The 57,671-nt window shown below is 64.6% G+C and carries 45 protein-coding genes (2 of these 45 cut by a window edge); 33 read left to right on the top strand and 12 right to left on the bottom strand.

The window, feature by feature from the left end; genetic code table 11:
• The 5 genes from ACN0V4_RS04725 to ACN0V4_RS04745 form a co-directional block, all read left to right on the top strand.
• On the top strand, positions 1-1,661 hold the 3' portion of the coding sequence (locus ACN0V4_RS04725; protein ID WP_417673517.1) for a sensor histidine kinase. The gene continues 148 nt to the left of window position 1, outside the view; only the last 1,661 of its 1,809 coding nucleotides appear in the window; its start codon lies beyond the left edge, outside the window; its stop codon occupies positions 1,659-1,661.
• Complete coding sequence (locus tag ACN0V4_RS04730; protein ID WP_417673519.1) at positions 1,658-2,887, top strand: sigma-54-dependent transcriptional regulator; 1,230 nt, start codon at positions 1,658-1,660, stop codon at positions 2,885-2,887. The genes ACN0V4_RS04725 and ACN0V4_RS04730 overlap by 4 nt, the downstream gene beginning before the upstream one ends.
• A 265-nt stretch (positions 2,888-3,152) precedes the next feature.
• Positions 3,153-4,157 (top strand): DctP family TRAP transporter solute-binding subunit, encoded by a 1,005-nt coding sequence (locus ACN0V4_RS04735; protein ID WP_417673521.1) that lies wholly within the window; start codon positions 3,153-3,155, stop codon positions 4,155-4,157.
• A 103-nt stretch (positions 4,158-4,260) separates the two neighbouring features.
• Positions 4,261-4,950 (top strand): TRAP transporter small permease, encoded by a 690-nt coding sequence (locus tag ACN0V4_RS04740; protein WP_417673523.1) that lies wholly within the window; start codon positions 4,261-4,263, stop codon positions 4,948-4,950.
• 4 nt (positions 4,951-4,954) lie between these two features.
• Complete coding sequence (locus tag ACN0V4_RS04745; RefSeq protein WP_417673525.1) at positions 4,955-6,331, top strand: TRAP transporter large permease; 1,377 nt, start codon at positions 4,955-4,957, stop codon at positions 6,329-6,331.
• Positions 6,332-6,571: 240 nt separating this feature from the next.
• Here the strand turns inward: ACN0V4_RS04745 and ACN0V4_RS04750 are convergent, their stop codons facing one another.
• On the bottom strand, positions 6,572-9,214 hold the full coding sequence (locus ACN0V4_RS04750; RefSeq protein ID WP_417673527.1) for a hypothetical protein: 2,643 nt from the start codon (positions 9,212-9,214) through the stop codon (positions 6,572-6,574).
• 212 nt (positions 9,215-9,426) lie between these two features.
• On the opposite strand from ACN0V4_RS04750, the gene ACN0V4_RS04755 reads away from it, so the two are divergent.
• Positions 9,427-10,128 carry an SIMPL domain-containing protein gene (locus tag ACN0V4_RS04755; protein ID WP_417673529.1) on the top strand — a complete coding sequence of 234 codons (702 nt, stop codon included), beginning with the start codon at positions 9,427-9,429 and terminating at the stop codon, positions 10,126-10,128.
• A gap of 107 nt (positions 10,129-10,235) precedes the next feature.
• On the opposite strand, the gene ACN0V4_RS04760 is transcribed toward ACN0V4_RS04755, so the two are convergent.
• Positions 10,236-11,528 carry an O-acetylhomoserine aminocarboxypropyltransferase/cysteine synthase family protein gene (locus ACN0V4_RS04760; protein ID WP_417673531.1) on the bottom strand — a complete coding sequence of 431 codons (1,293 nt, stop codon included), beginning with the start codon at positions 11,526-11,528 and terminating at the stop codon, positions 10,236-10,238.
• A 178-nt stretch (positions 11,529-11,706) separates the two neighbouring features.
• Here ACN0V4_RS04760 and ACN0V4_RS04765 point away from each other — a divergent pair, with 178 nt between their 5' ends.
• Together ACN0V4_RS04765 and ACN0V4_RS04770 are read left to right on the top strand one after the other, a co-directional pair.
• Positions 11,707-12,336: a hypothetical protein gene (locus ACN0V4_RS04765; RefSeq protein WP_417673533.1), complete on the top strand. Its 630-nt coding sequence runs from the start codon at positions 11,707-11,709 to the stop codon at positions 12,334-12,336.
• A gap of 349 nt (positions 12,337-12,685) precedes the next feature.
• Positions 12,686-14,296 carry an AAA family ATPase gene (locus ACN0V4_RS04770; protein WP_417673535.1) on the top strand — a complete coding sequence of 537 codons (1,611 nt, stop codon included), beginning with the start codon at positions 12,686-12,688 and terminating at the stop codon, positions 14,294-14,296.
• A 344-nt stretch (positions 14,297-14,640) separates the two neighbouring features.
• On the opposite strand, the gene ACN0V4_RS04775 is transcribed toward ACN0V4_RS04770, so the two are convergent.
• The gene (locus ACN0V4_RS04775) at positions 14,641-15,630 is read right to left on the bottom strand and encodes a hypothetical protein (RefSeq protein ID WP_417673537.1); all 990 of its coding nucleotides are present in this window, start codon (positions 15,628-15,630) and stop codon (positions 14,641-14,643) included.
• A gap of 281 nt (positions 15,631-15,911) precedes the next feature.
• On the opposite strand from ACN0V4_RS04775, the gene ACN0V4_RS04780 reads away from it, so the two are divergent.
• The 4 genes from ACN0V4_RS04780 (at position 15,912) to ACN0V4_RS04795 (ending at position 21,426) form a co-directional block, all read left to right on the top strand.
• Complete coding sequence (locus ACN0V4_RS04780) at positions 15,912-17,249, top strand: NAD(P)-dependent oxidoreductase (protein ID WP_417673539.1); 1,338 nt, start codon at positions 15,912-15,914, stop codon at positions 17,247-17,249.
• A gap of 55 nt (positions 17,250-17,304) precedes the next feature.
• The gene (locus ACN0V4_RS04785; protein ID WP_417673541.1) at positions 17,305-18,531 is read left to right on the top strand and encodes a glycosyltransferase; all 1,227 of its coding nucleotides are present in this window, start codon (positions 17,305-17,307) and stop codon (positions 18,529-18,531) included.
• On the top strand, positions 18,532-19,836 hold the full coding sequence (gene preA / locus ACN0V4_RS04790; RefSeq protein ID WP_417673543.1) for an NAD-dependent dihydropyrimidine dehydrogenase subunit PreA: 1,305 nt from the start codon (positions 18,532-18,534) through the stop codon (positions 19,834-19,836).
• 234 nt (positions 19,837-20,070) lie between these two features.
• Positions 20,071-21,426: an MFS transporter gene (locus ACN0V4_RS04795; protein ID WP_417673545.1), complete on the top strand. Its 1,356-nt coding sequence runs from the start codon at positions 20,071-20,073 to the stop codon at positions 21,424-21,426.
• A gap of 20 nt (positions 21,427-21,446) precedes the next feature.
• Here the strand turns inward: ACN0V4_RS04795 and ACN0V4_RS04800 are convergent, their stop codons facing one another.
• Positions 21,447-22,061, bottom strand: coding sequence for a TetR family transcriptional regulator C-terminal domain-containing protein (locus tag ACN0V4_RS04800; protein WP_417673924.1), 615 nt, complete (start codon positions 22,059-22,061; stop codon positions 21,447-21,449).
• Positions 22,062-22,248: 187 nt separating this feature from the next.
• On the opposite strand from ACN0V4_RS04800, the gene ACN0V4_RS04805 reads away from it, so the two are divergent.
• From ACN0V4_RS04805 to ACN0V4_RS04835, 7 genes are all read left to right on the top strand, one after another.
• Entirely contained in the window at positions 22,249-23,499 is a 1,251-nt protein-coding gene (locus ACN0V4_RS04805; protein WP_417673547.1) for a Zn-dependent hydrolase, read from the top strand.
• 147 nt (positions 23,500-23,646) lie between these two features.
• On the top strand, positions 23,647-25,101 hold the full coding sequence (gene hydA / locus ACN0V4_RS04810; RefSeq protein ID WP_417673549.1) for a dihydropyrimidinase: 1,455 nt from the start codon (positions 23,647-23,649) through the stop codon (positions 25,099-25,101).
• 4 nt (positions 25,102-25,105) lie between these two features.
• Entirely contained in the window at positions 25,106-25,804 is a 699-nt protein-coding gene (locus ACN0V4_RS04815; RefSeq protein WP_417673551.1) for an SDR family oxidoreductase, read from the top strand.
• Entirely contained in the window at positions 25,801-26,586 is a 786-nt protein-coding gene (locus tag ACN0V4_RS04820; RefSeq protein ID WP_417673553.1) for an ABC transporter ATP-binding protein, read from the top strand. Before ACN0V4_RS04815 ends, ACN0V4_RS04820 begins: the two co-directional genes overlap by 4 nt.
• A gap of 27 nt (positions 26,587-26,613) precedes the next feature.
• Positions 26,614-27,528, top strand: coding sequence for an ABC transporter permease (locus tag ACN0V4_RS04825; RefSeq protein WP_417673555.1), 915 nt, complete (start codon positions 26,614-26,616; stop codon positions 27,526-27,528).
• Between the two features lie 61 nt (positions 27,529-27,589).
• Complete coding sequence (locus tag ACN0V4_RS04830; RefSeq protein WP_417673557.1) at positions 27,590-28,435, top strand: ABC transporter permease; 846 nt, start codon at positions 27,590-27,592, stop codon at positions 28,433-28,435.
• 69 nt (positions 28,436-28,504) lie between these two features.
• Complete coding sequence (locus ACN0V4_RS04835; RefSeq protein ID WP_417673559.1) at positions 28,505-29,494, top strand: ABC transporter substrate-binding protein; 990 nt, start codon at positions 28,505-28,507, stop codon at positions 29,492-29,494.
• A gap of 492 nt (positions 29,495-29,986) precedes the next feature.
• Here ACN0V4_RS04835 and ACN0V4_RS04840 read toward each other — a convergent pair whose 3' ends face one another.
• Together ACN0V4_RS04840 and ACN0V4_RS04845 are read right to left on the bottom strand one after the other, a co-directional pair.
• Complete coding sequence (locus tag ACN0V4_RS04840; RefSeq protein WP_417673561.1) at positions 29,987-30,745, bottom strand: DsbA family protein; 759 nt, start codon at positions 30,743-30,745, stop codon at positions 29,987-29,989.
• Complete coding sequence (locus tag ACN0V4_RS04845) at positions 30,742-32,112, bottom strand: M48 family metalloprotease (RefSeq protein WP_417673563.1); 1,371 nt, start codon at positions 32,110-32,112, stop codon at positions 30,742-30,744. The genes ACN0V4_RS04840 and ACN0V4_RS04845 overlap by 4 nt, the downstream gene beginning before the upstream one ends.
• Here ACN0V4_RS04845 and ACN0V4_RS04850 point away from each other — a divergent pair.
• From ACN0V4_RS04850 to ACN0V4_RS04875, 6 genes are all read left to right on the top strand, one after another.
• Positions 32,111-33,256: a pyridoxal phosphate-dependent aminotransferase gene (locus tag ACN0V4_RS04850; protein WP_417673565.1), complete on the top strand. Its 1,146-nt coding sequence runs from the start codon at positions 32,111-32,113 to the stop codon at positions 33,254-33,256. The genes ACN0V4_RS04845 and ACN0V4_RS04850 overlap by 2 nt on opposite strands.
• Positions 33,257-33,752: 496 nt before the next feature.
• The gene (locus ACN0V4_RS04855) at positions 33,753-34,094 is read left to right on the top strand and encodes an NIPSNAP family protein (protein ID WP_417673567.1); all 342 of its coding nucleotides are present in this window, start codon (positions 33,753-33,755) and stop codon (positions 34,092-34,094) included.
• Between the two features lie 202 nt (positions 34,095-34,296).
• Positions 34,297-35,502 (top strand): N-acetylmuramoyl-L-alanine amidase, encoded by a 1,206-nt coding sequence (locus ACN0V4_RS04860; protein ID WP_417673569.1) that lies wholly within the window; start codon positions 34,297-34,299, stop codon positions 35,500-35,502.
• A gap of 13 nt (positions 35,503-35,515) precedes the next feature.
• On the top strand, positions 35,516-37,072 hold the full coding sequence (locus tag ACN0V4_RS04865) for a sulfotransferase (RefSeq protein WP_417673571.1): 1,557 nt from the start codon (positions 35,516-35,518) through the stop codon (positions 37,070-37,072).
• Between the two features lie 95 nt (positions 37,073-37,167).
• Entirely contained in the window at positions 37,168-39,717 is a 2,550-nt protein-coding gene (locus tag ACN0V4_RS04870; protein ID WP_417673573.1) for a penicillin-binding protein 1A, read from the top strand.
• A 164-nt stretch (positions 39,718-39,881) separates the two neighbouring features.
• Entirely contained in the window at positions 39,882-41,810 is a 1,929-nt protein-coding gene (locus tag ACN0V4_RS04875; protein ID WP_417673575.1) for a beta-propeller fold lactonase family protein, read from the top strand.
• Positions 41,811-41,855: 45 nt separating this feature from the next.
• Here ACN0V4_RS04875 and ACN0V4_RS04880 read toward each other — a convergent pair whose 3' ends face one another.
• Complete coding sequence (locus ACN0V4_RS04880; protein ID WP_417673577.1) at positions 41,856-42,257, bottom strand: hypothetical protein; 402 nt, start codon at positions 42,255-42,257, stop codon at positions 41,856-41,858.
• 91 nt (positions 42,258-42,348) lie between these two features.
• Between ACN0V4_RS04880 and ACN0V4_RS04885 the strand changes: the two genes are divergently transcribed.
• The 4 genes from ACN0V4_RS04885 (at position 42,349) to ACN0V4_RS04900 (ending at position 46,754) form a co-directional block, all read left to right on the top strand.
• Complete coding sequence (locus ACN0V4_RS04885; protein ID WP_417673579.1) at positions 42,349-43,173, top strand: LysR family transcriptional regulator; 825 nt, start codon at positions 42,349-42,351, stop codon at positions 43,171-43,173.
• A gap of 84 nt (positions 43,174-43,257) precedes the next feature.
• The gene (gene prfB / locus ACN0V4_RS04890; protein WP_417673581.1) at positions 43,258-44,382 is read left to right on the top strand and encodes a peptide chain release factor 2; all 1,125 of its coding nucleotides are present in this window, start codon (positions 43,258-43,260) and stop codon (positions 44,380-44,382) included.
• 131 nt (positions 44,383-44,513) lie between these two features.
• Positions 44,514-45,920 (top strand): amidase, encoded by a 1,407-nt coding sequence (locus ACN0V4_RS04895; protein WP_417673583.1) that lies wholly within the window; start codon positions 44,514-44,516, stop codon positions 45,918-45,920.
• Positions 45,921-45,950: 30 nt separating this feature from the next.
• Complete coding sequence (locus ACN0V4_RS04900; RefSeq protein ID WP_417673585.1) at positions 45,951-46,754, top strand: DUF2189 domain-containing protein; 804 nt, start codon at positions 45,951-45,953, stop codon at positions 46,752-46,754.
• Between the two features lie 7 nt (positions 46,755-46,761).
• On the opposite strand, the gene ACN0V4_RS04905 is transcribed toward ACN0V4_RS04900, so the two are convergent.
• Complete coding sequence (locus tag ACN0V4_RS04905; protein WP_417673587.1) at positions 46,762-47,559, bottom strand: helix-turn-helix domain-containing protein; 798 nt, start codon at positions 47,557-47,559, stop codon at positions 46,762-46,764.
• 245 nt (positions 47,560-47,804) lie between these two features.
• On the opposite strand from ACN0V4_RS04905, the gene ACN0V4_RS04910 reads away from it, so the two are divergent.
• Positions 47,805-48,179: a hypothetical protein gene (locus tag ACN0V4_RS04910; protein ID WP_417673589.1), complete on the top strand. Its 375-nt coding sequence runs from the start codon at positions 47,805-47,807 to the stop codon at positions 48,177-48,179.
• A gap of 70 nt (positions 48,180-48,249) precedes the next feature.
• On the opposite strand, the gene ilvN is transcribed toward ACN0V4_RS04910, so the two are convergent.
• The 4 genes from ilvN to ACN0V4_RS04930 form a co-directional block, all read right to left on the bottom strand.
• On the bottom strand, positions 48,250-48,810 hold the full coding sequence (ilvN, locus tag ACN0V4_RS04915) for an acetolactate synthase small subunit (RefSeq protein WP_417673591.1): 561 nt from the start codon (positions 48,808-48,810) through the stop codon (positions 48,250-48,252).
• 73 nt (positions 48,811-48,883) lie between these two features.
• Positions 48,884-50,635 (bottom strand): acetolactate synthase 3 large subunit, encoded by a 1,752-nt coding sequence (locus tag ACN0V4_RS04920; protein ID WP_417673593.1) that lies wholly within the window; start codon positions 50,633-50,635, stop codon positions 48,884-48,886.
• A gap of 323 nt (positions 50,636-50,958) precedes the next feature.
• Entirely contained in the window at positions 50,959-51,621 is a 663-nt protein-coding gene (locus ACN0V4_RS04925) for a response regulator transcription factor (protein WP_417673595.1), read from the bottom strand.
• On the bottom strand, positions 51,618-53,051 hold the full coding sequence (locus tag ACN0V4_RS04930) for a cache domain-containing protein (protein ID WP_417673597.1): 1,434 nt from the start codon (positions 53,049-53,051) through the stop codon (positions 51,618-51,620). The genes ACN0V4_RS04925 and ACN0V4_RS04930 overlap by 4 nt, the downstream gene beginning before the upstream one ends.
• Before the next feature lie 239 nt (positions 53,052-53,290).
• On the opposite strand from ACN0V4_RS04930, the gene ACN0V4_RS04935 reads away from it, so the two are divergent.
• The 3 genes from ACN0V4_RS04935 to ACN0V4_RS04945 form a co-directional block, all read left to right on the top strand.
• Complete coding sequence (locus tag ACN0V4_RS04935) at positions 53,291-54,379, top strand: TRAP transporter substrate-binding protein (RefSeq protein ID WP_417673599.1); 1,089 nt, start codon at positions 53,291-53,293, stop codon at positions 54,377-54,379.
• Positions 54,380-54,517: 138 nt separating this feature from the next.
• Positions 54,518-55,453 (top strand): TRAP transporter small permease subunit, encoded by a 936-nt coding sequence (locus tag ACN0V4_RS04940; RefSeq protein ID WP_417673601.1) that lies wholly within the window; start codon positions 54,518-54,520, stop codon positions 55,451-55,453.
• 19 nt (positions 55,454-55,472) lie between these two features.
• A protein-coding gene (locus tag ACN0V4_RS04945) for a TRAP transporter large permease (RefSeq protein WP_417673603.1) crosses the window boundary here: on the top strand, positions 55,473-57,671 show its 5' portion. 156 nt of this gene lie beyond the right edge of the window; 2,199 of the gene's 2,355 nt are visible here — the first part of the coding sequence; the start codon lies at positions 55,473-55,475; the stop codon falls past the right edge of the window.

Here is a 57,671-nt window from a genome sequence, read left to right on the forward strand (position 1 = left end):
AGGCGCTGGGGCAGCTCGAACAGCGGGGCGAGGCCGATCTGGCGCTGGCCTCGGACCGGCTGGTCAGCCAGTTGCAGCTCTATCAGGCGCTGGCGGTGATGACGGCGGATCGTCCGGCGCTGATGGGGCTGGAAGACCCGGCGCGCCGGGCATTGGCCGAGGCGCTGCTCAGGCAGGTGGCGGACAAGTCCGGGGCGCTGGACTTGATCTATGCCGATGCTGCCGGCCATGTGGTGGTTGCGGCCAATCCGGGGATGATACCTGTGGATCTGGGGCAGGCGGCGTTCTTTCGCCGGGCGCTGCATGGGGCCTTGGGGCGGGGGCACGGGTTGGTCGGGCCGCTGAAGCGCCGGGCCTATTACTTCGCCGTGCCGATCTTCGCCCCTGGTGGCGCGGTGCAGGGGGCCCTGATCGTCGTCGCCGATCTGGAGGATATCGAACGCAGCTGGCGCGGCAGCCTGCCGCCGGTTTTCTTCACCGATAGCGACGGGCTTGTTTTCATTTCGAACCGGCCGGACCTGCTGTTCTGGCACCGCGATCCGGGACAGCTGGGGCTGACCCGTCCCGAGGGCGCGACGCCGCCGCTGGCGGCGGGGCAGATCGGGGCGCATGATATCTGGCAGCTTGACTGGGGGCCGTATGTGCCGGCCCGTGTGCTGCATCTGTCGCGCGACGCGCCGCTGGTCGAGATGACCGGGGAAATCCTGATCGACGTGGCCCCGGCGCGCCGGCTGGCCGGGTTGCAGGCGGCGGCGGTGGCGGCGATCTGCCTGGCCTTTGGCGCGCTCCTGTTCCTGGCGACCGAGCGGCGGCGCACCCTGGCACTTGCCAATCTGGTGCTGGAAGACCGGGTCGCCGACCGCACCCGTGCGCTGTCCGAGACCAACGAACGGCTGCGGCTCGAGGTGGTGGAGCGGGAGGAGGCAGAGGCGGCGCTGCGCCAGGCGCAGGCCGAGCTGGTGCAGGCCGGCAAGCTTTCGGCGCTGGGGCAGATGAGCGCGGGGATCAGCCACGAATTGAACCAGCCGCTGATGGCGATCCGGCAGTTCGCCGACAATGCCGCCGCCTTTCTGGCGCGCGGCCGGGCCGACCGCGCCGGCGACAATCTGGAGCGGATCGCCGACATGGCGGCGCGGATGGACAGGATCATCCGCAACCTGCGCGCCTTCGCCCGCAACGAACGCGAGCCCTCGGGCAAGGTCGATCTGAACAAGGTGCTGATCCAGGCGGTGGAGCTGACCGAGGCGCGGCTGAAGGGGGCCGGCGTGCGGCTGGACTGGACCCGGCCCGCCGCGCCGCTCTATGTCTGGGGCGGCGAGGTGCGGTTGGCGCAGGTCTTCGTCAATCTGATCAACAACGCGGTGGATGCGATGGGCGGGCGCGATGACAAGTGGATCGGGATCGGCATTTCCGAAACCGGCGCGCGGCTGTCTGTCAGCGTCACCGACAGCGGCCCCGGCATCGCCGATCCTGAGAAGATCTTCGAGCCCTTCTATACAACCAAGGAGGTGCGTGGCGACGAGGGGATGGGGTTGGGCCTGTCGATCTCCTACGGGTTGGTGCAGAGCTTTGGCGGCAATATCCGCGGCGCCAATGCGCCGGGCGGCGGCGCCGTCTTCACCGTGGAACTCGATCGCTGGCAGGCGGAGCAGGCGGCATGACGCGCAAGGTGCTTCTGGTCGATGACGACGCCGCGGTGCGCGACGCGCTGGGGCAGACGCTGGAGCTGGCCGAGCTGGAACCGATCATGGCCAGTTCCTTTGTCATGGCCAAGGATCACATCACCGAGGGCTTCGAGGGGGTGATCCTGTCGGACATCCGCATGCCCGGGCGTGACGGGTTCCATCTGCTGAGCTATGCGCAGGGTGTCGACCGCGAACTGCCGGTGATCCTGCTGACCGGCGAGGGCGATATCCCGATGGCGGTCCGGGCGATGGGGCAGGGTGCCTTTGATTTCCTTGAAAAACCCTGTGCCGCCGCCGACCTGCTGCCGGTGCTGGATCGGGCGCTGAAGACCCGCGAACTGGTGCTGGAAAATCGTCGGCTGAAGCGTCAGCTCGAACGCGGCGATCCGGCGGCGCGGATGATCTTCGGCCTGTCGCCGCAGTCCGAGGAATTGCGCGCCCGGGTGCGCAGCGTGGCGCCGACCGGGGCCGAGGTGCTGGTGACCGGCCCGCCGGGCAGCGGCATTCCCAAGGTGGCCGAGGTGGTGCATCTGATGTCCGCCGTGGCCCGTGGCCCCTTTGTCAAACGCCCCGCCGCCGGGCTGACGCCGGCGGCGCTGGCCGATCTCTGCGCCCAAGGCGCCGGCGGGTCGATCTTTCTGGACGAGGTCGCGGCGATGCCCGAGGCCACGCAATACGCCGCGCTCGAAGTGCTGGAACAGGGATCGCCTGCCCGGGTCATTGCCGGCTCCAGCGCCGATCTGGCGCTGCGGGTGGCCGAAGGCGCCTTCAACGCCGATCTGTTCTATCGGCTCGACGTGATGCGGGTGCGGATCCCGGCACTGAGCGAGCGGCGCGAGGATATCCCGGTGCTGTTTCGCCATTACGTCGCCCAGGCCGCCGAACAGTCGGGCATTCCGGAACCCGAGGTGCGCCCGGATCACCTGGCCGGGCTGATGGCGCAGGACTGGCCCGGCAATGCGCGGTCACTGATGTCTGCGGCGATGCGTTTCGTTCTGGGCATGCCCGAGGAGGTCGGGCGCGAAAGCGGGCTGGGTCTGGCCGAACAGATGGCGCAGGTGGAACGCTCGCTGCTGATCGCGGCGCTCGGGCGGCAGAACGGCCGCGCCTCCGCTGCGGCCGAGGCGCTGAAACTGCCGCGCAAGACCTTCTATGACAAGCTGGCGCGCTATGGGATTCGGCCGGAGGATTACCGCCGATAGTATCGCGAGAACTGTGCGGTTTTCCGCACATCGCATGACATTTTCGTGCGGGATTTCGCACATCTCGCCGGGCATCGTTCATGATCTTGCTTCGATTCGGGAAGCAACGTCATGAAAGAACGCAAGAAAATGAAACCTGCCCGTCTTTGTCGGTCGATGCTTGAGGGAGGCGATTCGAATCGTTTCACTACGCGCAACGCACCGATTCCCGGTGCGGGCCGGGTTTGCGCCCGGGCAAGGACTGTAAATCGGGGAGGAGTATCCGATGAAATTCTTTGGTCTGGCGGGTGTCGCCATCGCGCTGGGGTTGACCGCTCCGGCGGCTTTCGCTGAGGGCTGTGACGAGGGTGAGATCGTCATCAAGTTCAGCCATGTCACCAATACCGACAAGCACCCCAAGGGGATCGCCGCGACGCTGCTGCAAAAGCGGGTCAACGAAGAGATGAACGGCAAGGCCTGCATGGAGGTCTATCCGAACTCGACCCTCTACAACGACGATCAGGTGCTCGAGGCGATGCTGCAGGGCGACGTCCAGCTCGCCGCGCCGTCGCTGTCGAAATTCGAACAGTTCACCAAGACCTTCCGCATCTTCGACCTGCCGTTCATGTTCAAGAACATCGACGCGGTGGACGAGTTCCAGAACTCCGACACCGGCCAGAAGATGAAAGAGGTGATGGTGCGCCGCGGCCTCCTGGGCCTGCAGTTCTGGCACAACGGGATGAAGCAGATCTCGGCCAACAAGCCGCTGATCTGGCCGGCCGATGCCAAGGGGCTGAAATTCCGGGTGCAGAACTCGGACGTGCTGAAGGCGCAGATGAAGGCGATGGGCGCCAGCCCGCAACCGATGGCCTTCTCCGAAGTCTATGGCGCGCTGCAGACCGGCGTTGTCGACGGTCAGCAGAACTCCTGGTCGAACATCTATGGCCAGAAGTTCTTCGAAGTGCAGGACGGGGTGACCGAGGCCAACCTCGGGCTGCTCGACTATATGGTGGTGACCTCGGTCGACTGGTGGGACAGCCTGCCTGATGATGTGCGCGACCAGTTCGCCACCATCCTCAAGGAAGTGACCGAGTCCCGCAACGCGGAATCCTTCAAGGTCAACGAAGAGGCCAAGGAAGCCATCATCGCCGCCGGCGGCGTGGTCCGCGAACTGACCCCTGAACAGCGTCAGGCCTGGGTCGACGTGATGAAACCGGTCTGGGCGGAATTCGTCGCCGACGTGGGCCAGGACAACATCGACGCTGCGCAGGCGATCAACGCCAAACACTGATCGCGATCCAGGGATCGCGGGGCCCGGTTCCCTTCGGGGGCCGGGCCCGGTGTCGCGACACCACATCCTTTTTCTGACAATCCATAGCCGATGGGGGAATGCCATGTCGGTCCATACTACGCCGCAGTCCGGTTGGGGCCGCGCGGTGGAAGAGTTCGAAAAGACGGTGATCGCCGTGTTGCTCGGGCTGATGACGATGATCACCTTCGTCAACGTCGTTCTGCGCTATGGCTTCAATACCGGGATCATCTGGGGGCTCGAGGCGGTGACCTTCCTATTCGCCTGGCTGGTCCTCTTCGGCATCAGCTATGCGGTTAAGGTCACCGCCAACCTCGGGGTCGACGCGGTCCTGAACGCGCTGCGTCCCGGTCCGCGCCGGCTGCTGACGCTGGTCTCGGCGGCGATCTTCATCGCCTATGCCTGCCTGCTGCTGAAGGGGGCCTGGGATTATTGGGCGAATTTCGCCAACCTGCCGCAGACCACTGGCCGCTGGTTCCCCACCGGCTTCGAAGAGATGAAGCGCACCTCCTTCCGCGGCTGGTACGAGGTGGTCGATATCCCGATGCCGGGCTGGCTGCGCTGGATCGAACCGCTGATGAACGATGGCGAGCATTACGAGAAGATCCCGCGGTTCATCCCCTATTTCATGCTGCCCTTCGGCATGGCGCTGCTGCTGTTCCGGGTGCTGCAGGCGACCTGGCGGCTGATCACCGGCCGCGTCGACAGCATGATCGTCAGCCACGAGGCGGAAGACGCCATCGAAGACGTGGCCCACCTGAACCGGGAGAATTGAGCCCATGGAAGTCGTCCTTCTCTTTGCCATGATCATCGGGCTGATGCTGATCGGCGTGCCGATCGCGGTCTCGCTTGGCTTTTCCTCGATCGTCTTCCTGCTGATCCTCAGCGACACCTCGCTCGCCTCGATCGCGCAGAGCTTCTTCCAGGCGATGGCGGGGCATTACACCCTGCTGGCGATCCCCTTCTTCGTGCTCGCCTCCTCCTTCATGTCGACCGGCGGCGTGGCGCGGCGGATCATCCGCTTTTCCATCGCGCTGGTGGGGCATTTCCCGGGCGGGCTGGCGATTGCCGGGGTCTTCGCCTGCATGCTCTTCGCGGCGCTCTCGGGGTCATCTCCGGCCACCGTGGTGGCGATCGGTTCCATCGTCATCGCCGGCATGCGCCAGGTCGGCTACAGCAAGGATTTCGCCGCCGGGGTGATCGCCAATGCCGGCACGCTCGGCATCCTGATCCCGCCGTCGATCGTCATGGTGGTCTATGCCTCGGCCACCGATGTCTCGGTCGGGCGGATGTTCCTGGCCGGCGTGATCCCCGGGCTGCTGGCCGGCACCATGCTGATGGCGACGATCTATATCATCGCCAAGCTGCGCAGCCTGCCGCAGGGCGAATGGCAGGGCTGGGGCGAGGTCTTCAGAGCCGGGTCAGACGCGATCTGGGGGCTGCTGCTGATCGTGATCATCCTGGGCGGCATCTATGGCGGCATCTTCACCCCGACCGAGGCCGCCGCCGTCGCCGCCATCTATGCCTTTCTGGTCGCCACCTTCGTCTATCGCGACATGGGCCCCCTGGCGCGCCCCGAGGGTCAGCGCAACCTGACGCTCCTGGAAAAGCCGCTGGCGCTGGTGACCGCCTTCTTTCACCGCGATACCCGCGACACGCTGTTCGACGCCGGCAAGCTGACCATCACGCTGATGTTCATCATCGCCAATGCGCTGATCCTGAAGCATGTGCTGACGGACGAGCAGATCCCGCAGCAGATCGCCGGGGCGATGCTGGACGCGGGCTTCGGCCCGGTGATGTTCCTGGTGATCGTCAACGTCATCCTGCTGATCGGCGGCCAGTTCATGGAACCCTCGGGGCTGATCGTCATCGTGGCGCCGCTGGTCTTCCCGATCGCGCTGCAGCTCGGCATTGATCCGATCCACCTGGGCATCATCATGGTGGTGAACATGGAGATCGGCATGATCACCCCGCCGGTCGGGCTGAACCTCTTCGTCACCTCGGGCGTGGCGGGGATGCCGATGATGCGGGTGGTCAAGGCCTCGCTGCCCTTCCTTGCGGTGTTGTTCGTCTTCCTGATCATGGTGACCTATATCCCGATCCTGTCGACCTGGCTGCCGACCACCTTCATGGGGCCCGAGCTCATCACCAAATAGGGTCTCTACCGAACCGAAACAGAAAACGCGCGCGGGATATCCCGCGCGCGTTCGCTTTGGTGTCGGACCGATCATCAGACTGCGCCCCGTTTCCCGCGTGGGAACGGTCAGCGCTGAGACGAGAGCGCCGACCCTCTTCGATCTGGCCCAAATATCCCCCCAAATGTCCCGGGCCAAATATCCCGGGGAGGGCGTGCGGGGCACGCCCAGGGCGGAGCCCCAATCATGCCCGAGGTCGGTTCAGCCCTTGGGAAGCTTGAGGGTCAGGCTGCGGCCGCCCTTGGAGTAGCGCAATTCACTTTCGCCGATGGCGATCACCTTGCCGCCCTCGATGCTGTCGCCGACCTTGACCTTCTTGTAGCGCCCGTTCGGCAGGCGGATCAGCGCCCGGCGGTTCGAGGCGCTGCCATAGACGCCGATCAGATTGAGATTGCGCAGGTTGATTGCCCTGTTGACGGTGGCTTCGCGCGCCACCGAGGCCGAGGAGGGCAGCGAGGGAGCGACCGTGGTCGGCTCCGGCTCGTCGATCTCCTGATCCGGGGTCGCGGCCGGTGCCGGTGCAACTTCCTGGCTGGGAATGCCGATCGAGGCGCTGGCCGAGCTGCGGGTCTCGGTCGGCAGAGTGGCCGGCAGATTGGCCGGGCGCGCCTTCGGCACCGGGGCGGTGGCGACGGCGCGGGCGGTGGCGCTGCTGACGTCGTTGTCGGGGGCGATGGCCGCTGCCGCTGCCGCTGCAGCGGCAGCGGTGACGGTCGCGGCGCGGGCGGCAGCCTCTTCGACGCTTTTCGGACGCAGGCGTGCACGGACCCGGCCCAATTCGTTGCGGCTGCGACCGCCGAGCTGGGCGCGTTCGGTCTGTTCGATCAGATCGGTGGGGCGCGGGCGCGGGCGGTGTCCGGTCAGATGGCTGCGCAGCGCGTCGGTTTCGGCGGCGGTCTCCGCTTCGGCGGTGAGCCGGACCGGCAGGGCCGGCGGCACCGCCGGCGGACGGCCAAGGGTGACAATCACCCCATCGGGGTTTTCATTGCCCTCGGGCGTCGCCTCGACCAGCCCGCGCGCATCCAGTTTGAAGCGCCGCCCGGCGGCGGCGGGAGAGGTGACGACGTTCGGCGCCCCGTCGGTCTCCAGACTGGTGCTGGGCGGCAGGGCGACGGCATCTTGTGACAGGTCGGCGGGGTCGATCGAGGCGACATAGAGATCGTCGTCTCCCTCGACGGCAGGCGGGGCGAGGGCTTCGGGCGCGTTGGGCCAGATCCCGGTGGCGGCATAGAGGGTTTCTGCATCAGCCTCGGCCGTCGTCTCGGGCTGCGCCATTTCCGGTTCGGGTTCGGGCTCCAGCTCCGGGTCGGCTTCCGCCTCGGCGGTCATCTCGGTGGCGCCGGCCTCGTCCTGGCGCAGCGCGTCGAGCACGGCACTGTCGGTTGCGGTCAGTTCGGGGAGCTCGGGGGTGTCGTCCACGCCCGTCAGCGAGGGAAGCAGGCCGCCGATCTCGGGTGTCAGCCCAGGAGCGGCGCCGGTGGCGGGCTCGGTCGCCTCGGCGGGCACGGCGGCGCTCGATGGGGCGGCGCTGTCCGTGCCCTCGATATCGGTCGGGCTGGTGGCGGTCGGTGTCTGCTGGGTGCGGCGCAGGCTGCCGCCGTCCGAGAAGAAGGTTGCCCAGGCGGCGACGGCGGCCAGGGCCAGCAGCAGAAGCAGGGTCAGGATCAGCCCGAGAAAGCGCGGCTTGCCAGTGCCGCGCGGCGCCTTGCGATCGACCAGACCCTTTGACGCTTCGATCTTGTCCGGGGTGGCGGCGGTGGAGGCGGCGGCGCTGCGGTTGAGCAGTGCGCCGGCAGTGACCTGTGGTTTCGACGCCACCGGCCGCGGTGCCGCAGCTATCTTGCGGGCATTCGGGCCAGCGGCGATCACGCTCGCGGTGGCGCTGGCGGGAGGAGGGGGCACCGGTTTGGCGACGGCCGTCGCCTCGGCGCGGCGCACGCCGGCCAGGGGCGGCGGGGTCTCGGCACCGCCCTCGACCTTGCCCCGACGGCTGGCAAAGCCGACGGGCGCGGGCGCGGCGACGGGCGCCTTCGTCTTGACCGGGGCCGCAACCGCTGGCGTCTCGGGCTGGGGCGCCTCGGGCGGCATATCGTTCTCGGCCGCTTCCTCAGGCTGCGTCTCAGGCATCTCCGCGAGCGCTGCAGGGGTCTCCTCCGCTGTGGCGGTGGGCAGCTCGGGCGCGGCGGGCTCGGGGTCCTGAGGCTCGGGTTCCTCAGACGCTGGTTCCAGAGGCGCCGGTTCTGTGGGCTCGGGGTCGGACAGCTCCGCTTCGGCAGGCTCCAGCGTGGTAGGTTCCGTTTCGGGCAGAGGGGCGGTGCCGGTGATCACCACGGCGATGCCGTCGGGCTCGACCTCGCGCGAACCGGCGTGTTTGGTGGCGCCGAAGAAGGGTTCGCCCAGAAACGACTGATCGCCGGGGATCGCCACGACGCTGACCGGGTCAAAGCCGTGGTCGGCGGCGAAGGTCTCGGCCTCGGCCAGGGTCTCGCGCGCGACGGCGGCGATATGGGTGACCGTGCCTTCGACCGAGATATCGAAGGCCAGATCGTCGACCGCATAGGGGGTGGCACCTTCGAGGGCCTGGCGGACTTGGCGCAGACGCTCCTCATCCTCGGCCTGGCCGGTCTCAAGCTGCATGTAGCGGATCTGATCATTGGGGATGATCAATTTGCAGCTCAGCCCCTCGGGGTCGATCCTGAGCGCACGGGCGCGCAGATCAGCCAGCGCGACGGCCAGGTCGGGCACGTCGAGCGGCACTTCGCCAACCAGATTCCAGCCGCCGGCAGCACGGTGCAGCAGGGCGATCCCCTCAAAGGACAATGAGAGCGCAAAACTTGGTTTCATGCTGCCGCCGATTTCCCTAACCTTTGTCCCCGCGGCGGAATTCCCGGGCTGCGGGGCATACCCGGGCAGACCTTAAAGCAGGAGATTGCTGAGGAAAAGGAAAACAGCGGGGGCGATCTGGGCGGTATCTTGCCGACCCCCGTCGCCGTCGCCTCTTGCCGAGTGGCCTGCCTTGCCTCCATCTAGCTGCTACGGATCAAGGAGGATTGCCCGTGACACAGAAACTGATTGCAACCGCAGCCCTGCTGGCCGCCTTGATCGGTGCGCCGGCCTGGGCCCAGGAGGCGCCGCGCCAGATCAGCGTGACCGGCGAGGGCGTGGTCGAGGCCGAACCCGATATGGCAACCATCACCCTCGGGGTGACACATGAAGCCGAGGAGGCCGCCGCCGCGATGCAGGCGACGTCCGAGGGCGTGGCGGCGATTCTGGCGCGGCTCGGCGACATGGGGATCGCGCCGCGCGATCTGCAGACCCGGCAGTTGTCGTTGAACCCGGTCTGGTCTCAGGAGAAGGGCGATGCCGAGGGGCGGCAATACATCTCGGGCTTCGTGGCGTCGAACACGATTCTGGTGCGGGTGCGTGACCTGTCGGCGCTGGGTGGCATCCTGGATGCGGTGATCGCGGACGGTGCCAATGATTTCAGTGGCTTGCAGTTCGGAGTTCAAGAGCCGAAGCCGCTGGAGGATGCCGCGCGGAAGGCCGCTGTGGCCGAGGCGATGGCGCGGGCGAAACTGCTGGCCGATGCGGCCGGGGTGACCCTGGGGCCGGTGGTCTCGATCAATGACAACGGCGGCGGCCGGATGATGCCGATGGCGGAAATGTCGATGCGGATGGCAGCGGCGAAGATGCCGGTGGCGGCGGGCGAGGTTTCGGTCAACGCCTCGGTCTCGATGGTGTTCTCCATCGGCGAGTGAAGGGGCGTTCCCCTCAGGCCGGTTGACCGACATCCCGGAAACGGAAAACGCCCCGGCAGATTTGCCGGGGCGTTTCCATGTCGGCGGGGCGGATCGCTCGGAAAGGCTCAGGCGGTGGCCTTGCTCAGCGCCTGGTCGAGATCGGCGATCAGGTCGTCGGCATCCTCGATCCCGATCGACACCCGCACCACATTGGGGCCGGCGCCGGCGGCCTGCTGCTGTTCCGGCGTGAGCTGGCGGTGGGTGGTCGAGGCCGAGTGGATCACCAGGCTGCGGGTATCGCCCAGGTTGGCGACATGGCTGAACAGCTCCAGCGCGCCGACGAATTTCACGCAGGCCTCATAGCCCCCCTTCAGCGCCACGGTGAACAGCCCGCCGGTGCCCCTGGGATAAAGCCGCTCGGCCCGGTCGTGATAGGGGGAGGTCGGCAGGCCGGCATAGGTCACGTAGTCGACCCGCGGGTCGGCCTCCAGCCATTCGGCGATCTTCTGGGCGTTCTCGCAATGGCGCTGCATGCGCAGGCTCAGCGTCTCGATCCCCATCAGCGTGTAATGCGCCGCCTGCGGGTTCAGCGTCATGCCCAGATCACGCAGGCCGATGGCGATGCCGTGGAAGGTGAAGGCCAGCGCGCCGAAGGTTTCGTGGAACTTCAGCCCGTGATAGGCCGGCTCCGGTTGGCTGAGCGAGGGGAACTTGTCCGAGGCCGACCAGTCGAACTTGCCCGAATCAACCACGACGCCGCCCATCACCGTGCCGTTGCCGGTCAGGTATTTGGTCATCGAATGGACCACCAGCGTGGCGCCCATTTCGATCGGCCGGCAGAGATAGGGGGTGGCAGTGGTGTTGTCGATGATCAGCGGAATGCCGGCGGCATCGGCGATCTCGGCCAGCGCCGGAATGTCGGTGACATAGCCGCCCGGGTTGGCGATGGACTCGCCGAAAACTGCCCGGGTGTCGTCATCGATCGCGGCCTTGACGGCCTCGAGATCCTCGAAATCGACGAACTTGGCGTTCCAGCCGAAGCGTTTGATGGTCTGGCCGAACTGGGTCATCGTTCCGCCATAGAGCCGGGTCGAGGCGACAACGTTCCGCCCCGGGGCCATCAGCGGGAACAAAGCCATGATCTGCGCCGCGTGCCCGGAGGAGCAGCAGACCGCCCCGGCGCCGCCTTCGAGCGTGGCGACGCGTTCCTGCAGCACCGCGATGGTCGGGTTGGTCAGGCGCGAATAGATATAGCCCACCTCTTCGAGATTGAAGAGCGCGGCGGCGTGATCGGCGTCGCGGAACACATAGGCCGTGGTCTGATAGATCGGCGTCTGACGGGCGCCGGTGGCGGGGTCGGGACGGGCGCCGGCGTGGATCTGCAGCGTGTCAAATCCATAGCTGGGGGTGTCGGACATCGTGTGAACCTCCCTTTCTGGTTAGCGGTGTCGGGCAAAGGGTTAGGACATCGCCGGGGGCGTGACAACTGCGCTCTGCGCGGGGGGCCGGGCAGGGGTTTCAACATACTTGCGAAGTATGTTGACAGCGGAGGGGACTCAACATACATGGGAAGTATGTTTTCAACTGGGGTGCATCATGGCCGCCAAACTTGAAGTGAATTCCGAGACCGCCAAGACCAAGAAGCCGGCTGGAAAGGTCGGCAAGAAAGCCGCCGCCAAGCCGGAAGGCGAAAAGGCTACCCGCCGCAAGGACCGGATGGACCGTATCGACGCCGCCAACAAGATCACCGTCACCCTGCAGACCGATGTGCGCAAGGCGCTGGCCGCCCAGGCCAAGGCCGAGGGCATGGACATGGGCCATTTCATGCAGAAGCTGGCCGAGAACCACATCCTGTCTTCGGCCCCCGCCGGTGATCCGCTGGCCACCCAGATCGGTGCCCGCCGCGGCGTGGTCGATCACGTGATCGCCCTGGCGCAGAAGATGGAGGCCGAAGGCGCCTTTGACGAGAATTTCATCCTCAAGGTGATGAAGCGCGCCCATGCGGATGCGGAATTCGTCAAACTCTATGCTGCCGCCGTGGCGGAGCCGGACAAGCCCAAGGCCGCCGGCCGCGCCGGTGTGGCGCTGAATCAGCAGATCGGCCGCCTGATCAAACGCGCCGTCGGCGCCCGCAGCAAACGTGACGCGGCCGGCAAGATCCAGCGCGCCCAGGTGAAGGATGAGGTCATCACCTCCTACACCTTGCTGGATAAACCCGCCGCGTAAGCGGGGGGGGAGGCATCCCCGCCCCAGGACCCACGACCGATCGCGCCGGGAAACCGGCGCGATCTTTGTTTGGGGCGCAGCGGTTGGTTGGGGGCTGTCTGGCTGGAGGCGGTTTATGCTCTGACGACAGGAATAGGCGGGAAGCGAACCTTCTGTTCGAGTGCCGCAGGTCCCCAGCTGCTTGGCGCTTCAAGGAAAGGCCCCACACGGCGTCGCAGCATCACTAGACCTGCCGTTCAATGCGCCGGGAAGGGCGAAAAATCTCAGCCGTAGGAAGCTAAATAGAGGTTACCATTGGCGGCCATACACCTTATGTTCTGCTGACCTTTATTACACCACGAGTTATCCGATGCCGTTTAACCTGAACTTCCCTGCTCAAAACGCCGAGGTCTCGACGCTCCAACTCGAGCCCGGTCAAATGCTGTTCGTTCTTGGTGCGAACGGTACCGGCAAGTCAAGTTTGATGCACCGATTTGCGAGCCAGAATCGGGATGAGGTGAGGAAAATTTCGGCGCACCGCCAGACATGGATGAATACAGACGCGTTGGACATGACGCCCGCCAAAAAGGTCCAAACTGAGCAAAACATTAAGGCCACGGACCAGGCACAAGAAGCCCGTTACCGAGATCAGTACGCCGCACAGCGCGCGAGCATGACGATTTATGAACTGATAGACGCAGAGAATGTCCGCGCGCGTTCGATGCAAGCCGCCTACGACGCCGGAGATATGGACCGGCTAGCGGAAGCTGCCAAGGTGGAAGCGCCTATTGCAATCATTAACGAATTACTTAGGCAATCAAACATCCCGATTACAATTAGTATCCAGAAAAACGAGCGAGTGATGGCGAGTAAGGACGGCGGTCCCGGATATAGCGCGGCAGAGCTTTCAGACGGTGAACGCAATGCATTGCTTATCGCGGGTAACGTCTTGACCGCGCCACCTGGAACACTTCTGATTATCGACGAGCCGGAGCGACATCTGCACCGCTCAATTATCTCCCCGCTCCTGAGCCAACTCTTTGAACGACGATCCGACTGTGGCTTCGTTGTTTCAACCCACGACCATGATTTACCCTTGGAGGTTACGGGGGCGAGGACGCTGTTGCTGCGGTCTTGCAACTTCAACGGTCAAAACGTCCGAGGCTGGCAGGCAGACGAACTTCCCGCAGAGACATCGATTGACGACATCCTAAAACGCGACCTCCTCGGCGCGCGTCGGAAAATTCTGTTCGTTGAAGGAACCGAGAGCAGTTTGGACAAACCCCTGTACAGTCTGATCTTCCCTATGGTTTCTGTGATCCCCAAAGGCAATTGCCGCGATGTTGAGCAAGCTGTTGTTGGGAGCCGAGCGGGAGAAGGCTTCCACTGGCTGCGGGCGTTCGGAATCGCTGATGGCGATGGCTACTCTCCAGGTCAAATCGAAGCCAAGCGTCAAAAAGGTGTTTACGCACTTCCTTTTTATTCGGTCGAGGCGATCTATTTCCATCCGCATATCATCAGCCGGATCGCTGCGCGACAAGCGGACGTATCCGGTGACGATCCGCGCACAATAGCTGGCAGAGCGGTGAATGCCGGCGTTGCTGCTGTAGCTGATCACACTGACCGTCTAAGTCAGAAGGTTGCAAAGAAATCGGTCAGGAAGTTAATCTTGGACCAGCTACCAAATGATGATGATCTTTTGGATGGCCAAGCAATCACGATTGCCAACGACGCCCAAGCAATTCACGCGGCACGAAAGGTGGAGCTTGACGCTGCGGTGGCAGACAGCGACTGGGAGACGATACTCACCAACTGTCCAGTTCGGGAATCCTCGGCGCTGGCCAACATCTCAAGCGAACTCGGTTTCCGAAAGATCGAGGACTACGAGAAGGCGGTTCGCCGCCTATTGTCACAAGACGATGCTGCATTGGTGTTCGTACGAGGTCTCTTTGGTAATCTTTTTGATCAATTGGATAGTTGAAGTTTCATGGAAAGAGGGCTCGGGAAAAGGCGGCTAATCACAGATCACGTCATTTCGAGCCGTTCGCAGCCACGGTTGCAATAGGCTCAAGACGGATCTGTAGAGCAGCGAAATGGTGCAACGATTAGTTAAAGCTGAACGTCTGGTTCGGTCCCAACTGTGGTAGTGCTTCGCGACCGCAGAGAATGTCCGCAACCCGCCCTTCCCGCCGGCTCTTCTTGCCTTTCTGCCTCGCGCACCAAGGCTCGAGACGAGCTGAAAACACGCCCTCATACGTGGCCGCCCCCTCCGGAATGCTGGTATCGAAGCCACACCCCGGGCCAGATCGGTTTCCGCCAGTCTCCTCACCGCATCCAGAAGCCCTTCGCCTTGATCTTGTTGCGGATCGCCTGTTCCTTGCGGGGCAGGGCGGCGCGGTCGAACAGCGCCCGCACCTTGGCGCCGCGGCCCTGGTAGACCAGCCGCTTGATCGGTTCGTATTGCTTGAGCACCTTCTTCAGCTTGTTGGGCGCGGTCACCTCCTCCAGCACCTCGACCACCCGGTCGCTTTCGCGGGCGTAGAGCAGCGGGAACATCCGGTAATGGCAGCTCACCTCGCCATCGAGCATCCCGTCGGGCAGGGCGTCGCGGCCACCGCCGAAGGAATGGATCACCAGCGGCAGCGCCACCTGGTCCAGCCAGGGATCAAGGCTCTGGCCCGCCAGTTCGATTGGCGGGTCGTCGCGGATCGAGCGGGTAAAGGCGGCAAAGCGTTCGCCGAAGCGCCTGGGGCAGCGGTAGAAGAACCAACCCGCGTTAAAATAGAGGTAGCGTTCCCAATATTCGTCCGGCTGGCTCAGATCGAGGCTGCTGGCGAAATCCAGCCCGAAGCGGTCATAGAGCGATTTCCAGATCGCGCCATAGCCGGGACCATAGAGCGTGGGCTCGGGCCAGGTCCCTTCCCGCCGCAGCGAGGCGCCGGGATAATCGAAATCGAAGGGCACCCGCAGCAGGTCGCCGGTGATCAGCGTGTCGGTGTCGAAGAACACGAAGGGCTCGCCCTCGGGCAGGATCGACAGCGCCTCGATCTTGTTGCCCTGCGGATAGCTCTCGCCGAAAATCCGGCTCTCGAAGGGCACCACCTCGGCCCCGAGATCGGCGAGCGCGGTCAGAACCTCGGCGTTGCGGATCGTCGGATCGCCGGACCACAGCGGCCCGGGTTGCGGCACGGCGACGATCAGCCGTCCGGAAAACCCCGGGCTCATCGCCCGGAGCGAGGCGGCGAAGATCAGCGCCTCGTATTGCAGCCGGCCCGACTGGCCGATGATCAGAATATTGAAGCTTTGGCTCGACACTGGTTCTGCTGCCCTAGTTTTTGCCCTGGTTTTCGCCACTATAGGGGGGGCGATCCGCGCCCAAAAGCCCGCAATTGCGTCGCTGCCGACATCGGGGTCATCTTCGACACCGCCGCGATGGGGTGGCCTCCCAGTCAGAGGAGGCATTCGGCCGGGGATGCCTGTTTTGACGGCAGTCCGGCCGATGCGATGTATTTTCTTCTCCCTCAGCAAATTTTACCAATTGATAAAAAACGGCGCTGTGGCAGTCTGACCAAAAGATCAAAACAGGGAGACACCCAATGGCGAACGGCCATCAGGCATCCGGGGTCGCGGCGCATCGCCTGCCGCCCGAGGAGATTGCCGCCAATTTCACCGATCTGCATGCCCCCCTAGCCCCGCATGAGGCGGCGGTCGCGGCGGACCGCTGCTATTTCTGCTATGACGCGCCCTGCATGACGGCCTGTCCCACCAGCATCGACATCCCGATGTTCATCCGTGAAATCCAGACCGGCCACCCCGAGGCCGCGGCGCGCACCATCCTGAACCAGAACATCCTGGGCGGCATGTGCGCGCGGGTCTGCCCGACCGAGACGCTGTGTGAAGAGGCCTGCGTGCGCGAGACGGCGGAAGGCGCCCCGGTCGAGATCGGCCGGCTGCAGCGCTATGCCACCGACCGGCTGATGACCTCGGGCGTGCATCCCTTCACCCGCGCCGCCGCCACCGGCAAGACCGTGGCTGTCGTGGGGGCGGGGCCGGCGGGGCTCTCCTGTGCGCATCGTCTGGCGATGCTGGGCCATGACGTCACCCTGTTTGACGCCAAGCCGAAGGCGGGCGGGCTGAACGAATATGGCATTGCCACCTACAAGAGCACCGACGATTTCGCCGCGCGCGAGGTGGATTGGCTGCTCAAGATCGGCGGCATCACTGTCGAGACCGGCAAGGCGCTGGGGGCGGGGCTGACGCTCGACGCGCTCAAGGCCGATTATGACGCCGTCTTCCTCGGTATCGGCCTGGCCGGGGTGAATGCTCTGCGGCTGTCCGGAGAGGACATGGAAGGCGTGCGCGATGCGGTGGAATTCATTGCCGAGCTGCGCCAGGCGCAAGATCGCTCCGCCATCCCGGTGGGGCGCAACGTGGTCGTCATCGGCGGCGGCATGACGGCGGTGGATGCCGCCGTTCAGGCCAGGTTGCTGGGCGCTGAGACCGTCACCATCGCCTATCGCCGTGGGCAGGAGGCGATGCCGGCCAGCCGTTATGAGCAGGATCTTGCCGCCTCCAAAGGGGTCAGGCTGATGTTCAACGTGATGCCCAGGGCGCTGATCGGAGAGGCTGCGGTCGAGGGCGTGATGCTGGAATATACCGATGTGGTCGACGGCCGCGTCACCGGCACCGGCGAAACCCTGCCGCTGCATGCGGACCAGGTTTTCAAGGCGATCGGCCAGACGCTGCTGGGGGCGCCCGAGGGGCTGGAGATCGCCGGCGGCAAGATCGCCGTCACCGGCGCGGGGCGGACCAGCCTCGACGGGGTCTGGGCCGGGGGCGATTGCGCCAGCGGTGGTGAGGATCTGACCGTCACCGCCGTCGCCGAGGGCCGGGATGCTGCGATGGATATCCATGCCAGGCTGACGTCGTGCTAGGATAGGGGCGAGGACCTCGGTCCCCTGACCCATTCTAGAGCCTGGAGACAGCATCTTGGACACCCTTTTCCTCACGCTGGGAGCGCCCTTCTACCGTCATGACGGCCGCCTTTTCATCGAGGCGCAGACCGCCAGCGGTCTGAAGGCGTGGCATCAGCATTTCGACAGGCTGATCGCCTGTTCGATCTGCAAGACCGGCCTGCCGCCGAAGGGCTGGGTCGATGCGGAGCAAGAGGGGGTCGTCCTGCCCGAGTTCGAATTGATCGAACTGCCGGACGGCTATCGCCTGCCGGTGTTTCTGAAGACGCGCGGACAGGTGCGGCGGGTGTTGCTCGATGCGCTGCGGCGCGCCGACTATCGGTTGTTCGCCATCGGCGGCTGGATCGGCGACTGGGGCGTGGTGGGCGCGCGGTTGGCCAGCGAGAACGGGCTGTCGCATGGCATCTGGTTCGACCGGGTGGAATCCCAGGTCTTCGCCACGTCGCATGACGGCAGCCTCAAGGGGCGGCTGAAGGCGCGGGTCAAATCGGCGATCACCGCCCGGACCGAGCGGCAACTGCTGGAGCAGGCCGATCTGGCGCTGTTGCACGGCCAGACCGTCTTTGACCAATTCGCGCGGCGGACCCGGAATGCGCAGATTGTCGAGGACATCCATCTTGAGGCCTCGGACCGCATCCCTGCGGCGGAACTGGCCGGCAAGCTGGACAGCGCCGACCGGGACGAGTTGCGGATCTGCTATGTCGGGCGCGCCGACCGGATGAAGGGCGGGGTGCTTTGGGTCGAGGTGCTGGGGCGCCTCGCCGAGGCGGGCGATCGGTTCGAGGCGGAATGGGCCGGCGACGGGCCGCTGCTGGTGGAAATGCGCGACCTCGCCGGCCGGCTGGGTGTTGCGGATCGCATCCTGTTTCACGGGTTCGTCGCGGATCGGGAACGGGTGTTCGGCATCCTGCGGCGGGCGCATGTTCTGCTGTTCTGCCACATGACGGATGAATCGCCCCGCAACCTGATCGAGTCGCTGTTCGCGGCGACGCCGCTGATCGGGTTCCGGGACACTTATGCTCAGGGTCTTGTCGCCGAACAGGGCGCCGGACTGCTGGTCGAGCGCGGCGATGTCGCGGCGCTGGCCGAGGCCCTTTCCGGGCTGAATGCTGACCGCGCGAAACTGCGCGATCTGATCGAAAAGGCGGGCCGCTCCGGCCTGCACCTGACGCGAAGCCAGGTATTCGCGCATAGGGCTAAAATAGTCAGAGACAACCTGGGAACTCATAGGGAGGCCGCTTAAATGGCTGATTTGACGACTGATTTTCTGGGCATCAAAAGCCCGAACCCGTTCTGGCTGGCCTCGGCCCCGCCGACCGACAAGGAATATAACGTCCGCCGCGCCTATGAGGCCGGCTGGGGCGGCGTGGTCTGGAAGACGCTGGGTTCGGAAGGGCCGCCGGTGGTGAACGTCAACGGGCCGCGCTATGGCGCGATCTATGGTGCCGACCGCCGCCTGCTGGGTCTGAACAACATCGAACTGATCACCGACCGGCCGCTGCAGACCAACCTTGAGGAGATCACCCGGGTCAAGAAGGACTATCCCGACCGGGCGCTGATCGTCTCGATCATGGTGCCCTGCGACGAGGAGAGCTGGAAGGCGATCCTGCCGCTGGTCGAGGAAACCGGTGCCGACGGGATCGAGCTGAACTTCGGCTGCCCGCACGGCATGGCCGAACGCGGCATGGGCTCGGCCGTGGGGCAGGTGCCGGAATACATCCAGATGGTGACCGAGTGGTGCAAGAAATACTACTCCAAGCCGGTGATCGTGAAGCTGACGCCGAACATCACCGACATCCGGAAACCGGCGCGCGCCGCCTTCGCCGGCAATGCCGATGCGGTATCGCTGATCAATACCATCAACTCGATCACCTCGGTCGACCTCGACCTGATGGCGCCGCAGCCGACCATCGACGGCAAGGGCACCCACGGTGGCTATTGCGGCCCGGCGGTGAAGCCCATCGCCCTGAACATGGTGGCCGAGATCGCCCGCGATCCGCTGACCCACGGCAAGCCGATCAGCGCCATCGGCGGCGTGACCACCTGGCGCGATGCTGCCGAATTCATGGTGATGGGCGCCGGTAACGTGCAGGTCTGCACCGCCGCCATGACCTATGGCTTCCGCGTGGTGCAGGAGATGATCTCGGGTCTCAGCCAGTGGATGGACGAGAAGGGCTATACCGCCACCTCGGACTTCATCGGTCAGGCGGTGCCCAATGTCACCGACTGGCAGCATCTGAACCTGAACTATATCGCCAAGGCCAAGATCGACCAGGACGCCTGCATCAAATGCGGCCGCTGCTATGCCGCCTGCGAGGACACCAGCCATCAGGCGATCCTGATGAAGGACAACCGGGTGTTCGAGGTCAACGATGCCGAATGCGTCGCCTGCAACCTCTGCGTCGATGTCTGCCCGATCGAGGGCTGCATCAGCATGGAGCAGATGGCGCCTGGCACGGTCGATCCGCGCACCGGCAAGGTGGTGCCGGCGGAATACGCCAACTGGACCACGCATCCGAACAACCCCGCCGCCGTCGCGGCGGAATAGCCGGAATACCCTTTCTGAAAACGGGCGCGCGGGCAGGGGCTTGCGCGCCCGTTTTGCTGTTCGGTCGCGGGAGGAGGCCACCGGTTTCGCATGGGTGCATATTCCCCCTTGCGGCCGTCTGTTCCTGGGCAGATATGCGCGCCATCGCCGATCTGGCAAAGTTGCGGTCGCTCCGATCTTGCAACCTAGACCATAGGCAGGCAGGCTGACAGGAAAGCTACTGGTAACGGGCTGATGGTTCGACAGATTCTTCCAATTTCCGCCCTGTTGCTGGGGTCGGCGCTGCTGCTCTTCGCCGGCGGCATGAATACTTTGATTTTGCCGATCCGCGGCACGTTGGAGGGATTCAGTGCCTCGTCTCTCGGGCTCTTGGGCTCTGGCTGGGCGGTGGGCTATGTGCTGGGCTGCGTGTTCATGGCGCGGCTTGTGGCCCGGGTCGGCCATATCCGCTCGTTCAGCGTGATGGCGGCCTTCGCCGCGGTTGCCGTTCTGCTGTCCCTGTTGATGCTTAGCCCATGGACCTGGGTGCCGCTGCGCTCGATCTCGGGTTTCTGTTTCGCCGGTGCCGCGATGATCGTCGAAAGCTGGCTGGGCGAGCGGGCGGCGCCGGAAAACCGCGGGCGCATTTTCGGCATGTACACGATGGTCAACCTCGCGGCCTCCACCGCCGGGCAGATGGTGCTGACACTGGGCGACACCCGGGGGATCGTCTTCTTCATATTGCCGGCGATCTTCTATTGCCTGGCGCTGGTGCCGACCGCGATCTCCTCTTCGGCGAGCCCGCGGCCGCTGGCTCGGGTGAGCCTGGATCTGCGGGCGCTCTGGCGCAATTCGCCGGTGGCGGTCTTCTCGGTCTTCTGCATCGGCGTGTCGAACAGCGCCTTCGGCACGCTCTCGGCGGTCTATGCCGATCAGGTCGGTCTGCAACTGACGGCGGTGGCCCTCTTCGCCAGCCTGCCGGTTCTGGCCGGCGCGCTCAGCCAATTGCCGATCGGCATGATCTCGGACCGGATGGATCGGCGGCTGGTGCTGGTGGGGGTGTCGGTGCTCGCGCTGGTGGTCGATCTGGCTTTCATCTTTGTCAGTCCCGAGGGACGGCTGGCCAATCTGATCATGGCGGCGGCCTTCGGCGCGGCAATCTATGCGATGTATCCGATCATCATCGCGCATGCCAACGACCACGCAGAGGAGGGCACTTCGATCCAGGTCAGTGGCGGGCTCTTGATGCTGTTCGGGCTTGGCGCCATCGCCGGCCCGCTGGTCGCGGGTTTTGGCATGGGCACCTTAGGCCAGGCGGGGCTCTTCGTCACCTCAGCGGTGGCGCATGTGCTGATCATCCTCTTTGGGCTTTTGCGCATGACGATGCGGGCGCCGGTGGTCGAGGCCGACAAGGCCGCCTTCGTGTCGGTGCCACAGGGCCGGATGTCGACCCCGGAAACGTTGGTTCTGGCGGCAAGCCCGGAAGAGGCGGAGGAAGCCACCTCGGAAGAGCCGCGCGAGGAGGATGAAGAGGGCGAGCCGATCCTGGACGGCGAAGAAGAGGAGGCGCCCGAGGAGAGCGCAGCCCCGGGGGCGCCGCTGGCGCCCTGATCCGGGTCACGACACCAGAGTCAGGACACCGGGGTCAAGAGCCGGCGATAGAGGGTTTCGACGAAATCCGGCGCGGCGTCGAAAGGGTCTTCCTTGCCAAGAACGGCACGCACCTGGACGTCGAAATCGGCATAATGCTGGGTCAGCGACCAGATCGAGAAGATCAGGTGATAGGGGTGGACCGGGGCCAGTTGCCCGGAGTCGATCCAGCCCCGGATCACCTCGGACTTCTCGTCGACCAGCCGCTTCAGATCGGTCGAGAGCACCTGGTGAATCCGCGGTGCCCCCTGCACGATCTCATTGGCGAAAAGCCGGCTTTCGCGCGGATAGTCGCGGCTCATCTCCAGCTTGAGGCGCACATAGGAGAGGATTTCCTCCAGCGGGTCGCCCTCGGGGTCCAGCGTGCGCAGCGGATCGAGCCAGGTGTCGAGAAGCTGCGACAGGACCGCGTCATACATCGCCTCTTTCGAGGGGAAGTAATACAGCAGGTTCGGTTTGCTCAGCCCAGCCTCGCTGGCGATCTGATCCACCGTGGCACCGCGAAACCCCTGAGCGGAAAACACTTCGAGCGCGGCGTCCAGAATGGCCAGGCGGTTTTTCCGCTGGATGCGTGTCGGGGCTCGGTCCTTGGGCATCGGCGGCGCCATCTCCATTCTGTCTGTCCCTGCCTGTTTTATCGTCGCGCCCCTTGCGGTGATCGCGATTTCTCCGCCTGATTACGGCAATTTCTTGACTGGTTCGCAACCCGTGTTAGCGTCGGTTTGACCTTTTGGTCAAATCAAAGATCCAGAACATAAAATAGACGGGGAGCCAGTTTCAGCCATGTCCGCTCCGGCAGAAAATCTGAAAATCAACGGTGATCGGCTGTGGGACAGCCTAATGGCGATGGCCCAGATCGGCCCGGGCGTGGCCGGGGGGAACAATCGTCAGACCCTGACCGACGCGGATGCCGAAGGTCGGGCGCTGTTCCAGAAATGGTGCGAAGCCGCGGGAATGACCATGGGTGTCGATAAAATGGGCACCATGTTCATGACGCGCCCCGGCGAAGACCCCGATGCGCTGCCGGTCTATATGGGCAGCCACCTCGATACCCAGCCGACGGGCGGGAAATATGATGGCGTTCTCGGCGTGCTCGGCGCGCTGGAGGCGGTGCGCACGATGAACGATCTCGGGTTGAAGACCAAACACCCGATCGTCGTCACCAACTGGGCGAATGAAGAGGGCGCACGCTTTGCCCCGGCGATGCTGGCCTCGGGCGTCTTCGCCGGCATGCATTCGCTGGACTATGCCTATGGTCGCGCCGATCTCGAGGGCAAGACCTATGGCGATGAGCTGAAGCGGATCGGCTGGCAGGGTGACGAAGAGGTCGGCGCCCGCAAGATGCACGCCTATTACGAGCTGCACATCGAACAGGGCCCGATCCTCGAGGCCGAGGGCAAGGACATCGGTGTCGTCACCCATTGCCAGGGGCTGTGGTGGCTGGAATTCACCCTGACCGGCACCGCGGCGCATACCGGCTCGACCCCGATGGCGATGCGGGTGAACGCAGGGTTGGCGATGAGCCGCATCTTCGAGATGGTGCAGGCGGTGGCGATGGAGAACCAGCCGAACGCCGTGGGCGGTGTGGGGCAGGTGACCTTCACCCCCAATTCGCGCAACGTGCTGCCCGGCAAGGTGGTCTTCACCGTCGACATCCGCACCCCCGATCAGGCCAAGCTGGACGCCATGCGCGCCAAGATCGAGGCGGAAGCAGCCAAGATCTGCGACGAGCTCGGCGTTGGCTGTTCGGTCGAGGCGGTGGGGCATTTCGATCCCGTCACCTTCACCCCGGAGCTGGTCAGCAATGTGCGCAACGCCGCCGAACGTCTGGGCTATAGCCATATGGATATCATCTCGGGCGCCGGCCACGATGCCTGCTGGGCCGCCAAGATGGCGCCCACCACGATGATCATGTGCCCCTGCGTCGGCGGGCTGTCGCACAACGAGGCGGAAAAGATTTCCAAGGACTGGGCGGCAGCGGGCACCGATGTTCTGTTGCATGCTGTGCTGGAAACGGCTGAGATCGTCGAGTGAAGATCGGGCGCTGGGGGCTCTGCCCCCAGACCCCCGGGATATTTGAAGCTAGAAAAAGAAGGGGCGCGGTCGCGCGCGCCCCGCGACGGTTGTCACGCGGTCCTGCGCGGTGACGGACCCGTCAGGAATAATATGGGAGTGCTGAAGATGAGCAAAGTGATCAAGGGCGGCACCGTGGTGACGGCCGATCTGACCTATAAGGCCGATGTGAAGATCGAGGATGGCAAGATCGTCGAGATCGGCCCCGATCTGAGCGGCGACGAAATCCTGGATGCCACCGGCTGTTTCGTGATGCCGGGCGGGATCGACCCGCATACCCATCTGGAGATGCCCTTCATGGGCACCCATTCGTCAGATGATTTCTATGCCGGCACCCGGGCGGCTCTGGCCGGCGGCACCACCATGGTGGTCGATTTTGCGCTGCCCGATCCGGGCGAGAGCCTGCTCGACGCGGTGAAGAAATGGGACAACAAATCGGCCCGCGCCTGCTGCGACTATTCCTTCCATATGGCGATCACCTGGTGGGGCGAGCAGGTCTTCAACGAGATGAAGATCATCACCGAAGAGAAGGGCATCAACACCTTCAAGCATTTCATGGCCTACAAGGGCAGCCTGATGGTGAACGACGACGAGATGTTCGCCAGCTTCAAGCGCTGCGCCGAGCTGGGGGCGACGCCGCTGGTTCACGCCGAGAACGGCGATCTGGTGGCCGAGATGACCGCCAAGCTGCTGGCAGAGGGCAATACCGGGCCGGAGGCGCATGCCTATAGCCGCCCCACTCAGGTCGAGGGCGAGGCCACCAACCGCGCCATCATGATCGCCGATATGGCCGGCGCGCCGCTTTATGTGGTGCATACCTCCTGCGAGGAGGCGCATGAGGCGATCCGCCGCGCCAAGATGAACGGCAAGCGGGTCTGGGGCGAGCCGCTGATCCAGCATCTGGTGCTGGATGAGAGCGAATATTTCAGCGAGGATTGGGATCACGCCGCCCGCCGGGTGATGTCGCCGCCCTTCCGCAACAAGAAGCATCAGGACAGCCTCTGGGCGGGCCTCGCCTCGGGCACGCTCTCCTGCGTGGCGACCGACCATTGCGCCTTCACCACGGACCAGAAACGCTATGGCGTCGGCGATTTCTCGAAGATCCCGAACGGCACCGGCGGGTTGGAGGACCGGATGCCGGTTCTGTGGACCTATGGGGTCGAGACCGGGCGGATCACCATGAATGAATTCGTCGCCGTCACCTCGACCAATATCGCCAAGATCCTCAACTGCTATCCGCAGAAGGGGGCGATCCTGGTGGGGTCCGATGCCGATATCGTGGTGATGGACCCGTCGATCGGCAAGACCATCAGCGCCGAGACCCAGGCCTCTTCGATCGACTACAACGTCTTCGAGGGGATCGAGGTCAAGGCGCTGCCGCGCTACGTGCTGAGCCGCGGCTATGTGGCGGTGGAGAATGGCGAGCTGAAGGCCAAGGAAGGCCATGGCGAATTCGTCGCCCGCGATCCCAACGCCACCGTCAACAAAGCGCTGTCGAAGTGGAAAGAGCTGACCGCACCGCGGCCGGTGGTGCGCGCCGGCATTCCGGCAACCGGAGTGTGATCGCTTGACCCGCGTGGCCCTGATCACGGCGGGGGGCAGCGGCATGGGCGCCGATGCCGCCCGTCGCCTGCATGCAGATGGGTTCGAGGTGGGGATTCTCTCCGCCTCGGGCAAGGGGGCCGCACTGGCCGAGGAGCTGGGCGGGCTGGGCTTCACCGGCTCCAACCTGGAGCCGGCGGACCTCAAGGCCTTCGTCGATGCGGCACTGGCGCGCTGGGGGCGGATCGACGTGGTGGTGAATTCCGCCGGTCACGGCCCCAAGGGCGATCTGCTGGAGGTGTCGGACGAGGATTGGCATCTGGCCTTCGACATCTTCCTGATGAACGTGATCCGGATGGCGCGGCTGGTGACCCCGACCATGGTGGCGCAGAAGGAGGGGGTGATCATCAATATCTCGACCTTCGCGGCGCTGGAGCCGCAGCTGCGCTTCGCGGTCTCCAACGTGATGCGGGCGGGGCTGGCGAGTTTCACCAAGCTCTTCTCAGATCGCTACGGGGCGGATAACGTTCGAATGAACAACATCCTGCCGGGCTTCATCGACAGTCTGCCCATCGACCCAGATCGCGTGCGGGATGTGCCGCTGGGCCGCTATGGGCGGATGGAAGAGATTTCGGCCACCATCGCCTTTCTGGCCTCGCCCGGGGCCGGCTACATCACCGGGCAGAACATAAGAATAGACGGCGGAGCGACCAGATCGGTATGACCCGAGCACCTGTAATCGAGGCGAAGTCCCTCGAACTGACCTTTCAGACCAACGACGGGCCCGTGCATGCCCTGAAGGATGTCAACCTGCAGATCGAAAAGGGCGATTTCGTCAGTTTCATCGGCCCCTCGGGCTGCGGCAAGACCACCTTCCTGCGCTGCATCGCCGGGTTGGAGACGCCGACGGGGGGCACCTTGACCGTGAACGGCATGACGCCGGAGGAGGCGCGCAAGAGCCGGGCCTACGGCTATGTGTTCCAGGCCGCCGGGCTTTATCCCTGGCGGACCATCGCGGGGAACATCAAGCTGCCACTGGAGATCATGGGCTATCCCAGGGCGGAACAGGACAAGCGGGTCGAAAAGGTGCTGGAACAGGTCGATCTGGCCGGCTTCGGCAAGAAATTCCCCTGGCAATTGTCGGGCGGCATGCAGCAGCGCGCCTCGATCGCGCGGGCACTGGCCTTTGATGCCGATATCCTGCTGATGGACGAACCCTTCGGCGCGCTCGACGAGATCGTGCGCGATCACCTGAACGAACAGCTTCTGGAGCTTTGGGCGCGAACCCAGAAGACCATCGGTTTCGTCACCCATTCGATCCCCGAGGCGGTCTATCTGTCGACCAAGATCGTGGTGATGTCGCCGCGGCCGGGGCGGATCACCGATGTGATCGAAAGCCCGCTGCCGAAGGAACGTCCGCTGGAGATCCGCGATACGCCGGAATTCATCGAGATCGCCCATCGCGTGCGCGAGGGGCTCAGGGCGGGGCATTCCTATGACGAGTGATCTGCCGAAGGCCGGGGAGGGCTGGGCATGAAATCCGCGCTCGCCATTCTCACCGTGCTCGCCGCCGTGGTGGCGATCTGGTACGCCGCCTGCGTGCCGATGAACATCAAGGGGGTGCTGACCGATCTTGAACGCGCCGGCGCGCAGGTGGTGCCCGAGGGCGCCGTCGCCCGCCGTGACATGAGCGCCATCGGTCTGGTGGCGAAGAACAGCTTTGCGATTTCCGCCACCTGGGCGCAGGAGCGGCCGCGCCTGCCGGCGCCGCATCAGGTGATGGTCGAGCTGTGGCAGACCACGGTGATGAAGAAGATCACCTCGAAACGCAGCCTGGTCTTTCACGCCTGGGTGACGTTGAGCGCGACGCTGATGGGCTTTGCCATCGGCACCGGGCTCGGCATCCTGCTGGCGGTCGGCATCGTGCACAGCCGGGTGATGGACATGTCGGTGATGCCCTGGGCCATCGTCAGCCAGACCATTCCGATCATCGCGCTGGCGCCGATGATCATCGTGGTGCTCTACTCCATCGGGGTGCAGGGGATCCTGCCGAAGGCGATCATCTCGGCCTATCTCAGTTTCTTTCCGGTGGTCGTCGGCATGGTGAAGGGGCTGCGCAGCCCCGATGCGATGCAGCTGGATCTGTTGAAGACCTATAACGCCAGCCCGGCGCAGGGGTTCTGGAAGCTGCGGCTGCCCTCGTCGATGCCCTATCTCTTCGCCTCGCTGAAGATCGGCATCGCCTCCTCCCTGGTCGGGGCCATCGTGGCCGAGCTGCCGACCGGCGCGGTCGCGGGGCTGGGCGCGCGGTTGCTGGCGGGCAGCTATTACGGCCAGACCATCCAGATCTGGTCGGCTCTGTTCGCGGCGGCGATCCTGGCCGCGATCCTTGTCGGACTTCTGGGCGTGATCCAGCGGATTACGCTGAAGCGGATGGGGATGGCGTGATGGCGGGCAGCGGGATCGTGAGTATTTTTGCAGAGAAGAAGCTGCAGGGGAGGGCGCCGCGATGACCGAGGTGATCCTGGCCCTGATCCTCTGGGCGTTTGGCTGGTGGGTGAACGTGCGGCTGGCCGGGGGGCCGTTGGCCCGGACCCGCGCGGTCAAGCTGGCGGTGCCGGTGATCTTCGGCATCACCGTGCTGCTGGTCTGGGAACTGCTGGTGCGCGGGCTGAACGTGCCGATGGTGATCCTGCCGGCGCCCTCGCTGATCGTGACGCGGTTTGCCACCAGCCTGCCGACGCTCTGGATCGATTTTCGCCAGACCATCCTCAAGGGGGCGCTGTCGGGCTATGTGATCGGCTGCGGCGCGGCGCTGCTGATGGCGGTGCTGGTCGACCGCAGCGATTTCCTGCGCCGCGGGCTGTTGCCGGTGGGCAATCTGGTCGCCGCCCTGCCAATCATCGGCACGGCGCCGATCTTGGTGATGTGGTTCGGTTTCGACTGGCAGTCGAAGGCGGCGGTGGTGGTGGTTTCGGTGTTCTTTCCGATGCTGGTGAATACCGTGGCGGGGCTGACCCAGACCAGCGCCATGCAGCGCGATCTGATGCGCACCTATGCGGCAGGCTATTGGCAGAGCTTTTTCAAGCTGCGGCTGCCGGCGGCGATGCCGTTCATCTTCAACGGGCTCAAGATTTCCTCGACGCTCGCCCTGATCGGCGCCATCGTGGCAGAGTTCTTCGGCTCTCCCACCATGGGGATGGGGTTTCGCATCTCGACCAGCGTGGGGCAACTGGCGCTGGACATGGTCTGGGCCGAAATCGTGGTGGCTGCCCTGGCCGGCACGCTGTTCTATGGCGGGGTGGCGGCGATCGAACGGGCGGTGACCTTCTGGCACCCGTCGCAGCGGGGCTGAGACAGACAACCGGCAGAAGACCCCGGTCAGCGGGGCCGATGTGACAACCAACAAGGAGTGGAAAGACAGATGAAAAAACTGATTGGTGGGGCGATCGCCGCCTTTGCGCTCAGCGCCAGCGCCGCGCTGGCCGCCGATGCGGTCAAGCTGCAGCTGAAATGGGTGACCCAGGCGCAGTTCGCCGGCTATTACGTGGCCAAGGACAAGGGGTTCTATTCCGACGAGGATCTGGATGTCACCATCCTGCCGGGCGGGCCCGACATCGCGCCGACCCAGGTGATCGCCGGCGGCGGCGCCGATGTGATGATCGACTGGATGCCCTCGGCCCTGGCGGCGCGGGAAAAGGGGCTGCCGCTGGTCAATATCGCCCAGCCCTACAAGCATTCCGGCATGATGCTGACCTGCTGGAAGGACGCCGGCATCGAAAAGCCGATGGATCTGGTCAACCGCACCCTGGGCGTCTGGTTCTATGGCAACGAATACCCGTTCCTCAGCTGGATGGCGCATCTGGGCATCAAGACCGATGGCAAGGGCCCCGACAGCGTCGAGGTGCTGAAACAGGGCTTCAACGTCGATCCGCTGCTGCAGCGCCAGGCCGACTGCATCTCGACCATGACCTATAACGAATATTGGCAGGTGATCGACGCCGGCGTCACGCCGGAAGAGCTGATCACCTTCAAATACGAGGATCAGGGGGTCGCGACGCTGGAAGACGGTCTTTACGTGATGGAAGACAAGCTTGCCGACCCGGCCTTCGAGGACAAGATGGTCCGCTTCGTGCGCGCCTCGATGAAGGGGTGGAAATATGCCGAGGAGAACCCGGACGAGGCGGCGGAGATCGTGCTCGACAACGACGCCTCCGGCGCCCAGACCGAAAAGCACCAGAAGCGCATGATGCGTGAGGTCGCCAAGCTGACCGCGGATTCCAACGGCGCGCTCGATCCGGCTGATTACGAGCGCACGGTGAAAACGCTGCTCTCGGGCGGCTCCGATCCGGTCATCACCAAGGAGCCCGAGGGGGCCTGGACCCATGTCATCACCGACAAGGCGTTGAACTGAGGCTGATCCCGGTCGCGCCCGCGCGGCCGGATACCTTCGCCGCCCGTTCAGGATCTCCGGGACGGGCGGTTTTCGTTTCGGGGCGTCTGAGAGCTGCCCGAGGGGGCGGGACAAGGCGCGGTTTGGGGGGCTGGCCGATGTCGCCCGCCCGACGGAGTGTTCAGGGAGGCTCTGTGCCACAGGGGGATGGCCGGGATCTTCCCCGCGGTTTCGTGGGTGCTTTGCCGGGTGCCGTGCCGGTTGGCGCTGGACGCGGGCGGGGAGGGCGAGGCTCCAAGGGGAGCGTTTCCTGCCTAGTGATCGCTGAACCGCTGCCGCGGCTTCGTCGGGCGCCTCCCGGGCTCCGCCCGTTCGCGGCTGAAAACGGTCCACTGGACCGTTTGTCCCTGCGCCGCTCACCCCCTCTTTTTCTAGCTGCAAATATCCTCGGGGGGAGGCCGGGCCGCAAGGCCCGGCCCGGGGGGCAGACAGCCCCCCGCGCGGCTCCGCGCCTTAGCCGTCCTTGCGCTTCTCGGCGACGATCCGGGCCATCTGCGCCGCCGGAAGATAGCCGCGCAGCATCTCGTCCTGCAGCACGAAGGTCGGCGTGCCCGAGATCTTCAGTCGCTGCGCCAGCATGTGGTTCTTGCTCAGCTCCTCGTCGACCTCTTCGCTGTTCATCTTGGTGAGGATCGCATCGGCATCGAGCCCCAACCCCTCGGCCAGGCGCGACAGCACCACATTCGACACATCGCCCTGCATCTCCATCAGCGCGTCATGCACCTGACCATAGGCCTTGGGGCCGGCAACGAGGCGGGTGGCGATGGCGAAGCGCGACGAGGCGACCGAGGCCTCGCCCAGGATCGGGAATTCCTTGACGATCAGCCGGATATTGCCGTCCTTCTGCAGCAGTTCGGTGATCTCGGGCACCGCCTTGCGGCAATAGCCGCAGCGGTAATCCATGAATTCCACCAGGGTGATGTCGCCATCCGGATTGCCACCGACCCAGGAATAGCCGTCGTTGAAGATCGCCTCGTGATTGGCCGCGACCATATCGACATCGGCCTTGGCCGCCGCGTCGGCCTGGCGCTGCTCCAGCGCATTGACCGCCTCCAGGATCACCTCAGGGTGCTCCATCAGATATTCCCGCACTTCGTTGCGGAAGGCGGCGCGGTCCTCGTCGCTCATCGCGCGCAGATCGCTGGCCTGCGCCTGCGCGGCGAGAAGGGCCAGCGCGGTCACGGCCGGAGCGGCAAATCGGATCATGGTCATTTCCTTTTCTGGAGCTTTTCCGATGTAGTCAGCACATCTTGGGCGCGTTGCCAAGGCGGCGATCCGCGCGGCAATTGCATCACTGCGCGGCGGGCATGGATCAGCGCGTCCTCGGGCTTGCCCGCCAGGGCATAGCGTTCCGAGGTGAGGAGCGCCGCCATGCCGGGCTGACCATCCTCGGCATAGGCCAGCGCCAGGTCATGCATCACCCGGGCATCGCGGAAATCGCGGGCGCGGGCCGCCTCGAGGCTGGCCAGCCCGGCGGCGCGCTGCCCCGCCGCCCGTTGCGCCCGGCCGAGCCCGGCCAGGATCAGCGGTTCGCTCGGGGCCAGATCACTGGCCTTTTCATAGGCCGTGACCGCCGCCTGCCAGTTGCGCGTCTCCATCAGGAACTGACCCTTGAGGTCGTAATAATAGCCGTCCTCGGGTCGAAGCGCGATCGCCGCGTCGATGGCGGCGATCGCCCGCGGCAACTGGTTCAGCCGGTGATAGGCCACGGCCTCGCGCATCAGGCGGATATCGTCGTATGTCTCGTCCTTCGCGCGCAGCAACGTCCAGTTCGGCGCCCGGGTGAAAGCCGACAATTTGCCGCGCAGCCGGGCGAACCAATAGTCCTGGGTCGGGTTGGGCGCAAAGCTCTGGGTCTGGGCGGCGACGAAGTCCTCGGCCGCGCGCAGCCGGTCGCGGGTCAGCGGATGGCTCTGCATATAGGGGTCCTGGTTGGCCGCGCTCAGGAATTCCTGCCCGGCAAACTGCCGGTGCAGATCGACCAACCCCTGCGGGTCGACGCCCGCATAGCTCAGATAGGCCTCGGCGGCCTGATCGGCGGCGGCCTCCTCGGCGCGGGTATGGGCCAGAAAGGACCGGATCGCCGCCGATTGGGTGCCCACCGCCAAGCCGACCGCGCCCTTGGCATTGCCGGTCGCCGCCGCGGCCAGCGCCAGCAGCGCGCCCAGGCCAGCGGCGCTGCGGGCATTTTGCATATTGGCCATCCGGCGGGCCAGGTGGCCGTTGGTGATATGACCCAACTCATGGGCGATCACCGCCTGCAGCATCGGCGCGCGATCGACCTTCAGGATCAACCCGGCATGGACGAAGACGGTCCGGTGATCCAGCACGAAGGCGTTGAAGGTCGGATCATCGACCACCAGCACCTCGACCTGCCGGGAACTCAGCCCGGCGGCGCGCAGGATCGGAAACGACAGCTCGGCCAGCCCGTGTTCGATATCGGCATCGCGCAACAGACCCAGCGCCACGACGGGGCGCGGCGCCACCAGGCCAAGCAGCGCGCAAAGCAACAGGGCCGGGATTGACGCCAGCCTGGGGAACAGGGCAATAACCATGCCGCAACCATGGGAGCTGATCATGCGAAACTCAACCCGATCCCAGGTCGATCCCTTCATTGTGATGGATGTGATGGAGGCCGCCCGCCAGGCCGAGGAGACCGGCCGCCACATCATCCATATGGAGGTTGGTCAGCCCAGCACCGGCGCCCCCAAAGGCGCGACCGAGGCGCTGAAACGCGCGCTCGACAGTGACGCCCTCGGCTATACCGTGGCGCTTGGCCTGCCGGCCCTGCGCGCCCGCATCGCCCGGCTCTACGGTGAATGGTACAACGTTGATCTCAACCCCGAGCGGGTGGTGATCACCCCGGGCTCCTCGGGCGGCTTCATCCTGGCCTTCACGGCTCTTTTCGATTCGGGTGACCGCGTCGGCATTGGTGCGCCCGGCTATCCCTCCTATCGCCAGATTCTCAAGGCGCTGGGGATGGTGCCGGTCGATCTGCCGGCCTCGCCGGAAAACCGCTATCAGCCGGTGCCCGCCGATTTCGCCGGGATGGACCTGGCCGGTCTGATGGTCGCCTCGCCCGCCAACCCCACCGGCACCATGCTGGATCACGCCAGCCTCGGCGCGCTGATCGAGGCGGCGCAGGGGCAGGGCGCCTCCTTCATCAGCGACGAGATCTATCATGGCCTCGAATACGAGGCGAAGGCGGTCACCGCGCTGGAACTGTCCGATGACGTCTATGTCATCAATTCCTTCTCGAAATACTTCTCGATGACCGGCTGGCGCGCCGGTTGGCTGGTGGTCCCCGAGGATCACGTGCGGGTGCTGGAACGCATCGCCCAGAACATGTTCATCTGCGCCCCGCACGCGAGCCAGGTCGCGGCGCTGGCCGCGATGGACTGCACCGAGGAGCTGCAGGCCAATCTGGCGGTCTATGCCAGAAACCGCGCGCTGATGCTCGACGGTCTGCCGAAGGCCGGTTTCGACAAGATCGCGCCGCCCGATGGCGCCTTCTACATCTATGCCGATGTCTCCGATCTGACCCAGGACAGCCGCGCCTTCGCCGCCGAAATCCTCGACAAGGCCGGTGTCGCGGTCACCCCGGGGCTTGATTTCGATCCGCTGCGCGGCGCCACCACGCTGCGCTTCTCCTATGCCCGCGCCACCGCCGATATCGAGGAGGGCCTGGCGCGGCTCGCCCGCTTCATGGCCGAACGCGGCTGAGGCTTCGGCCGACCTGAGGCGAAACAGGGCACGCTCCCCGAAGGGGAGTGTCGTGCTGGCGGAAGGGCTCTGGCCGTGTTCGGGGCTCCGCTGGATCGCTTTCGGGGGCGGCGGCTTTCCGCGCGCCTTCTGGGACTGCGTGGGCTCGGGACGCGCTTGCCGATGATTGGGCGCTGAACCGGTTTCGGGCGCCTCCCGGGGCTCCGCCCGTTCCCGCCGAACGGCCAGGGGAGTGTTTATCCCCGCGCCTTCCGGGGCTCCGCCCGTTCGCGGCTGAAAACGGTCCACTGGACCGTTTGTCCCTGCGCCGCTCACCCCCTCTTTTTCTAGCTGCAAATATCCCGGGGGCGCGGCGCAGCCGCGGCGGGGGCAGGGCCCCCGTCCCGCAGCCGATCCCTGGCGCGTCTTCCGTGGGGGCTTCCATCCGGCGCAAATCGCGCTAGCCTCTGTTGGCTAGGCTCGGCGCCGGCGCTTCCTGCCAGGAAAGGGCACGCCCATGATCAATCAATTGCGCTTCTACCGGATCGACCCCGAACTGAAGGAGGCCTTTCTCAGCCGCTTCCGCGACCACGCCGCGCGGCTGATGCGGGACCGCTACGGTTTTGATATCGTCGCGATGTGGCTGACTGACGAGATCGACCAGCTCCGCTTCGCCTATCTGCTGTCCTGGCCCGACCGCGCGGCGATGACGGCGGGATGGGCGGCTTTCATGGCGGATGAGGAATGGGCCGAGATCAAGCGCCGCTCCCGCGGGCCGGGGGGCGAACCGGTGCTGGGCGTGGAAGATATCCTGCTCGAGGCGGTGGAGTTCTCGGCGCCGATTTCCGGGCGCAGCTAGAGGGCATTGTCTCGCCTCGATCCCGGCGCTCCCCGGAGGCTTTGCAGCCGGGGAGAGCCGGGACAAATCCGGCGTTTCCAACCCCGGTCCGCTCGGCTATCTTGCCGGCAAGCGGTCAGGACAAGGCCGGGACAAAGATATCAGAGGCATGGGCCAGAGTGGGCGGAACGGGTTTTTGAGCAGGGTTTTCGCGGTTTTCTTTATGGTTCTTGCCCTGACGCTACCGCTCCGGGCGCAGCAGGGGCCGGATCGGTTCTCGGCGCTGGCGCGGATCGACCCGGAGACCAGCCATATCCTGGCCGAGGGGCGGCATGGGGTGAAGATCGGCCTCGGGATGAGCCAGGGGGTGCCCTATCGGCTCTTTACCCTCGACGGGCCGCCGCGGCTGGTGCTGGATTTTCAGGAGATCGACTGGACCGGGCTCAAGCCCGAGCCTTTGCTGCAGACCGACCGGATCGCCCGGGCGCAATTCGGCGCCTATGTGCCGGGCTGGTCGCGGATGGTGCTGGAACTGACCCAGCCGATGGCGGTCAGCCGGGCCGGCATGACCATCGACCCCGAAACCGGAAGCGCGCGCCTGAACCTGAGCCTGGCCCCGGTCAGCCAGGAGGAGTTCGCCGCCACGGCCGGCGCGCCGCATGATCCGCGCTGGGATCTGCCGCAGCCGGTGGAATTGCCCAAACCCGAGACCCGCGCCACCGGGGCGCCGCTGCGGGTGATGATCGACCCCGGCCATGGCGGCATCGACCCGGGGGCGGAGGCCGGCAGCTCCTCCGAAAAGGATCTGATGCTGACCCTGGGGCGCGAATTGCGCGAGGTGCTGTTGCGCTCGGGCGGTTTCGAGGTCGAGATGACCCGCGATGACGATCGCTTCGTCTCGCTCGAACGGCGGGTGACGATGACCCATCTGGCCGGTGCCGACGTCTTCATCTCGCTGCACGCCGATTCCCTGTCGGAAGGGCTGGCGCATGGGGCCACCGTCTATCTGCTGGCCAAGGATGCCTCTGATGTCGCCTCGGCGCTTTTGGCGGAACGGCACGATCGCGCCAACCTGCTGTCCGGTGCCGATCTGAGCGAGGCGGACGACGAGGTCACCGATGTCATGCTGGACCTCGCCCGGCAGGAGACCCACCCGAGAACCGAGTCCTTGGCCCATGCGCTGATCTCGGGGATGACCAATGTCGGCGGGCCGATGAACCGCCGGCCGCTGCGCGGTGCCTCCTTCTCGGTGCTGAAAGCGGCCGATATCCCCTCGGTGCTGATCGAGGTCGGCTTTCTGTCCAGTCCGCGCGATCTGAAGAACCTGCAGGATCCGGATTGGCGCGCCAATATCATCCGGGGCATCCGCAACGGGCTGGTGAACTGGCACAAGTCCGATCTGGCACGCCGGCCTCTGGTACGGCAATAGGAAGGGGCGGGGCATGGACGACCGTTTGCGCATCATCAACCTCGGACTGCCGAAATCGGGCACCACCACGCTCGGCGTGGCGCTGGACAAGGCAGGGCTGAAAGTCGCCGATTGGCGCATCCGCAAGGGCCAGAGCGACGACCGGCGGATCCTCTTCGGCTTTGTCGGCGATCACCTCTATCGCGGTTATTACGAAACCGGCGATCCGTTGGCGCTGTTGCCCGATTTCGACGCGGTGACCGAGATGAGCGTCGCCTCGCATGGGTTGTCGCTCTGGCCGCAGATGGACTGGGGGCTGCTCGCGGCGATCCGCAAGCATCATCCGAATACCAAATTCGTGCTCAGCCACCGCGATCCGGCGGCGCTGGTCAAATCCATGCTGGGCTGGTCGAACCTGGGCAAGTCGCGGCTGCCTCAGCAGGCGATCCCGGGGTTGCCGGCGGGATATGGTGGTGCGCCCGACCAGCTTTTGCGCTGGGTCGAGGGACATTATTCCTTTTGTCGCAGGGTGTTCCGGGACGATCCTGATTTTCTGGAATATGATCTGGCCGATCCTGATGCGGCGCAAAAGATCAGCGCCTTCCTCGGCATTGATCTGCCCTGGTGGGGCCGTGCCAATGCCAAGGACTGCGGCGAGGACAGCGAGGCGCAGGCGGCGCCCGCGCTGCATCAGGGCGTCCGCCCGCCGCGCCAGGTCTTCCTGCACGCCGGTGCGGAGGGCTGTGGCACTGGCGCCCTGCAGGCCCGGATTCTGGCCAATCGCGACAGTCTGGCGGCGCGCGGCTATGCGCTGGCGCTGCCCGAGGCGACGGGCGAGGGACTGCGCCTGAAGCTGCCCGAGCTGCGCCATGACGCGGCAGAGGCGGCGCGGCTCGCCGCCCGCGCCGGGCGGGAGATCGACCGTCTCGCCGGGCAGGCCGACCGGCTGATCCTGTCGGAGGAGACCATCCCGGGCCGCAGCGTGCATCTTTACAGCGGCCGGTTCTATCCGGCGGCAGAGTCGCGGGCGGCGGCGCTGGCCACGGCGCTGGGGGGCGGGGTGGCGCATCTGCTCTTTGTGATCCGGCCCTATGATGCCTTCTTTTCGGCAGTCCACCGCGCCCGCGCCGCGCGTCGGGCGGTGCCCGGCCTGGCCGATGTCGCCGCCGCGCTCGACGGGCTCGACCGCGGCTGGCCCGAGCTGATCGCGACCCTGCAGCAGGCCTTGCGCCCCGATCGCTTCACGGTGATCGAGGCCGACGACGGGGAGGGCGCCGCGCTGGCCGCCCGGCTGCTGCCGGATCTGGACCCCGCCGATCTGGCGGCAGAGGATGCCGCGCCGGCGATGCCGCCGGTTACCGACCGCGCCCTGGTCGCCATCCAGCAGGCGCTTGCCGCCAATCCGAAGCTGCCGCAGGACGAGATCGAACGGCTGATCGCACTCCACGCGGGCGATGCCGCCGATTTGGGCTTTGTCCGATGGCCCGAGAGCGTCACGGCGCAATGGCGCCATCGTTACGCCGCCGATCTTGACCGCATCGCCGCGATGCCGGATATCGCCCTTATGCGCGGCCCCTCGGTCGCCACCTGATCCCTGCGCCAACCGGCGCCTATGGCCGGTTCGTGTTTTGACCCCCGCGGCGCGGATGCCTATATAGGGGCACCCGCGCGAGAAAAGGCTTCACAGTGCTTCGGTTCATCTTTTCCTTCTTCGGGGCGATTTTCAGCTTCGTGACCCTGGGCATCTTCATCGTGGCGCTGCTGGTCGGGGGCATCTTCTGGATGTATTCCCGCGATTTGCCCAGTTACGCCGCCCTGGCCCAGTACAAGCCGCCCACGATCAGCCGGATTTATTCGGGCGAGGGGCAGATGATCGACGAATTCGCGCAGGAGCGGCGTCTGTTCACCCCGTCGAACGAAATTCCCGATCTGGTGAAAGAGGCCTTCATCTCGGCCGAGGACAAGAATTTCTACACCCACAAGGGCTATGATCTGGGCGGCATCGCCAAGGCAGGGCTGGATGCGATTCGCTCTGGTGGCAAGAACGTGCGCGGCGCCTCGACCATCACCCAGCAGGTGATGAAGAACTTCCTGCTGTCTGGCGACCGTCAGGCCGAACGCAAGATCAAGGAAATCATCCTCGCCGCCCGGGTCGAACACGCGCTGAGCAAGGATCAAATTCTCGAACTCTATCTCAACGAAATCTTCCTCGGCCAGAACTCCTATGGGGTGACGGCCGCCGCGCAGACCTATTTCAACAAGACGCTGAGCGAACTGGCCCCGCATGAGGCTGCCTTCCTCGCCTCGATGCCCAAGGCGCCGTCCGATTTCCACCCGGTCCGCAACAAGGTGCGGCTGAAGCAGCGCCGCGATTACGTGCTGCGGGAAATGCGCGAGAACGGCTATATCGACCAGGCGACCTATGAGCATGAGGTCGCGCAGCCGGTGCGTTCGGTGCAGAACGGCGATTTCCCCAGTTTCAAGAGCAACCTGCCGCCGCGCGACTATTTCACCGACGAAATCCGTCGCCAGCTGAGCCAGAACTTCGGCGAGGGAGAGTTCTTTACCGGCGGTTTCGCTGTCCGTGCCACCGTCGACCGCGAGATGCAGGTCGATGCCGCCCATGCCCTGCGCGTGCAGTTGGAGAACTATGACCGCAACCGCGGCATCTGGCGCGGCACCGGCAAGACCATCCCCGCCGAGGAGCTGAAAAGCGAGGCCGCCTGGCGTGCCGCGCTGGCGGCTCTGGAATTGCCGCGCGATGTCGATCTGCCTACCCATTGGTATCCGGCGGTGGTTCTGTCGATCGGCAAGAGCGATGCCCGCATCGGCATCGAGGAGGTTCCCGAGGACAAGGACGGCCATTGGATCCCGGCGCAGGACGTGCAATGGGCGCGCAAGCGGCTGGGGGGCGGCAGGCTTTCGGCCAAGGCCAAGGTGGCCGGCGATCTTCTGTCTGTTGGCGATGTGGTGCTGGTGCGCCAGATCACCGACAAGAATGGTGAATTTGTCCGTTGGTCGCTGCGTCAGGTGCCCGAGGTGCAGGGCGCCTTCATGGCGATGGACGTGAATACCGGCCGGGTGATCGCCATGCAGGGCGGGTTCTCCTATCAGGACTCGGTGTTCAACCGCGCCACCCAGGCGATGCGCCAGCCGGGCTCGTCCTTCAAACCCTTCGTCTATGCCGCAGCGCTCGACAGTGGCTATAGCCCGGCCACCATCGTGGTCGACGCCCCGATCGAGATCAACACGCCGCAGGGCCTGTGGCGGCCGCGCAACTCGTCGAACAAGTTCTACGGGCCGACGCCGCTCAGAACCGGGATCGAGATGAGCCGGAACCTGATGACGATCCGTCTGGCGCAGGAGGTCGGCATGCCGACGGTCGCCAGCTATGCCGAACGGTTTGGCGTCTATGACGAGATGGGCCAATATCTGGCGAACTCGCTCGGCGCCGAGGAGACCACGCTTTATCGCATGGTTGCCGCCTATGCGATGTTCGCCAATGGCGGTGAGCGGGTCGAACCGACGCTGGTTGACCGGATCCAGGACCGCTATGGCAAGACCATCTATCGTCACGACAAGCGTGATTGCGTCGATTGCGAAGTTCGGATGCTGCCGGCGGGTGAGGGGCCCGATATCGTGTCGAACCGCAGCCGGGTGATCGACGCGATCACCGCCTATCAGCTCACCTCGATGATGAAGGGTGTGGTCGAACGCGGCACCGCTGCCGGCGTGGTCAAACTGCCGGTGCCCACTGCCGGCAAGACCGGCACCACCAACGACGCCCGCGACGTCTGGTTCATCGGCTTCACCTCGAACGTGGTGGCGGGCTGCTATATCGGGTTCGACACGCCGCGGCCGCTGGGGCGCAGCGCCTATGGGTCGTCGATGTGCGGCCCGGTGTTCCAGGAGTTCATGGAACAGGCGGTGAAGAAATTCGGCGGCGGCCCCTTCGACGTGCCGCCGGGCGGGCACTTCATCAAGATCGACCGCTATTCCGGCGCGCGGCTGTCCGACGATGCCAGCGGTCCGAACGTGGTGGCGGAATATTTCCGCGATGGCGAAGAGCCGATCTTCGGGCTGACCTATGACGGCGGTTTCGCCATGGGTTCGAACCTGCCGCTGGTCGACGAGGTGAAATCGGCTGGCCGGCAGGTGACCACCTCGACCGGCGAAAAGGCAGTGGTGGGGCCGAAGGCCGACTTCGGCACGGTCAGTTCCGGCGGGCTTTACTGAGCCGTCTCACCCAGTCTGATGCGCATGAAAAAGCGGGGCTTGCCCCGCTTTTTTATTGTTGCGCCCATCCATATGTGACTTTATGAGAATTTAGTCTCATAAATAGACGCGACATCATTTGTTCCAGTATTGAAAAATCTATTCTCAAGGAGGCATAGCGCCTAATGAACCTCATCGGTGATCTCAAACTCGTGTCTTCTGTAAAGGATTTCACGACATCCCCGGAACTGGATGGCGCCAACAGCGTCGCGATTGTCGAACTTAATGGAACGGTCTTCGTCTATGTCAGCGGCCGGGATGACGACGGCATTCAGATTCTCTCGCTCGGGAATAACGGCCAGTTGAAGCCTGTCGGTTCGATCAGCAACGGTGATGGTGTCACGCTCGACAGCCCGCGCATCTCTGACGTGATCCTGGTCGGCGGCAAACCCTTCCTTGTGGTGCCTTCGGCAGACAGCAGCATGCTGAGCGTCTTCCGAATTGCCCAGACGGGCGAGGACAAGGGCCAGCTGACGCCCACCGACAGCTTCGGTCTGGACAACGGCGGCGCGCTACTTTCCTCCGGCTACGTCAAGACCTTCGAAACCGCCAACGGCACCTTTCTCGCTGTCGCGGCCAAGGGCTCGGATGCGGTGTCGATCTTCCAGCTCACCGCGACAGGCAAGCTCAAGCTGCTGGACAGCGTGACCGACGGGGACGGCGTTTCCTACCTGCTGAAGGGGGTCGAGGATCTTTCGGTCCACTCTATTGGCGGGCGGACCTTCCTCTATGCCGCCTCCGAAGGCGACGACGGTGTCAGCGTCTTTGAGATTGACGCTGCAGGCAAGCTCAAGCTGGTGCAGACGGTGTCGATGCCCTCCACCTCGCTCGAGGCGCTGGTGGCCGGTCAGTTCGACGGCAAGGACTATATGATCGTGGCCGATTATTCCGGCGAGCAGCTCTATGTCTATGCACTTGGAAGGAACGGCAAGGCCGAGCTGGTCTCGACCTACAGGAACTATCTCGAGGCCGGCGTTTCCGATATCGCCGAACTGAAGATCTTCAAGATCGAAGGCGTCTCCTTCGTCGCCGCAGTGGGGACGGGGGACGACTCGCTGTCGCTGTTCACCCTGGACAAGGACGGCACCCTGCACCTGGCGCAGAAGATCGTTGACCATACCGATATCGACGGCCCGCGCGACATGGAGCATATCACTATCGGCTCGCGGCATTTCATCATCATCAGCAACCAATATGGTGATAGCGTTTCCGTGGTCGAGATCGGCGGCGGCGGCGATGACGTGCTGTCGGGCCGGCTCGGCAATGATACCCTTTTGGGCGGCAGCGGCGCGGATGTGCTGATCGGCGGCAAGGGCAACGACGTGCTGGAAGGCGGCGCCGATGCCGATGTGCTGCTGGGCGGTGCCGGGATCGACACCCTGTCCTATGAAAGTTCGCGCGCGGGCGTCACCGTCAATCTGCAGACCGGCCAGGCCAAGGGCGGCGACGCGCAGGGCGATGTGTTCGATTCCTTCGAGAACCTGGTCGGGTCGAAATTCTCCAACACGCTGACCGGCAGCAATGGCAGCAACGTGATCGAGGGCGGCGCCGGCAATGACACCATCGACGGTCTGCGCGGCAACGACATCATCGACGCGGGCGCCGGGGCGGACAAGGTGATTGGCGGCGCCGGCAAGGACCGGATCGTGCTGGGCGACGGCGACGACAATGCCGAGGGCGGCTCGGGCAACGACAAGCTGTTCGGCGACGCCGGCGACGATACGCTCAAGGGCGACGCCGGCAATGATGTGCTTGATGGCGGTGTCGGCAACGACCGGCTGGAAGGCGGCCTTGGCAACGACAAGCTGATCGGTGGTGCTGGCGAGGATGTCTTTGTCTTCGGTGACAAGCATGGCACCGACGTGATCGAGGACTTCGAGGCCAATGTCGACAAGATCGACCTGTCGGGTCTGACCGGCTTCGAGTCCTTCGCCGATGTGCTGGACCATGTGTTCGAATTCGGTGGCTGCACCGTGATCGGCAGCGGGGTGCACACCATTCAGCTTGTCGGCGTCAAGCTGGCCGATCTGGATGCGGACGACTTCCTCTTCTAACGGGCGGGGAGGGCGCGGGCCGTCAAAGCCCGCGCCTTTGTCTGATCACTGATCGACGATAGTGGTGACGGTCTCGCGGAAGAAATCCACCCGGCCGTCGCTTTCATGCGACAGGATATGCGTCAGGCTGCTGACCTCGCACTGCCGCAGCCCATAGAAGAACCGCTGGTGGAAGTCGGTCAGATACCAGCCATTGCCAAGCGCCCGGGTCTCGACGCTCAGAAGGCGGGTGCCCTTGGGAAAGATCTCCTGTCCCAATCGCTGCACCACGCCGATCAGCTCGGGCAGGTTGCGGGCGATCTGCCAGCCTGTGTCGGCCTCGTCCCGGTAGTGGTCGATGCGAAAGTCGATGTCGGGGGCCACCAGATCGAACATCGACGGATCGGCGGCGGCGAATTTTCGCAGCAGCGTGGTGATGGTGGCGCCGGTCTCGGGCGTGTCGGTCATCTTCTGGTCCTTTCGGATGTGGGGATCGGATGAGGGCAGTTCACATCATTGGTTTTGACTGTTCAATTTCTCGATAGTATAGCTATTGACTATGATAGAGCTGACCCCGCTTCGCTATTTCCTCTGCGCCTACGAGGGCGGCACCTTCAGCCGTGCGGCCCAGGCGAGCGGGGTCAGCCAGCCCACGGTTTCCGCCGCCATCCAGAAGCTTGAGACGCAATTGGGTGAACCGTTGTTCCTGCGGTCGAAATCGGGGCTGACGCCGACGTCCCTGGGCGAACAGCTCTATCGCGAGGCGGGCGACAGCGTGGCGCGGCTGAGCGGTCTTGAGGCGCGGCTCAGACGCCGGCCGCGGCAGCCGGTCAGCATCTATTGCCGTCCGGACATCCTGCTGGGCGGCTTCGCGCCGGCGCTGCACGGGTTGCGGCGGGCCGAGGCGCATCTGCAGTTCCGTTTCGCCGAGCTGCCCGAGGCCTGCGATCTCTCCTATACCTCGGCAACCTGCGTACCGCCCGATCACCGTTTCCTGCCGGTCTTGACCGAAAGCTTCGGCGTGGCGCTCGACCGGCACCATCCGCTTGCGACCCGCGAGACGGTGGCCCCGCAGGAGCTGGAGGGGCAGGCGATCATTCACCGGCCCTATTGCCCCAATGCCGAGGGCTTCGATCTGCCGATCGGCGACCGCCAGCCCGCGCCGGCCCATGCGGTGCACGATCAGCAGGTGCTGGATCTGGTCGCCGCCGGCATCGGCATCGCCTTCGTGCCGATGTCGCATGCCCGGGCCAATGCGGGCGTGGTCGTCTTGCCGCTGCGCGGGGTAGAGGCGGGACAGCGCACCATCGGCGTTTCCTATCGCAAGACCGCCTTTGCCCGCGAGATCGCCGAAAAACTGGCGGCGCTGGCGCGCGCGGGCTGACGGGTTTTCGCCCGGGCCACTTGCCCGCCGGGTGACGCTGGTCTATCACCCACACTCAATTCACGCACTACCGCAGGATCCCCCATGCGCGCCGAGACGCAGAACATCGTTGCCGAGATCGAGAAATCGCTGAACCTTCTGGGTCAGCGGATGAACCGTGAGACTGCGCCGCACCGGCTGGAAGAGTTCAACGCGCGGGTCGAGGATCCGAACCTCTGGGACAATCCCGAGGCGGCGCAGAAGCTGATGCGCGACCGCCAGCTTCTGGTGGATGCGATGGGGGTCTATGACTCGATCCAGCAAGGGCTGTCCGACAACGTCGAGCTGATCGAGCTGGGCGAGATGGAAGGCGATGACGAGGTCGTCAAGGACGCCGAAGAGGCGCTGAAGGCGCTGCGCGACACCGCCGGGCAGAAAGAGCTTGAGGCGCTGCTGGACGGCGAGGCTGACGCCAACGACACCTTCCTTGAAATCAACGCCGGTGCCGGCGGCACCGAGGCCTGCGACTGGGCCTCGATGCTGCAACGGATGTATGTCCGCTGGGCCGAAAAGCGCGGCTACAAGGTCGAACTGCAGTCGGAAGAAGCCGGTGCCGAGGCGGGGATCAAATCCTGCGCCTACAAGATTTCCGGCCATAACGCCTATGGCTGGCTGAAGTCCGAAAGCGGCGTGCATCGGCTGGTCCGTATCTCGCCCTTCGGCAAGGGCACGCGCGAAACCTCCTTCGCCTCCGTCTGGGTCTATCCGGTGGTCGACGACAATATCGAGATCGAGGTGAACCCGGCCGATATCCGCATCGACACCTTCCGGTCGTCGGGGGCGGGCGGTCAGCACGTCAACACCACCGACTCGGCGGTGCGGATCACCCACTTCCCAACCGGGATCGTGGTGACCAGTTCCGAGAAGTCGCAGCACCAGAACCGCGACATCGCCATGAAGGCGCTGAAATCGCGGCTCTATCAGCTCGAACTCGATAGGCGCAGCGCCGCCATCAACGAGGCGCATGAGAGCAAGGGCTCGGCCGGCTGGGGCAACCAGATCCGGTCTTATGTGCTGCAGCCCTATCAGATGGTGAAGGATCTGCGCACCGAACACGAGACCTCGGACACCAAGGGCGTGCTCGACGGCGATCTCGACGGCTTCATGGCCGCGACGCTCGCCATGAATGCGGCCGGCAAGAGCCGGGCCGAGGCGCGCGGCGAAGGCTGAAAAAAGCCGCGTCCCGATCTTTTGCACGGGGGCGCGGTATCGGTTCAGGCCACTCTTCGACGGCAGAGGGTTCCCATGCCTCTTTGGCGCGTCTAGGGTGAACTCGTCATCTCCCTGAAGACGAGTATTTCATGACCCTGACCCGACTGAGTGCCACCCAAATCCTGGCCGATCTGGGCGCGCGCCGCCTGTCCGCGGCCGAGCTGATGCAGGAAACCCTGGCGCGGATCGACGCGGTGAACCCCGCCGTCAACGCCATTGTGGCCCTGCGCGACCCCGAAGACCTGATGGAAGAGGCGCGCGCTGCCGATCAGGGGCCGCGCCGCGGCCCGCTGCACGGCTTGCCGATTGCGGTGAAGGACCTTGTGGAGGTGGCCGGCATCGTGTCGAGCCACGGCTCGCCGACCATGGCGGGGCATATTCCCAAGGTTGACGATCTGCTGGCCGCGCGGCTGCGTGCCGCCGGCGCCATCCTGATCGGCAAGACCAATGTGCCCGAATTCGGTCTTGGCTCGCATACCTTCAACCCGGTCTATGGCGCCACCAAGAACCCCTATGATATGGGGCTGAGCTGTGGCGGTTCCTCCGGCGGCGCGGCGGTGGCGCTGGCCACCGGGATGACCGCGCTGGCCGACGGGTCCGACATGATGGGCTCGCTGCGCAACCCGGCGGCCTGGAACAACGTCTATGGCTTCCGCCCGAGCTGGGGGCTGGTCCCCTCGGAACCCGTCGGCGATCTCTTCCTGCATCAGCTCGCCACGCTGGGGCCGATGGCGCGCAGCCCCGAGGATGTGGCGGTGCTGCTCGATGTCATCGCCGGGCCCGATCCACGGCAGCCGAACAACCTGCCGCATCAGCCGGTGGCGCCGCTGACCCCGGTCGATCCGAAGGGCATGCGCATCGGCTGGCTTGGCGATTGGGGCGGCGCCTATCCGATGGAGCCGGGCATCATGGCGCTCTGCGAAAGCGGGCTGAAGGTGTTCGAAGACCTTGGCGCCCATGTCGAAGCGCTCGCCCCGCCGTTCTCCGCCGCGGCCCTCTGGGAGTCCTGGATCACCCTCCGGTCCTGGCAGGTCGGTGCCGGGCTGGCGCCGCTGATGGAACAGCCGGCGCAGCGCGCCAAGCTGAAGGATTCCGCCATCTGGGAGGCCGAGCGCGGCCTGGGCATGAGCGCGATGGAAGTGCATCGCGCCAGCGTCATCCGGTCGGATTGGTTCCGCAAGGTGGTGGCGATGTTCGAGGATTACGACGCCCTGGTGCTGCCGACTGCCCAGGCCTGGCCCTTCGCGCTGGAAATCCCCTGGCCGACCTCGATCGCCGGGCGGGCGATGGACACCTATCACCGCTGGATGGAGGTGGTGATCCCGGTCAGCCTGATCGGTCTGCCCTCGCTCGCCGTGCCGGCGGGCTTCGGCGATCAGGGGTTGCCGATGGGATTTCAGATTTTTGGCCGTCGCGGCGACGACGCAAAGATGCTCGCGCTCGGGGCGGCTTACCATGCGGCAACGCAATGGCCGCAGAAAAGGCCGGCCATGTAGACCGCTTCACAGGGAGGAGGACCCACATCAATGGAGAAGCAACTGGGGGCGCCGCCACTCAGGCCGATGAGTTTTGCCATGCTGGCAGAGGCTCTGGCCTGCGGCTGGGCCGACTTTCGCCGCGCGCCGCTTTGCGGGCTGATGTTCGCGGCGGTCTATGTGCTGGCCGGCTGGGGGATGCTGGCCGTGACCTTTGCCACCGGCACCACCTTCTGGCTGGTGCTGGCCGCGATCAGCTTCCCGCTGTTCGGCCCCTTCGCGGCGGTAGGGCTCTATGAAATTTCCCACCGGCTCGAGCGGGGGGAGCCGTTGCAGCTCGGTCCCGTCCTGGGGGTGGTGCTGCAGCAGCGGCGCCGGCAATTGCCGTCGATCTGCACCATCATCGTCATGGTGTTCCTGTTTTGGTTCTTCCTGGGGCACATGATCTTTGCCCTGTTCCTGGGGCTCTCGACGATGACCAATATTTCCAGCTCGTTCGAGGTGTTCCTGACGGTGAACGGGCTGAAGATGCTGGCCTTCGGATCTCTGGTGGGGGCGCTCTTCGCGCTGCTGCTCTACATGATCACCGTGTTGTCGCTGCCGATCCTGCTGGACCGCGAGGTTGATTTCGTCACCGCGATGATCACCAGCTTCACCTATGTGCGGGACAATCCGGTGACGATGATCGCCTGGGGCGTCTTCGTGGCGGCGCTCACCTTCGTGGCGATGCTTCCCGCGTTTCTCGGGCTACTGATCGTATTGCCGTTGCTGGGGCATGCGACATGGCATGTCTATCGTCTTGCGCGATTGCCGGAAGAGGAGCCGGAGGTCATGGCGCAGGCTGAGCCGGCCTGAGCCCGGCTCAGCGGAACGGCGCGTCGACCTGCAACAGGCGGCGATGAAATGGCAGCAGCTGTTCCGCGGTGACGAAACCGGTGCCGCGGGCGGCCTCCAGCGCCGGGCCGATCTTGCGGCCGAGATGTTCGAACACCATCCGGGTGATACGGGTTCCGGTCAGCGTCTCGCGCATGGCCCGGGTGGTGTAGCCGACCCAGAAGTTGTTCTCGAACGAGGGGACGCGATACATGTAGTTGTAGGAACCGGTCAGGCTGTTGCGCCGTGACAGGATCATGGCGACGCCATCCTCCTGCAGCGAGATATAGCCGCGGAATTCCCGGGTGCGGGCATCGCAGGGCAGGCCCTGGGCGCGCATCGCCTCCTTCGCCTCGAAGCCGCGTACCAGCGTCAGCCCGTCTTCGCGGAAAGCATGGATCAGCCCGACGACGAATTGCGACTGATCGGTGAAACTGCGGCGCGAGAAGCGGTAGAACCCCGAGGGGAGCTGCTCTTGCGAGATGGTGACCGAAGCCTTGCCCATGAATTCGGCGAGAAATGGGCTGCCGAGGAGCTGGGTGTTCTTGGTCAGCCGATCGACCGGCTCCAGCAGGATGCGGGCATCGACGTCGAAGAACCGGCAGATCCGGTCCAGCACATCGGGGCGCGGAAAGCTCTCTCCCGACAGGTAGCGGTTGAACTGGGTCCGGTTGATGCCGAGCTGGCGCGACAGATCGGAGATCGAGCTATAGCTCTTGGAGAGAACGCGCAGGTTGGCGCCGAACATGTTGCGCAGCTCGGCCGGGGAACGCGAGGGTTTGTACATGATGGTTCAGGTTCCGCGGATCGTGTTCCCAACAGGAAGAGGTTCTGAGGCGTGGGGGCGCCTGTCGGCAGCATGGCACAGAACGTCCCCGAGTTTGAGAGAGGCTGACAGAGGGGTGACGCTAATTAAAGTCAATTTCGGCCGGAGTTGACACAAATTTTGTTCTTCCGGTGCGATTTTTTTCATATTACGCCCGCCCGTTTTTGCCCCAGAATTGATTGCATGTGCGGAGTGGGGTTCGGACAATGTTTGGCGTAGTTCTCTGGAGTGATGCGACGGAAGACAAGGCCGTGATCTGGTGCGAGGATCATGGTGATCTGGCCTATTACCGACAGACGGGACGGGGGGACAAGGTGGCGCTTGACGTCGGCGACTGGGTTCAGTTCGACGTGACCATGGTGCGCCATCTGCGCTATGCCCATAATCCGCGGCTGGTGGCAGAAGGGGTGTTCAACGGGTTGGCGCAGTCGTTGGCCGACACCCCGGACACCGGCGCGGGCCAGGTCGCGCGGGGGGGAACTTGCCCGGTTTGTCCTCCGCCGGAAGGAGAGGTGATCCGCTTTTCCTTCGATCGGCGACGCAAAAGGCGCCGCGTCTTGGCAGAGCCCGGCTGGAGCTGACTGCGGCGCTCGACTGTGCGGTGGGGGCGTGTGTCGGCACCACGCGGTCGCGGTGCCGACGGTGTTGCTATCAGTCGCCGCGCAGCAGGGCCGCGACGCCGGTGCGCGCCAGTTCGGTCAATCCCAGAGGACGCATCAGATCGGTGAAGGCGTCGATCTTCTCCGGCGCGCCGGTGATTTCGAAGATGAAGCTGCCGAGCGTGCTGTCGACCACATTGGCGCGGAAGATATCCGCCAGCCGCAGCGCCTCGACCCGCTTTTCGCCCTGGCTGACCACCTTCAGGATCGCCAGTTCCCGCTCGACCGAAGCGCCATCGACGGTCAGGTCATGCACCTCGTGCACCGGCACGATGCGGCCAAGCTGGGCCTTGATCTGTTCAATCACCTGCGGTGTGCCCGTGGTCACGATGGTGATGCGCGACCGGTGGCCGGTATGATCCACCTCGGCAACGGTGAGGCTGTCGATGTTATACCCGCGACCCGAAAACAACCCGATGACCCGGGCCAGCACGCCCGGTTCGTTTTCGACCAGCACCGCCAGCGTGTGACGTTCGATCACGTCGGAGAAGGTCGGGCGCAGGTTATAGGCGGAATGCTTGGTCGCGCCTTTCTTGATATGTAGGGCAGACATCTTGTCCCTTTCCTTGTCTCGTAGATTGCCAGGAAAATTAGAATTTTCCTGGCAAAACTCTTCGAAGAATTTGCTACACCAGCGCCGCGCCCGAAGCGTCGATCACCCCATGGGTCTCCGCCTCGCCCAGCAGCATTTCGTTATGCGCCTTGCCCGAGGGGATCATCGGGAAGCAGTTCTCGTGCTTCTCGACCAGACAGTCGAAGATCACCGGCCCGTCATAGTTGATCATCTCCATGATGGCGTCGTCCAGATCGGCCGGATCGGAGCAGAGGATCCCCTTGGCGCCGAAGGCCTCGGCCAGCTTGACGAAATCGGGCAGCGCCTCGGACCAGCTATGGGAATAGCGCGATCCGTGCAGCAGCTCCTGCCATTGCCGCACCATGCCCAGCCGTTCGTTGTTCAGGATGAACTGCTTGACCGGCAGGCGGAACTGGGTCGCGGTGCCAAGCTCTTGCATGTTCATCAGCCAGGAGGCCTCGCCCGCCACGTTGACGACCAACGCGTCGGGATGGGCGATCTGCACCCCGATCGAGGCGGGGAAACCATAGCCCATGGTGCCCAGCCCGCCCGAGGTCATCCAGCGGTTCGGCTCGTCGAAGTTCAGGAACTGCGCCGCCCACATCTGATGCTGGCCCACTTCGGTGGTGATATAGCGGTCGTATTTCTTGGTCAGCTCTTCCAGCCGCTGCAACGCATATTGCGGCTTGATGGTCTTTTCACTGCCCCTGTAGGACAGGCAATCCACCTTGCGCCATTTGCTGATCTGCGCCTGCCAGTTCTTGATCGCCTCGGTGTTGGTCTTGCGACCGCGCGATTTCCAGATCTTCAGGATATCTTCCAGCACATGGCCGACATCGCCGACGATCGGGATATCGACCCGGATGATCTTGTTGATCGACGAGGGGTCGATGTCGATATGGGCCTTTTTCGACTTCGGGCTGAAGGCATCGGTGCGGCCGGTGATGCGGTCGTCGAAACGGGAGCCAACCGCGATCATCAGGTCGCAATCATGCATCGCCATATTGGCCTCGTAAAGCCCGTGCATCCCCAGCATGCCCAGCCAGTTCGGCCCAGAGGCCGGATAGGCGCCAAGCCCCATCAGTGTCGAGGTGATGGGGAAGTTGGTGGCATCGACCAGTTCGCGCAGAAGCTGGCTCGCGCCCGGGCCCGAGTTGATGACGCCGCCGCCGGTATAGAACACCGGGCGCTTGGCGGTTTCGATCGCCGCCACCAGTTCGGTGATCTCTTCCAGATCGCCTTTGAGTTGCGGCCGGTAATGCGAGGTCGAGGGTTTCGGCCCCTGATAGCTGCCGGTGGCGAATTGCACGTCCTTCGGAATGTCGATCAGCACCGGGCCGGGACGGCCGGCGGTGGCGACATGAAAGGCCTCGTGGATCGTCGCCGACAGGCTGTCGGGATCCTTCACCAGCCAGTTGTGCTTGGTGCAGGGGCGGGTGATGCCCACCGTGTCGGCCTCCTGGAAGGCGTCCGAGCCGATCAGGAAGGTCGGCACCTGGCCGGTCAGCACGACGATCGGGATCGAATCCAGCAGCGCGTCGGTCAGCCCGGTCACCGCATTGGTCGCCCCGGGGCCCGAGGTCACCAGAACGACGCCCGGCTTGCCGGTCGAGCGGGCATAGCCTTCGGCGGCATGCACCGCGCCCTGCTCGTGCCGTACTAGAATGTGACGAATGTCGTTTTGCAGGAAGATTTCGTCATAAATCGGCAGCACTGCGCCGCCGGGATAGCCGAATACCGTGTCCACACCCTGATCCTTCAGGGCTTGAACCACCATTTTTGCTCCGGTCATCTCACGTGTCATCTGCTTTGCTCCATCCGCGACATCGCTTGCCTATCTGGCGTGCTGAGCCCAGGCTCAGCGCAAAAAAAAGCCCTCGGTCGAAACGAGGGCGCATGGGTCAGATTATGGTCTACCGTTACCGGCCCATGCGCTTGGATCCTACAATTACGACTAGTGCGGCCATGGCCACGGGCTCCTCTTTGCTGCGGCGCAGATTAGGAGCGGGGGAAGAGGGCGTCAACCTGCAAAATGCGATTGAAAATGTCATGATCTGCGGAAATTGGGACACTTTGTTGCGAATCTCCCGTGAGGCTGGGTAATTTCCGGCAAATCCGCGGGGGATGTCACAGCCGCGCGACTCCGGTGCCCTGCAGCATCCCATGTTCCAGCGCGTAGCGGGTCAGCCCGGCGGTGGAGGAGATGCCAAGCTTGCGCTTGATGTTCTTGCGGTGGGTTTCGACGGTGCGAACCGAGATATCCAGCGCCTGCGCCACCTCCTTGTTCGACTTGCCCTGGGCGAGCTGCAGCAGGATCGTCTGTTCCCGTCCGGTAAGCTGCTCGCGCCCGGCGGCTTCGACCGGCTCCAATGAGCCGCGCGCCCCGGTGCACAGATAGCGTTCGCCCCGCATCACCGTGTCGATTGCCTGTTTGATCTTTTCCGTCGGCACGTCCTTGAGGACATAGCCCATGGCGCCATGGCTGAGGGCCGAGGCGATATATTCCGGGCTGTCGTGCATCGACAGGATCAGGATGCGGGCATCCGGGGCGCGTTCCAGCAAGATCTCGGTGGCGCTCAACCCGCCAAGCTTCGGCATGTTCAGATCCATCAAGATCACGTCGGGCGCCAGCGCCTGGGCCCGGTCCACCGCGGCCTGCCCATCGCAGAGCGCGCCGACCACCTCGATGTCGTCATAGCTTTCCAGAATGGCCTCAAGCCCCTCGACCACCATGGGGTGGTCGTCGACGATCAGGACGCGCACAGGCAGGGTCTGTTCGGCGGAAATCATGGCTGGGCGTCCGTTTTGTTCGCTGGCTTGTCTTCGGGCGGGAGCAGGTGGCTGAGCGGCAGGCTGGCTTCGATCTCGGTGCCGGTTGACGCGCCGCGTGATGACAGAAGGCGCAAGGTTCCGTCAAGCTGTTCGGCCCGTTCCTGCATGTTGCGCAGGCCAAGCCCTTGATTGCTATGGTCAGCCTGGGTGGGCAGGCCGCGGCCATTGTCGGTGATCCTGAGCGTCACCCCCTTTTTGTGGCCGCGCAGGTCGATGCTGACATGTGTCGCGCCCGAGTGGCGCTCGATATTGGTGAGCGCCTCCTGCGCGATGCGGTAGAGCGCGATCTTGGCCTCCTGGTCAAGCCGGTTGCGGAACACGACGGTCGAGACATCGACGCTGATGCCGGTGCGCTCCTGAAAGGTTTCGCCCAGGGCCATCAGCGCCGGGCCCAGGCCCAGATCGTCCAGCGCCCCGGGGCGCAGGTCGCGGCTGATCCGGCGCACTTCCGAGATCGCATTGCCAAGATAGTCGATCCCCTTGTCGAGCGGGTTGCGGGCGCCGTCGTGATCGCCGCGCGCCAATCGTCGCCGGGCGTTGTCGAGCGCATAGCGTACCCCGACGAGGATCTGGCTGATGCCGTCATGCAATTCGCGCGCGACCCGTCCGCGTTCCTCCTCCTGGGCGTCGAACACCCGCTGGGTCAGCTTCTTCAGCTTGGCATCGGCCAGCCGGCGTTCGTGGATATTCAGCATCATGCCCGAGGAGAAGACCAGCAGCAGCGCCGTCAGGGTAATGCCGCCGATATAGAGAAAGGTCCGCCGGATCCGGGCCTGAACCTCGGCCCGCGAGGCCGCGACCGAGGCGAGAACGTCGTCGATGAAGACGCCGGTGCCCACCGCCCACTGCCAATCCTGCAGGCCGAGCACATAGGTGATCATCCGCGCCTCATCCCCGGTCGACGGCTTGGGCCACAGATGTTCGTGCCAGCCGGCGCCTTGCCGGGCGATGCGAATGAATTCATCGACGATCGGGGTGCCCTCGCTGTCGGTCAGCCCGGACCAGTTTCGCCCGATCAACTCGGTCTGGCGGGGCGAGACCAGGTTGGTGCCATCGTAATCGTAGACGAAGAAGAACCCTTCGTCGCCGTAGATCATCGCCGAGAGGATCTGCTGCACCCTGTCCTTGGAGCGCTGATCGTCCGGCGCAGCGGGCCCGTAGATGAAATAGAAGGCGTTGCGCGCCTGGGTGACATAATTGCGCAGTTCCTGCTTCTTGGCCTCGATCAGCTTGGCCTCGAGCGACCTGATCTCGCTTTCGGCCAATTGCCTGGCCTGGGTTGCCACCAACAGGGCAATCGCCCCGGCGGCCAGCACCAGAGGCAGGGCGGCCAACAGGAACAGCTTTTGCGAATAGCTCAGCGACAGGCGAAAGCGCGGGTGGGGCATGGGCGCACAATCGCCCAGCCCGAGGGGCGAATCAATGGGGCAGAACACGGGGATGATAGCTGCGGTGCAGCATGGACGTTGTGCACGAAAATCCGTCATATCGGGGCATTTCGCGCACAGTTTCTGCGCCGACTACGTACAACTAGGTATTCCGCGACAAGAAACGACCGGTTAACTTGCATCCATCTGCCTCGCCTCGCTGCGGGGCCGAGATCTGTTAAAAGGGGAGGAAAACCGCAATGGATCGTCGTTCTTTTCTGAAAACGTCTGCTCTGGGGGGCTCTGCCGCCGCCGCCACCGCTCTGGCGGCGCCGGCCTATGCGCAGGGCAAGCGGACGCTGACGTTGGTCACCACTTGGGGCCGCGGCCTGGCAGGGGTGCATGACAGCGCGCAATATGCCGCCGATATGATCACCGCCATGAGCGATGGCGATCTCACCGTCGAAGTGAAGGCCGCAGGCGAACTCGTGGGCGCCTTCGAAGTGTTCGATGCGGTCTCCTCCGGTCAGGCCGACATGTACCACGGTGTCGACTATTACTTCCTGGGTCAGCACCCGGCGCTGTCGTTCTTCTCGAACGTGCCCTTCGGCATGACCTTCCAGGAATTCAGCAACTGGTATTATCAGGACGGCGGTCAGCAATTGCAGGACAAGGTGTCCGAGATCTTCGGGCTCAAGTCCTTCGCCGCCGGCAATACCGGGCCGCAGTCGGGTGGCTGGTTCCGCAAGGAAATCAACAGCCCCGAAGACTTCCAGGGTCTCAAGTTCCGGATGCCGGGGCAGGGTGGCCTGGTGCTGGGCAAGCTGGGGGCCAGCGTGCAGAACCTGCCGGGCTCCGAAGTCTATCAGGCGCTGTCCTCGGGCGCGATCGACGGCACCGAGTGGATCGGCCCCTGGGCCGATGAAAAGGCCGGCTTCCAGGAGATCACCAAGATCTACTACACCGCCGGCTTCCATGAATCCGGTCCGAACCTGACGCTGGCGATGAACCGCGACGTTTATGATTCGCTGACCGCGGCGCAGAAGCAGATCGTGGCCCAGACCGCCGCGGCCGCGAACATCTGGACGATGTCGCTGTTCATGGCCAACAACGCTGCCGCGCTGCAGCGTCTGCAGGCCTCGGGCGTCAAGATCATGGAATTCCCGGATTCGGTCTGGGATGCCTTTGGCAAGGCCTCGGCCGAGGTGATCGCCGAGCATATGGATGATCCGCTCTATGCCGAGATCCACGACAGCTACATGACCTCGATGAAATCCTCCGCCGATTGGATCCAGCGCTCGGAAGGCGCCTATACCAAGCAGCGGAACCGCGTCATGGCGGCGATGTAAGCGCGCCCGGCTGCGCATTCTGGTCTCCGCCCGGTGGGCGGAGGCCTTTTGCCTTCCGGACGGGCGAGACCGGCAGAGACCGGCCGCCTTGTCCCTGAGGGCTGATAATCTCGCTTTAAAGCGACGGGGAGAATAACCATGCAGGATGGTGAGGCCGTTGGCCTGGCCGATGTATTCGCCGCCATCGGCCATGGGTTGGTGTTGCTGGTACAGAACATCGCCATGTCCTTCTACAACTTCGGCTATGCGGTGTCGCACCCCCAGCTCTGGCTGGACTGGTCCGACAAGCAGGCAATCATGCGTTTCGTCTATTACGGCGGATCGTCCGAATTCTTTTTCGTGATCTTCTCGATCTTTCTGCTGCTGACCATCGCGGGGCTGATCTGGCGCCCGTTCATGTGGGGCATGGTGCGGACGTTCGAGGGCTTCGCCAATGTCGTCGGCCGTTTCTTCGCCTGGGCGGGGCTTTTGATGGTGTTGCAGCAGATCCTGATCGTCTTCGTTCAGCGCATCTTCGCCCGGCCCGATATCTCCATCGGTCTCGGCATTCCGCTGACCATGGACATCAGCTGGTTCTCGGAAGAGCTGAAGCTCTATAACGCCATGGTGGTGACGCTTTGCGTCGGCTATGCCTATGTGCAGGGCGCCCATGTCCGGGTTGACCTGTTCTATTCCGTCGTCAGCTATCGCGCCAAACGGGTGATCGACATGCTGGGGGCGCTGATCTTCATGATGCCGATGGCGGTCCTGGTCTGGATGTATGGCTGGTTCTTCCTCTGGCGCCATCTGATCGTGCCGAAACCCTCTGCCAGCGATCAGCTCGACCGGCTGCTGATGAAGGCCCGGGCGCTGCGCTGGAACGTCGAGACCATCGGCTTCAGCCCGAACGGCTTCAACGCGTATTTCCTGTTCAAAATCCTGCTCTGCGCTTTTGCCGCGCTGGTCTTCCTGCAAGCCATTTCGGTGTTCTACCGGGCCTATCTGGAATTCCGCGAAGGGCCTGAAAGCGAAAACAAGTACCTCGACCGCGACAGTCTCGGCGAGGGCGAAGAAGCCTATGAAGGCGCGCATTAAACCTTAAGGGGCAGCACATATGCTATTCGGACTTGATGGCGTCGAAATCGGCCTGATCATCCTGTTTCTCTGCCTCTTCGGGGGTATTCTTTCCGGCTTTCCGGTGGCCTTTGCCATCGGCGGGGCGGGTCTCATTTCCTTCGGCATCATCGCCGCGCTCGACAGTGCGGGATTGCTGATCCACCAGGCGATCGACACCGGGTCGCAGGCCTATCACGCCTTGATCGAGGCCGGGGCGAGGCCGGACGACATATCGGTGTTCCGATACCCGGATTTGCCACGCTTGGCCGAGCCGGTCTTTGACGGCGGCTGGCAGCAGGCGATGGATCGCAACGTCTCCTTCATCGTCAACCGGATGAACGAACGGGTTCTCGCCGGTCAGTCGATCGAGACGCTGCTGGCGGTGCTGATGTTCGTCATGATGGGCATCACGCTGGAACGCTCGAAGATCGCCAACGATCTGCTCACCACCATGGCGCGGGTCTTCGGGCCGTTGCCGGGCGGGCTCGCCGTCTCGATCGTCGTCGTCGGCGCCTTCCTGGCGGCTTCGACCGGCATCGTCGGCGCCACCGTGGTGACCATGGGGCTGTTGGCATTGCCGACCATGCTCAGGAACAACTATTCGCCCGAGTTGGCCACCGGGGTGATCGCCGCCTCGGGGACGCTGGGGCAGATCATCCCGCCCTCGATCGTCATCGTGCTGCTCGGCACTCTGGCGGGCGACCTCTATGCCACCGCGCAGGAGACCCGGGCGACGGTGGCGGGCTGTAGCGACGCGCTGACCTATCTGGGCGAGCCGGCGGTGGTCTCGGTCGGCACCCTGTTCCAGGCGGCGCTGCTGCCGGGCATCCTGCTGGCAGTGCTCTATGCCGCCTATGCCTTCGGCTTCGCGCTGCTGAACCCCGAAAAGGCGCCCGCCGTGGCCCTGGCGCCTTCGGGCAACGAGCCGGTCACCCGCGGCGAGGCGCTGGGGTGGTTCTTGGCCGCGCCCATCGGTCTGATCGGCGGCGCCATCCTGCTGGCCAACGTCGGGCTGATCGGCAGCCAGGACCTGACGGTGTCGAGCTATTCCAACGTTGGTGAGGCGGCGAGCCTGCGCACCAATGTGTCGGAGCAGTGCAAGGCCTCGATGATCGAGCTGCATGGCCAATCCGCCTGGGACAAGGCGGTCAAGGAGCAGGCCGCGATCGACGCCGCCGGCGGCGAGGTGGTCAGCCACAAGCTCACCGACGAGGAACGCGCCGCGGCGCATACCCAGATGATCGCCGATGCGGCGCCGATCGGCTCCGGCACCGGGATCCTGATCGTGTTGCTCGGTCTGGTGCTGGTGCTGGGACGCGGTATTTCGCCCTCGTCCGATCCCAAGCCGCTGATCCTTGGCGCAATGGGGCTGTTGCTGGCGGTGCTGGTGGATGTGATGCTGGTCTCGCCCACCACCTCCTCCGGGGTGACGGTGCTGTTGCAGGCGATCCCCTTTGCCCTGGCGCTCTATGGCGTCAGGCACGGGGCGGCACGGCTCGCCCGCAATGATCTGATCCGGGTGGTCTTCCCGCCGCTGGTGCTGATCGTGGCGGTGCTGGGCTCGATCCTCGGCGGCATCACCAACCCGACGCCGGCGGCGGCGCTGGGGGCGGGTGGCGCCATCATGCTGGCGGCCTATCGCCGGCTGCGCGACGAGGGGCGGTCGGGCCAGGTCATCATCTGGACCACCTTCGCCATCATCATCTGCATCCTGATCGGGGTGAACTTCGATCTCAGGGTGAACCAGCAGGGGGTGAGCGTCGAAAGCTGGATCGCCTTCATCGCCGCCTATGGCGCCTATCTCTATGCGCTCTTCGGTCTGCTCTATGGCTGCTGGGTGCTCTATGCCGGTGGCGTGCTGACCCCGGTGGTGCGCGAGACGGCGAAAGTGTCGTCGATGGTCTTCACCATCCTGATCGGTTCGCAACTGTTGAACCTGGTGGTGATCTCCTTCGGGGGCGAGCATTACATCCAGCAATTCCTGAAGAGCTTCGACAATGAGTACACGGTCTTTCTGATCGTGATGCTGGTGCTCTTCCTGCTGGGCTTCGTGCTGGACTTCCTCGAGATCATCTACATCGTGATCCCGATCGTCGGGCCGGTGATCTATGGCGGCTCCTTCGATCCGAAATGGGTGACCATCATGGTGGCGGTGAACCTGCAGACCTCGTTCCTGACGCCGCCCTTCGGCTTTGCG

The sequence above is a fragment of the Pseudodonghicola sp. genome (assembly GCF_048268305.1).
Taxonomy (GTDB): Bacteria; Pseudomonadota; Alphaproteobacteria; order Rhodobacterales; family Rhodobacteraceae; genus Pseudodonghicola.

Excerpts from the sequence above, each read along its gene's own strand:
- ACN0V4_RS04880 (WP_417673577.1), bottom strand. The coding sequence starts at position 42,257 with ATGACCGACACGCCCGAGACCGGCGCCACCATCACCACGCTGCTGCGA.
- ACN0V4_RS04930 (WP_417673597.1), bottom strand. The coding sequence starts at position 53,051 with ATGCCCCACCCGCGCTTTCGCCTGTCGCTGAGCTATTCGCAAAAGCTG.
- ACN0V4_RS04865 (WP_417673571.1), top strand. The coding sequence starts at position 35,516 with ATGGACGACCGTTTGCGCATCATCAACCTCGGACTGCCGAAATCGGGC.
- ACN0V4_RS04735 (WP_417673521.1), top strand. The coding sequence starts at position 3,153 with ATGAAATTCTTTGGTCTGGCGGGTGTCGCCATCGCGCTGGGGTTGACC.
- ACN0V4_RS04840 (WP_417673561.1), bottom strand. The coding sequence starts at position 30,745 with ATGACCATGATCCGATTTGCCGCTCCGGCCGTGACCGCGCTGGCCCTT.
- ACN0V4_RS04740 (WP_417673523.1), top strand. The coding sequence starts at position 4,261 with ATGTCGGTCCATACTACGCCGCAGTCCGGTTGGGGCCGCGCGGTGGAA.
- ACN0V4_RS04730 (WP_417673519.1), top strand. The coding sequence starts at position 1,658 with ATGACGCGCAAGGTGCTTCTGGTCGATGACGACGCCGCGGTGCGCGAC.
- ACN0V4_RS04770 (WP_417673535.1), top strand. The coding sequence starts at position 12,686 with ATGCCGTTTAACCTGAACTTCCCTGCTCAAAACGCCGAGGTCTCGACG.
- ACN0V4_RS04845 (WP_417673563.1), bottom strand. The coding sequence starts at position 32,112 with ATGATCAGCTCCCATGGTTGCGGCATGGTTATTGCCCTGTTCCCCAGG.
- ACN0V4_RS04935 (WP_417673599.1), top strand. The coding sequence starts at position 53,291 with ATGGATCGTCGTTCTTTTCTGAAAACGTCTGCTCTGGGGGGCTCTGCC.
- hydA (WP_417673549.1), top strand. The coding sequence starts at position 23,647 with ATGAGCAAAGTGATCAAGGGCGGCACCGTGGTGACGGCCGATCTGACC.
- ACN0V4_RS04895 (WP_417673583.1), top strand. The coding sequence starts at position 44,514 with ATGACCCTGACCCGACTGAGTGCCACCCAAATCCTGGCCGATCTGGGC.
- ACN0V4_RS04745 (WP_417673525.1), top strand. The coding sequence starts at position 4,955 with ATGGAAGTCGTCCTTCTCTTTGCCATGATCATCGGGCTGATGCTGATC.
- prfB (WP_417673581.1), top strand. The coding sequence starts at position 43,258 with ATGCGCGCCGAGACGCAGAACATCGTTGCCGAGATCGAGAAATCGCTG.
- ACN0V4_RS04765 (WP_417673533.1), top strand. The coding sequence starts at position 11,707 with ATGGCCGCCAAACTTGAAGTGAATTCCGAGACCGCCAAGACCAAGAAG.
- ACN0V4_RS04860 (WP_417673569.1), top strand. The coding sequence starts at position 34,297 with ATGGTTCTTGCCCTGACGCTACCGCTCCGGGCGCAGCAGGGGCCGGAT.
- ACN0V4_RS04805 (WP_417673547.1), top strand. The coding sequence starts at position 22,249 with ATGTCCGCTCCGGCAGAAAATCTGAAAATCAACGGTGATCGGCTGTGG.
- ACN0V4_RS04760 (WP_417673531.1), bottom strand. The coding sequence starts at position 11,528 with ATGTCCGACACCCCCAGCTATGGATTTGACACGCTGCAGATCCACGCC.
- ACN0V4_RS04750 (WP_417673527.1), bottom strand. The coding sequence starts at position 9,214 with ATGAAACCAAGTTTTGCGCTCTCATTGTCCTTTGAGGGGATCGCCCTG.
- ACN0V4_RS04850 (WP_417673565.1), top strand. The coding sequence starts at position 32,111 with ATGCGAAACTCAACCCGATCCCAGGTCGATCCCTTCATTGTGATGGAT.
- ACN0V4_RS04900 (WP_417673585.1), top strand. The coding sequence starts at position 45,951 with ATGGAGAAGCAACTGGGGGCGCCGCCACTCAGGCCGATGAGTTTTGCC.
- ACN0V4_RS04800 (WP_417673924.1), bottom strand. The coding sequence starts at position 22,061 with ATGCCCAAGGACCGAGCCCCGACACGCATCCAGCGGAAAAACCGCCTG.
- ACN0V4_RS04905 (WP_417673587.1), bottom strand. The coding sequence starts at position 47,559 with ATGTACAAACCCTCGCGTTCCCCGGCCGAGCTGCGCAACATGTTCGGC.
- ACN0V4_RS04830 (WP_417673557.1), top strand. The coding sequence starts at position 27,590 with ATGACCGAGGTGATCCTGGCCCTGATCCTCTGGGCGTTTGGCTGGTGG.
- ACN0V4_RS04820 (WP_417673553.1), top strand. The coding sequence starts at position 25,801 with ATGACCCGAGCACCTGTAATCGAGGCGAAGTCCCTCGAACTGACCTTT.
- ACN0V4_RS04795 (WP_417673545.1), top strand. The coding sequence starts at position 20,071 with ATGGTTCGACAGATTCTTCCAATTTCCGCCCTGTTGCTGGGGTCGGCG.
- ilvN (WP_417673591.1), bottom strand. The coding sequence starts at position 48,810 with ATGTCTGCCCTACATATCAAGAAAGGCGCGACCAAGCATTCCGCCTAT.
- ACN0V4_RS04920 (WP_417673593.1), bottom strand. The coding sequence starts at position 50,635 with ATGACACGTGAGATGACCGGAGCAAAAATGGTGGTTCAAGCCCTGAAG.
- ACN0V4_RS04875 (WP_417673575.1), top strand. The coding sequence starts at position 39,882 with ATGAACCTCATCGGTGATCTCAAACTCGTGTCTTCTGTAAAGGATTTC.
- preA (WP_417673543.1), top strand. The coding sequence starts at position 18,532 with ATGGCTGATTTGACGACTGATTTTCTGGGCATCAAAAGCCCGAACCCG.
- ACN0V4_RS04885 (WP_417673579.1), top strand. The coding sequence starts at position 42,349 with ATGATAGAGCTGACCCCGCTTCGCTATTTCCTCTGCGCCTACGAGGGC.
- ACN0V4_RS04940 (WP_417673601.1), top strand. The coding sequence starts at position 54,518 with ATGCAGGATGGTGAGGCCGTTGGCCTGGCCGATGTATTCGCCGCCATC.
- ACN0V4_RS04925 (WP_417673595.1), bottom strand. The coding sequence starts at position 51,621 with ATGATTTCCGCCGAACAGACCCTGCCTGTGCGCGTCCTGATCGTCGAC.
- ACN0V4_RS04825 (WP_417673555.1), top strand. The coding sequence starts at position 26,614 with ATGAAATCCGCGCTCGCCATTCTCACCGTGCTCGCCGCCGTGGTGGCG.
- ACN0V4_RS04780 (WP_417673539.1), top strand. The coding sequence starts at position 15,912 with ATGGCGAACGGCCATCAGGCATCCGGGGTCGCGGCGCATCGCCTGCCG.
- ACN0V4_RS04835 (WP_417673559.1), top strand. The coding sequence starts at position 28,505 with ATGAAAAAACTGATTGGTGGGGCGATCGCCGCCTTTGCGCTCAGCGCC.
- ACN0V4_RS04910 (WP_417673589.1), top strand. The coding sequence starts at position 47,805 with ATGTTTGGCGTAGTTCTCTGGAGTGATGCGACGGAAGACAAGGCCGTG.
- ACN0V4_RS04855 (WP_417673567.1), top strand. The coding sequence starts at position 33,753 with ATGATCAATCAATTGCGCTTCTACCGGATCGACCCCGAACTGAAGGAG.